General features: G+C 41.0%; 51 protein-coding genes (1 of these 51 running past the window's edge). 27 read left to right on the top strand and 24 right to left on the bottom strand.

Annotation, left to right across the window (positions count from 1 at the left end; genetic code table 11):
- Window positions 1-110: 110 nt before the first annotated feature.
- On the top strand, window positions 111-737 hold the full coding sequence (locus tag ATH1_RS0104970) for an energy transducer TonB (protein WP_010418423.1): 627 nt from the start codon (window positions 111-113) through the stop codon (window positions 735-737).
- Between the two features lie 21 nt (window positions 738-758).
- Here the strand turns inward: ATH1_RS0104970 and ndk are convergent, their stop codons facing one another.
- Window positions 759-1184 (bottom strand): nucleoside-diphosphate kinase, encoded by a 426-nt coding sequence (ndk, locus tag ATH1_RS0104975; RefSeq protein WP_010418426.1) that lies wholly within the window; start codon window positions 1182-1184, stop codon window positions 759-761.
- Between the two features lie 367 nt (window positions 1185-1551).
- Between ndk and ATH1_RS0104980 the strand changes: the two genes are divergently transcribed.
- From ATH1_RS0104980 to trpB, 7 genes are all read left to right on the top strand, one after another.
- Window positions 1552-2574 carry a DHH family phosphoesterase gene (locus ATH1_RS0104980; RefSeq protein ID WP_010418429.1) on the top strand — a complete coding sequence of 341 codons (1023 nt, stop codon included), beginning with the start codon at window positions 1552-1554 and terminating at the stop codon, window positions 2572-2574.
- Between the two features lie 196 nt (window positions 2575-2770).
- Window positions 2771-3313, top strand: coding sequence for an FKBP-type peptidyl-prolyl cis-trans isomerase (locus tag ATH1_RS0104985; protein ID WP_010418430.1), 543 nt, complete (start codon window positions 2771-2773; stop codon window positions 3311-3313).
- A 495-nt stretch (window positions 3314-3808) separates the two neighbouring features.
- Complete coding sequence (locus ATH1_RS0104995) at window positions 3809-4348, top strand: hypothetical protein (RefSeq protein ID WP_010418435.1); 540 nt, start codon at window positions 3809-3811, stop codon at window positions 4346-4348.
- Between the two features lie 133 nt (window positions 4349-4481).
- Window positions 4482-5153 carry a NigD1/NigD2 family lipoprotein gene (locus ATH1_RS0105000; protein ID WP_010418437.1) on the top strand — a complete coding sequence of 224 codons (672 nt, stop codon included), beginning with the start codon at window positions 4482-4484 and terminating at the stop codon, window positions 5151-5153.
- 187 nt (window positions 5154-5340) lie between these two features.
- Entirely contained in the window at window positions 5341-6837 is a 1497-nt protein-coding gene (locus ATH1_RS18945) for an MFS transporter (RefSeq protein WP_010418439.1), read from the top strand.
- Between the two features lie 69 nt (window positions 6838-6906).
- Window positions 6907-7884: an ROK family protein gene (locus tag ATH1_RS0105010; protein WP_010418442.1), complete on the top strand. Its 978-nt coding sequence runs from the start codon at window positions 6907-6909 to the stop codon at window positions 7882-7884.
- Between the two features lie 814 nt (window positions 7885-8698).
- On the top strand, window positions 8699-9910 hold the full coding sequence (gene trpB, locus ATH1_RS0105015; protein WP_010418444.1) for a tryptophan synthase subunit beta: 1212 nt from the start codon (window positions 8699-8701) through the stop codon (window positions 9908-9910).
- Window positions 9911-10065: 155 nt separating this feature from the next.
- Here trpB and corA read toward each other — a convergent pair whose 3' ends face one another.
- The 3 genes from corA to ATH1_RS0105030 form a co-directional block, all read right to left on the bottom strand.
- Window positions 10066-11160, bottom strand: coding sequence for a magnesium/cobalt transporter CorA (gene corA, locus ATH1_RS0105020; protein WP_029163965.1), 1095 nt, complete (start codon window positions 11158-11160; stop codon window positions 10066-10068).
- 92 nt (window positions 11161-11252) lie between these two features.
- Window positions 11253-11750, bottom strand: coding sequence for a 6,7-dimethyl-8-ribityllumazine synthase (ribH, locus tag ATH1_RS0105025; RefSeq protein WP_010418450.1), 498 nt, complete (start codon window positions 11748-11750; stop codon window positions 11253-11255).
- Window positions 11751-11819: 69 nt separating this feature from the next.
- On the bottom strand, window positions 11820-12497 hold the full coding sequence (locus tag ATH1_RS0105030; protein ID WP_010418456.1) for a tetratricopeptide repeat protein: 678 nt from the start codon (window positions 12495-12497) through the stop codon (window positions 11820-11822).
- 137 nt (window positions 12498-12634) lie between these two features.
- Here ATH1_RS0105030 and recF point away from each other — a divergent pair, with 137 nt between their 5' ends.
- From recF to ATH1_RS0105045, 3 genes are all read left to right on the top strand, one after another.
- Complete coding sequence (gene recF / locus ATH1_RS0105035) at window positions 12635-13750, top strand: DNA replication/repair protein RecF (RefSeq protein WP_010418459.1); 1116 nt, start codon at window positions 12635-12637, stop codon at window positions 13748-13750.
- Window positions 13740-14051, top strand: coding sequence for a DciA family protein (locus ATH1_RS0105040; protein ID WP_010418461.1), 312 nt, complete (start codon window positions 13740-13742; stop codon window positions 14049-14051). Before recF ends, ATH1_RS0105040 begins: the two co-directional genes overlap by 11 nt.
- 228 nt (window positions 14052-14279) lie before the next feature.
- Window positions 14280-14786, top strand: a complete 507-nt coding sequence (locus ATH1_RS0105045; RefSeq protein ID WP_010418464.1) for a ferritin — start codon at window positions 14280-14282, stop codon at window positions 14784-14786.
- A 678-nt stretch (window positions 14787-15464) separates the two neighbouring features.
- Here the strand turns inward: ATH1_RS0105045 and ATH1_RS0105050 are convergent.
- The 6 genes from ATH1_RS0105050 to ATH1_RS0105075 form a co-directional block, all read right to left on the bottom strand.
- Entirely contained in the window at window positions 15465-15785 is a 321-nt protein-coding gene (locus ATH1_RS0105050) for a translation initiation factor (protein ID WP_010418467.1), read from the bottom strand.
- A 292-nt stretch (window positions 15786-16077) separates the two neighbouring features.
- Window positions 16078-16824 carry a shikimate dehydrogenase family protein gene (locus ATH1_RS0105055; RefSeq protein ID WP_010418469.1) on the bottom strand — a complete coding sequence of 249 codons (747 nt, stop codon included), beginning with the start codon at window positions 16822-16824 and terminating at the stop codon, window positions 16078-16080.
- A gap of 4 nt (window positions 16825-16828) precedes the next feature.
- A complete protein-coding gene (locus ATH1_RS0105060; protein ID WP_010418472.1) occupies window positions 16829-17734 on the bottom strand; it encodes a DUF368 domain-containing protein in 906 nt (301 codons plus the stop codon).
- Entirely contained in the window at window positions 17724-18491 is a 768-nt protein-coding gene (locus ATH1_RS0105065; RefSeq protein ID WP_010418474.1) for a phosphosulfolactate synthase, read from the bottom strand. Before ATH1_RS0105065 ends, ATH1_RS0105060 begins: the two co-directional genes overlap by 11 nt.
- Window positions 18481-19926 (bottom strand): tetratricopeptide repeat protein, encoded by a 1446-nt coding sequence (locus ATH1_RS0105070; RefSeq protein WP_010418476.1) that lies wholly within the window; start codon window positions 19924-19926, stop codon window positions 18481-18483. Before ATH1_RS0105070 ends, ATH1_RS0105065 begins: the two co-directional genes overlap by 11 nt.
- A gap of 94 nt (window positions 19927-20020) precedes the next feature.
- A complete protein-coding gene (locus ATH1_RS0105075; protein WP_010418480.1) occupies window positions 20021-21559 on the bottom strand; it encodes a DUF4301 family protein in 1539 nt (512 codons plus the stop codon).
- Window positions 21560-22194: 635 nt separating this feature from the next.
- Between ATH1_RS0105075 and ATH1_RS0105080 the strand changes: the two genes are divergently transcribed.
- The 4 genes from ATH1_RS0105080 to ATH1_RS0105100 all read left to right on the top strand — a co-directional run bounded on the left by ATH1_RS0105080 (window position 22195) and on the right by ATH1_RS0105100 (window position 26611).
- The gene (locus ATH1_RS0105080) at window positions 22195-23424 is read left to right on the top strand and encodes an OmpP1/FadL family transporter (RefSeq protein ID WP_010418482.1); all 1230 of its coding nucleotides are present in this window, start codon (window positions 22195-22197) and stop codon (window positions 23422-23424) included.
- Between the two features lie 241 nt (window positions 23425-23665).
- Window positions 23666-25024, top strand: coding sequence for a hypothetical protein (locus ATH1_RS0105090; protein ID WP_010418488.1), 1359 nt, complete (start codon window positions 23666-23668; stop codon window positions 25022-25024).
- 233 nt (window positions 25025-25257) lie between these two features.
- Window positions 25258-25512 (top strand): hypothetical protein, encoded by a 255-nt coding sequence (locus tag ATH1_RS0105095; protein WP_010418491.1) that lies wholly within the window; start codon window positions 25258-25260, stop codon window positions 25510-25512.
- Between the two features lie 19 nt (window positions 25513-25531).
- Window positions 25532-26611, top strand: a complete 1080-nt coding sequence (locus ATH1_RS0105100; protein WP_010418493.1) for a hypothetical protein — start codon at window positions 25532-25534, stop codon at window positions 26609-26611.
- Between the two features lie 218 nt (window positions 26612-26829).
- On the opposite strand, the gene ATH1_RS0105105 is transcribed toward ATH1_RS0105100, so the two are convergent.
- The 3 genes from ATH1_RS0105105 to ATH1_RS0105120 form a co-directional block, all read right to left on the bottom strand.
- Window positions 26830-30075, bottom strand: coding sequence for a S41 family peptidase (locus tag ATH1_RS0105105; protein ID WP_010418496.1), 3246 nt, complete (start codon window positions 30073-30075; stop codon window positions 26830-26832).
- Between the two features lie 217 nt (window positions 30076-30292).
- Window positions 30293-30811, bottom strand: a complete 519-nt coding sequence (locus tag ATH1_RS0105115) for a nitroreductase family protein (protein WP_010418502.1) — start codon at window positions 30809-30811, stop codon at window positions 30293-30295.
- A gap of 141 nt (window positions 30812-30952) precedes the next feature.
- Window positions 30953-31357 carry a response regulator gene (locus ATH1_RS0105120; protein WP_010418505.1) on the bottom strand — a complete coding sequence of 135 codons (405 nt, stop codon included), beginning with the start codon at window positions 31355-31357 and terminating at the stop codon, window positions 30953-30955.
- Window positions 31358-31506: 149 nt separating this feature from the next.
- Between ATH1_RS0105120 and ATH1_RS22745 the strand changes: the two genes are divergently transcribed.
- The 3 genes from ATH1_RS22745 to ATH1_RS21065 all read left to right on the top strand — a co-directional run bounded on the left by ATH1_RS22745 (window position 31507) and on the right by ATH1_RS21065 (window position 34725).
- Window positions 31507-31695, top strand: coding sequence for a hypothetical protein (locus tag ATH1_RS22745; RefSeq protein WP_425358284.1), 189 nt, complete (start codon window positions 31507-31509; stop codon window positions 31693-31695).
- Window positions 31696-31924: 229 nt separating this feature from the next.
- Window positions 31925-34576 carry a serine hydrolase domain-containing protein gene (locus ATH1_RS0105130; protein ID WP_010418509.1) on the top strand — a complete coding sequence of 884 codons (2652 nt, stop codon included), beginning with the start codon at window positions 31925-31927 and terminating at the stop codon, window positions 34574-34576.
- On the top strand, window positions 34573-34725 hold the full coding sequence (locus ATH1_RS21065) for a lysozyme family protein (RefSeq protein ID WP_010418512.1): 153 nt from the start codon (window positions 34573-34575) through the stop codon (window positions 34723-34725). Before ATH1_RS0105130 ends, ATH1_RS21065 begins: the two co-directional genes overlap by 4 nt.
- A 114-nt stretch (window positions 34726-34839) precedes the next feature.
- Here the strand turns inward: ATH1_RS21065 and ATH1_RS0105140 are convergent, their stop codons facing one another.
- The gene (locus tag ATH1_RS0105140) at window positions 34840-36147 is read right to left on the bottom strand and encodes a M18 family aminopeptidase (RefSeq protein ID WP_010418514.1); all 1308 of its coding nucleotides are present in this window, start codon (window positions 36145-36147) and stop codon (window positions 34840-34842) included.
- Window positions 36148-36910: 763 nt separating this feature from the next.
- On the opposite strand from ATH1_RS0105140, the gene ATH1_RS0105145 reads away from it, so the two are divergent.
- The 3 genes from ATH1_RS0105145 (at window position 36911) to ATH1_RS0105165 (ending at window position 39627) form a co-directional block, all read left to right on the top strand.
- Window positions 36911-37207: a hypothetical protein gene (locus tag ATH1_RS0105145; RefSeq protein ID WP_010418515.1), complete on the top strand. Its 297-nt coding sequence runs from the start codon at window positions 36911-36913 to the stop codon at window positions 37205-37207.
- A gap of 618 nt (window positions 37208-37825) precedes the next feature.
- Window positions 37826-38098: an HU family DNA-binding protein gene (locus ATH1_RS0105150; RefSeq protein ID WP_010418516.1), complete on the top strand. Its 273-nt coding sequence runs from the start codon at window positions 37826-37828 to the stop codon at window positions 38096-38098.
- An 815-nt stretch (window positions 38099-38913) separates the two neighbouring features.
- Complete coding sequence (locus ATH1_RS0105165; RefSeq protein ID WP_010418520.1) at window positions 38914-39627, top strand: LytR/AlgR family response regulator transcription factor; 714 nt, start codon at window positions 38914-38916, stop codon at window positions 39625-39627.
- A gap of 79 nt (window positions 39628-39706) precedes the next feature.
- Here ATH1_RS0105165 and ATH1_RS0105170 read toward each other — a convergent pair whose 3' ends face one another.
- The 4 genes from ATH1_RS0105170 to ATH1_RS0105180 all read right to left on the bottom strand — a co-directional run bounded on the left by ATH1_RS0105170 (window position 39707) and on the right by ATH1_RS0105180 (window position 44423).
- On the bottom strand, window positions 39707-41068 hold the full coding sequence (locus ATH1_RS0105170) for a hypothetical protein (RefSeq protein ID WP_010418522.1): 1362 nt from the start codon (window positions 41066-41068) through the stop codon (window positions 39707-39709).
- Window positions 41069-41079: 11 nt separating this feature from the next.
- The gene (locus ATH1_RS22140) at window positions 41080-41478 is read right to left on the bottom strand and encodes a hypothetical protein (RefSeq protein WP_245531715.1); all 399 of its coding nucleotides are present in this window, start codon (window positions 41476-41478) and stop codon (window positions 41080-41082) included.
- Entirely contained in the window at window positions 41411-42097 is a 687-nt protein-coding gene (locus ATH1_RS22145) for a hypothetical protein (protein WP_010418524.1), read from the bottom strand. The genes ATH1_RS22140 and ATH1_RS22145 overlap by 68 nt, the downstream gene beginning before the upstream one ends.
- A gap of 70 nt (window positions 42098-42167) precedes the next feature.
- Entirely contained in the window at window positions 42168-44423 is a 2256-nt protein-coding gene (locus ATH1_RS0105180; RefSeq protein WP_010418527.1) for an inorganic phosphate transporter, read from the bottom strand.
- Window positions 44424-44990: 567 nt separating this feature from the next.
- On the opposite strand from ATH1_RS0105180, the gene ATH1_RS0105185 reads away from it, so the two are divergent.
- On the top strand, window positions 44991-45626 hold the full coding sequence (locus ATH1_RS0105185) for a LysE family translocator (RefSeq protein WP_010418528.1): 636 nt from the start codon (window positions 44991-44993) through the stop codon (window positions 45624-45626).
- A gap of 23 nt (window positions 45627-45649) precedes the next feature.
- On the opposite strand, the gene thiL is transcribed toward ATH1_RS0105185, so the two are convergent.
- Both thiL and ATH1_RS0105195 read right to left on the bottom strand, forming a co-directional pair.
- Window positions 45650-46663 carry a thiamine-phosphate kinase gene (gene thiL, locus ATH1_RS0105190; RefSeq protein WP_010418530.1) on the bottom strand — a complete coding sequence of 338 codons (1014 nt, stop codon included), beginning with the start codon at window positions 46661-46663 and terminating at the stop codon, window positions 45650-45652.
- Between the two features lie 9 nt (window positions 46664-46672).
- Window positions 46673-48349, bottom strand: a complete 1677-nt coding sequence (locus ATH1_RS0105195; protein ID WP_010418533.1) for a dipeptidase — start codon at window positions 48347-48349, stop codon at window positions 46673-46675.
- Window positions 48350-49283: 934 nt separating this feature from the next.
- Between ATH1_RS0105195 and ATH1_RS0105205 the strand changes: the two genes are divergently transcribed.
- From ATH1_RS0105205 to ATH1_RS0105215, 3 genes are read left to right on the top strand one after another with little or no spacing between them, the layout of a single operon-like run.
- Window positions 49284-49925, top strand: coding sequence for a phospholipase D-like domain-containing protein (locus tag ATH1_RS0105205; RefSeq protein ID WP_010418536.1), 642 nt, complete (start codon window positions 49284-49286; stop codon window positions 49923-49925).
- A gap of 49 nt (window positions 49926-49974) precedes the next feature.
- Window positions 49975-50418, top strand: coding sequence for a helix-turn-helix domain-containing protein (locus tag ATH1_RS0105210; RefSeq protein ID WP_010418538.1), 444 nt, complete (start codon window positions 49975-49977; stop codon window positions 50416-50418).
- Window positions 50418-50870: a hypothetical protein gene (locus tag ATH1_RS0105215; RefSeq protein ID WP_010418541.1), complete on the top strand. Its 453-nt coding sequence runs from the start codon at window positions 50418-50420 to the stop codon at window positions 50868-50870. Before ATH1_RS0105210 ends, ATH1_RS0105215 begins: the two co-directional genes overlap by 1 nt.
- Window positions 50871-51084: 214 nt before the next feature.
- Here the strand turns inward: ATH1_RS0105215 and ATH1_RS0105220 are convergent, their stop codons facing one another.
- From ATH1_RS0105220 to ATH1_RS0105230, 3 genes are read right to left on the bottom strand one after another with little or no spacing between them, the layout of a single operon-like run.
- Window positions 51085-52428: a TolC family protein gene (locus tag ATH1_RS0105220; protein WP_010418545.1), complete on the bottom strand. Its 1344-nt coding sequence runs from the start codon at window positions 52426-52428 to the stop codon at window positions 51085-51087.
- A 22-nt stretch (window positions 52429-52450) separates the two neighbouring features.
- Window positions 52451-55570, bottom strand: a complete 3120-nt coding sequence (locus ATH1_RS0105225) for an efflux RND transporter permease subunit (protein ID WP_010418546.1) — start codon at window positions 55568-55570, stop codon at window positions 52451-52453.
- Entirely contained in the window at window positions 55567-56598 is a 1032-nt protein-coding gene (locus ATH1_RS0105230) for an efflux RND transporter periplasmic adaptor subunit (RefSeq protein WP_010418549.1), read from the bottom strand. Before ATH1_RS0105230 ends, ATH1_RS0105225 begins: the two co-directional genes overlap by 4 nt.
- 281 nt (window positions 56599-56879) lie before the next feature.
- Between ATH1_RS0105230 and ATH1_RS22555 the strand changes: the two genes are divergently transcribed.
- Together ATH1_RS22555 and ATH1_RS0105240 are read left to right on the top strand one after the other, a co-directional pair.
- Window positions 56880-57107: a Fic family protein gene (locus ATH1_RS22555; protein ID WP_342626179.1), complete on the top strand. Its 228-nt coding sequence runs from the start codon at window positions 56880-56882 to the stop codon at window positions 57105-57107.
- A gap of 63 nt (window positions 57108-57170) precedes the next feature.
- Window positions 57171-57617 (top strand): hypothetical protein, encoded by a 447-nt coding sequence (locus ATH1_RS0105240; RefSeq protein WP_010418554.1) that lies wholly within the window; start codon window positions 57171-57173, stop codon window positions 57615-57617.
- Window positions 57618-57641: 24 nt separating this feature from the next.
- Here ATH1_RS0105240 and mnmE read toward each other — a convergent pair whose 3' ends face one another.
- A protein-coding gene (mnmE, locus tag ATH1_RS0105245) for a tRNA uridine-5-carboxymethylaminomethyl(34) synthesis GTPase MnmE (RefSeq protein ID WP_010418557.1) crosses the window boundary here: on the bottom strand, window positions 57642-57671 show its end. Its footprint extends 1383 nt past the window's final position; the window shows 30 of its 1413 coding nt (coding positions 1384-1413); the start codon falls outside the window, past its right edge; it ends in the stop codon at window positions 57642-57644.

Consider the following 57671-nt stretch of genomic DNA (forward strand, 5'->3'; position numbering starts at 1 on the left):
AAATTTTATACGGATGAAACGAGCATGGCAAAGTTTTCCACAAAAGAACATGTATAAAACTCTTACATGCGAGTTCCATCAGACCAATAACTTAGACTAATTTTATACTGATGAAAACAAAACATTTCATTTCAACATTTTTTGCATTGCTGGTTTTGGCAATGGCAAATATCACTTTTGCACAGTCTGTACAGGTTGTTCAGAATGATATTGATAAAGCTCCGAAATTCAGAGGAAATCCGAAACAGGTTGGACGTTTTCTTGAAAAGTATATGAGTTATCCCGATGAAGCCCGGATTGGTATGATTGAAGGTGTTGTTGAAGTATCTGCAATTATAACCGACCAGGGCAAACTGATGGAGCCACAAATTTCGAAAAGCGTTGATGCTTTACTCGATTCAGAAGCTTTGCGTCTGGTTAGTCTGATGCAGGAATGGAAACCGGCAAAAAAAGACGGTCAAAATGTGGACTGTAAAGTTGTGATTAAGGTTCCGTTTTATTTATCGGAGGAAGAAAAGGAATTGATGCAAACACTCAATGAACACGGTCTGACCGAAAAAATGCCACTGTTTGTTATCGACAATAAAATCGTCAAAGAATACCTTGAGGTTCCTCATTACAACGTTAAGTCGATAAGGGTAATGAAGGGGCAAAAGGCCATAGAACGTTACGGTGATGATGCCAAAAACGGCGTGGTAATCATCACGACCAAACGGGGAACACCTCCGGTAAGATGATGGGCTTTTGTCCGGGAGTGTTTACCTGAATTGTTCCATTTCACTAAAGAAGAACCGTGATTCTCTCAGTGCATTTTCGTCACTGTCAGAGCCATGAATGGCATTATGTGTTTTGTCTTTTGCATATTTTTTGCGGATTGTTCCTTCGTCTGCTTCTTTCGGGTCGGTAGAGCCTATCAGTTTGCGAAAGTCTTCTACCGCATTTTCTTTTTCCAGCAGTGCTGCAACAACCGGCCCCGATGACATAAAGTTGATCAATTCGCCGAAAAAGGGCTTATCTTTATGTACGTCATAAAAAATTTCGGCTTTTTCTTTAGGCAGTTGTGTCATTTTCAGCGCGATAATGTGAAATCCTGCATGTTCGATTTGGGAAAGAATATCGCCTGCATGGTGCTCTTTTACAGCGACGGGTTTAATCATTGTCAGCGTGATGTTTCCTTTTGTCATAAAGCAAAGTTTTTGTGTATATTTTACTACAGTCAGATATTTAGATATAAGATACAAGATGAATCTAACAGAGCTGATAATGTGTAGTGAGATTACAAAAATTATAAACGCTTGATTTTGGCGAAAATACTGCACTCATCAATCGTTCGTTGAATTTTTGAAATAACCTACAGGTCAGTTGTTTGCAATCAAAAATATTTGTCCCTTAAATGCAGTTCCTCAATGCCATTCCGAGCCTTGCGAAGAATCTGACGTCTGAGATATAAAAATCTGATACTCTGTCGACACGATAATTTAGAGATAAAAATAGGAATTTTTCCACAAGGCCGGTAATTTATTACCTTTGCATTTTCAGAAAAATCTTGAAATGGAAATCAACAAAGGTCAGTTAGACACTTTTAGGAAAATGATTGAAAATGCTTCATCAATCGCGCTGATCCCTCATAAAAATACCGACGGGGATGCGATAGGAAGTGTGTTGGGCTGGTGGAATCTTTTGAAAAATAAGGGTTATGATGCATCGGTGATCGTTCCTGATGAGGTGCCGGCCAATTTGTTGTGGATGAAAGGTGCCGGGGAGATTATCGTCTACGAAAACAACCAGTTGACGGGTGAACGGAAGCTTCGTGAGGCAGATTTGTTTATATTGCTTGATTTCAATGACATGGAGCGGTGTGGCGATATGGCTGGGGTCATTAAGACCCTGAAAACACCAAGGATTCTGATAGATCATCATCCGGACCCTGATACCAGGATTGCCGGCCTGCTGTTTTCAGAAACGGAGGTTTCTTCAACCTGTGAACTATCTTTCCTGATTGCAGAAGCCCTTCAATGGGAGGATAAGCTGGACATTTATGCAGCCGAATGCTTCTATTCAGGAGTTATTACCGATACAGGGTCATTGAGCTATAATTCGTCCGATCCCCGAACCTACCGGATTGTCGGAGAATTGGTAGCCAAAGGAATTGATAAGGACAAAATTCATAAGGAATTGTTCCAAAGCAACTCCCTGGAAAGGATGCGGTTGCTTGGGCACGTTCTGGCTAATAACCTGGAGGTTATGGACAATCTGGCGACTGCTTATATTACCATTTCGAAGGATGAATTGGATAAATATCAATACCGTCCAGGGGATACCGAAGGCTTTGTTAACTATCCTCTTGCCATTAAAGGAGTGGATATTTCTGCCTTATTTACCGAAAAAGAAAAAGATAAGTTTGTTAAAATTTCATTTCGTTCACGGTCCAATATTCCTGTCAACAAATATTCCGAAGCTTTTTTTTCGGGAGGTGGACATCTGAACGCTGCCGGTGGCGAATGGAAGGGAACTCTGGACGAAGCGGTACAAAGGTTCAGGAATACATTTCCCGAATTTTTATCCCGCTTATGATAATTCTCAGCACTCCGTTAAATGTTTGTAATGGGTTGTAGATTTGTTGTTTGTAATTAAATGTTTTTTGCTTGCTATAAAGCAGTGTATCTGCTATTTAAAATCATCTTAAATCGTGCATCTAAAAATCTGAATATCTATTGAATTCTGGTATTGATTTTGTTGATAATAATGCGAATCGCAAACATAGATGTCTATGAGATTTTTACCGATCGTTAATCAAGTGCTCATTATCGCACTTTTATTGTCAGTTTGCAGTTGTTCGGGCTCGCAAAACCCCGATCGCCCGAAAGAATCGGTCGAAATCCCGCTGGAAACATACATCAAAGTTAATCGCAAACTTGTTGAGAAAGAACAGCAAAGAATCAGAGAGTTTGTAAAAGAAAACAAACTCAAAATGAAACCGACAGGCACAGGCTTATGGTACCGAATCGATAAACCTGGTGAAGGTGATTCTATCAGAAAGGGGCAGGTAGTGACGCTGGAATATCAGGTAAAACTGCTGGACGGAACTATCTGTTATGACTCGGAAGAACTTGGTCCCAAAGAGTTTCTGGTGGGTCGTGGTGGTGTGGAGTCTGGCCTTGAAGAGGGTATTTTACTGTTGAAAAACGGAGCCAGTGCCTCTTTTATTATGCCCCCGCATCTGGCACATGGTCTTGTTGGTGACGACGGAAAGATACCTTCAAGAGCCATTATTGTTTACGATGTAGAAGTGGTGGGTGTAAAAAATCAATAATGTCCGGGCAAAGCTATATTTGCTCACATCAACAAATTTCTGTTATTTTGTAACGATTAAAAATAACTGAAACAATGAAAGAGTGCCGTATAAAAAGCCTTTTGACCCCTAAATCCCCTAAAGGGGACTTTTTCAAACTGCTGATTTTTAGCAGTTCCTTTTTATGGGTCAGGGGTGAAAATGGTAAAAATCAGCAGTTTGAAGGCTTTTTATACTGCACTCAGGATGCGAAAATTTAAAACAACAACGAGTTTGGCAACAAAGATGCTTTTTAGGCCGGGCTCATGAAACGAGCATGACAAGGTTAATCACAAAAGAACATGTATAATTAACCTCTAATCATCAAAGAAACCAAAAACAGGGAACAGATTTTTCGTCGTTACCTCCTCAGAATGACATTAGACAGTCTGTCATTCTGAGCGGACCGAAGAATCTAAAATCAATTAAAGCATAATAAGTTGCATCAGACCAATAACTTAGACTAATTTTATACGGATGAAACGAATCTCACTTAAACATACCCTGATTGTTTTAATAATTATCGTTACAGCTTCCTTTAACGCCTGCGACGATGGTTATCGTATTAACACCAAAGAAATGATTCGTGAAGAGGAGCAATTAATGGCGGATTATCTCGATATCGTACATGACACCCTGAAAAATGTTAGCTACAATGTTATCGATACGGCTGAGGATAACAGCTTTCTTTATTTCGAATTAAAGCAGGGTGCCGGCGATTCGGTGCAGGTTGGCAAAGCGGTGGGATTCAGGTATATGTATTTTGAAATTGTACGGGATACCGCTGGAATTCCCTTTATCTATTCTTACGCCAGCAACTATGAATCCGATAGTCCTTTTACTTATGTTGTGGGTAATACCAACACGTATCAGGGAGGAATCTATCCCGGCATTGATATCGCCATACGAAATATGGCTTATGGAACCAAAGCCCGGGTATTTCTTCGCTCGAGTCTCTGGAACAATGATTATACGCCGCGGGTGGCCGACCTGGAAGTAACTTACGTGGAAAAATAGTAGCTTTTTTATTCTCCATACGCAACCATTTCTTTTATTCTTCATCTTTTAAAAAAGGAATTAGCGATTATACAAGAAATAAAACTAATGCGTAAAATGATTGTCTAACTTATTAAAGATGGAGAAGAGAACAATGAGAACTACTTTGTTAGCTGTGGTTTCATTTATGTTTTTTGCAGGCCTTACATCATGTCTGGATGACGACGATGACGCTGTACCTCAATACATGGAACTTGGTGTAACGGAATATGGGCCCGACAATGAAAAGCTGGTTTTTACCGATTCCGAAACCACCCTGCAGTTAAGAGACTATCCAGCAGGTTTTGAATTTACCGATAGTGTTCGTATCCTGATGAAGTATTCAGTGTTCAAAACCGGAGATGAAAACGTTATTTACGACTATATGGTCGATGCTCTTAGTATTCAGAATATTGTCCTTAAGGATATTATTGAATTGAATGAAGAGAACCGGGACACCATTGGTACCGATCAATTCTTTATTAATGACATCTGGATTTCCGGGGGGTTCCTGAATGTCGATTTTGCTTTCTATGGCAATGATGAAGTTCACTACTTCAATGTTGTTAAAGATCCGGACGATCAAACCGGGGATGAAACGGAAATTTATCTTCAGGTTCGGCATAATGCCAGGGGAGATGAAATGATAAACCGTTACCGTGGGTTAATGAGTTTCTATCTCGAGCCACTTCAGGTTGAAGGCTATAATAAGGTCACCCTGATATTTGAGAACCAGGAATTTTATACTGCCCCGTACGAAGAATTCGAAGTTGAATATGAATATTAAATGCCTTTCAGAAAATTTATTGTTCAAATTAGATGGGTTTCCCGGCAATATGAAAAGGGTGTCTTAACACAAGACACCCTTTTTGCGTTACGGCTGTCCGGAAGTAAACCCTGTATTTTCTGACTTGCGCATCTGTTCTTTTACCAGCCGCTGCAAATCAGAATATTACAAAAAATTATCATCTTTAATGACGAATTTATCGCTGTTAAGTTTTGTAAAAAATACAAATTTAAGGTATTATTGCAGTGCATTAATAAACACACAACTAAAAAAGATAATTGTATGGAACAGAGAAGCAGTAACTATGGTCTCGGCATGGGTGTTTTCGGTGCCGTTTTTTTTTATTTTTGGTTTTGCCACAACCTTCATCATTACAATGACGGCTCCGGTAAAAGCCATTTTTGGATTACCTGAATGGGCTGCACAACTTTTGTCATCAGCCTTTTTTGTTACCTATCCGATTCTTTCAATTCCTTCCGGGAAATTGGTTGCGAAAATAGGGTATAAATGGACGGTTATACTTGGATTGTTATTGATGGGAATAGGAAGTTTGATATTTTGGCCGGCTGCTAAAATTCCTTCTTTCCCGATGTTTTTAGTTGCTACCTTTATTCTTGCTGCAGGCGTGGTCTTTCTTCAGGTTGCAGCCAACCCTTACGTAACGGCACTGGGGCCCGAAAGCTCAGCTTCCAGCCGTTTGAATCTTACACAGGCATTGAACTCTGTAGCTACCATGATTGCACCATGGATTATCTCAGTAGCCATTTTCAGGGGGCTTGGTATTCCGGCCGATGAATCGCTAATGACACCGGAACACGGTCTTGCAGCTGCAGAAAGAGTTCCCGTACCATTCATCACTATGGCAATTGTCGTGATTGCCGTTGCTGTTATTTTATTCTCAATAAAACTACCGGTACTTGTTAATAACAACAAAAAAGAAGGAACTAAAAAAAGCGTTTGGAACTATCCTCACGTTATTCTGGGCGCTATTGCCATTTTTGCTTATGTTGGAGCGGAAGTTGGTAATGCCGGATTGATTGTTAATTATCTGCGTAATTCTGCCGGCATTGACCCTGAAAAGGCTTCCACGTATGCCGCAATTTACTGGGGCGGTGCAATGGTTGGTCGTTTCTTCGGAGCCATAATGTTCAGCGAGATTAAGAATAAAGCAAAAAAATACGCTTTAGTTGTATCGGTTTTAATTCTGGCACTTGTTTCAGGGGCATTTGTTACTGCCGACGGCTACACTTTTGAAACGTGGAATTTCAGTGCCGGTCAAATATTTATGATAATCGCCCTGGTTAATTTCCTGATCATGCAAATAGGAAGAGGCAAAGCTGCCCGCACTTTAGCTGTCTTTGCGATTATGGCAGCTGCCCTGGCACTTATTACCACTTTTACAACAGGTGAAATAGCGCTTTGGACGGTTATTTCAATCGGATTGTTTAATTCAATCATGTTCCCCAATATTTTCTCTTTGGGTGTTAAGGATCTGGATGGTGAAGAGATGGCCTCTGCATCAGGTATTATCAATTCATTCGTGGTTGGTGGGGCTGTTATACCTCCGCTCATGGGTGCAATAGCTGATGCAACCAGTTATACCTGGGCATTTGTAGTGCCGGCTGTTTGTTACCTTTACATTTTCTTTTATGCTGTGAAGGGGCATGCTATTCGGACAGAATAATTTAATTATATGATATCAGAGCCGGGAGTGCTATTGCTTCCGGCTTTTTAAAATAAAAGCTTATTTATCATGAAGAAAATTGCTATTGGAATTGATATCGGTGGCACCAATACCGTTATTGGAGCAGTGAATCAGAATGGAAACGTAATGGTTAGCCGCTCGATTAATACCCCTAAACATGGTGACTTTGACAAATATATCGCCGACCTTTCGGATGAGATTCAGGAGCTTGTAAAGTCGTTGAAACTGATGAATGAAGAAACCGATATTCTTGGTATCGGTGTGGGTGCTCCCAACGGTAATTATTACAGCGGTACCATTGAATATGCGCCCAATCTTTCGTTCAAAGGGGTTGTTCATGTGGTGGATGCACTGAAAAAGAATTTCCCCGAATCATACGCCATTGCGCTAACCAATGATGCCAATGCTGCTGCTATTGGTGAAATGGTCTATGGTGGTGCCCAGGGAATGAAGAATTTCGTAATGTATACGCTCGGTACCGGCGTGGGTAGTGGAATTATTGTGAATGGCGATCTGGTTTACGGACACGACGGTTTTGCAGGGGAGTGCGGGCATACTACACTGGTTCCGGGAGGTCGTGTCTGCGGTTGTGGCTCGCTCGGTCACCTTGAAGCATATTGCTCTGCGCCCGGTATGAAACGTACTGCTTTTGAGCTGTTGGCCTATTACAATGCTGAAGATAGTTTGCTGGCCAACAAATCGTACAACGAGCTCACTTCAAAAATGATTTACGAAGCTGCTGTGCAGGGAGATAAAATTGCTCTTGAGGTTTTTCAAAAAACCGGAGAATATCTGGGACAGGGCCTTGCCGATACTGTTCATCACCTTGCACCTGAGGCCATATTTTTGTTTGGCGGTCCTACCGCTGCCGGTGATTATATTTTTAAACCCACTTATGAAAGCATGAACCGGCATTTGCTCCCTATCTTCAAAGACAAGATCAAAATCCTTCCCTCTAAACTGAAGTTGGGTGATGCAGCTATTGTAGGTGCAAGTGCACTGGTTTGGAAAGAGCTTGAAAAATAATGAAACAGTATAAAACTTTTTATTCAGGGTCGCTCTTGACAGAGCGGCCTTTTTTAGTATTGATGTTGATCCTGAATTTGAACTGGTAGATGGTCCCGATTTCGGAGAATAATTTGATAGTAAATTTTGATAGTTTTAAACAAATTGATATCTTGCACACCGTTTTAATGACAATAATCAATATGATCGAAAAATATTCACATATTTGGTGGCGCGATCTTGATTCATAACAGGTGGAACAAGCTGTCACTTCGTGTGCAAGGATAAAAACAAAAGAACCGCAGGCTTTTCCACCTGCGGTTTTTTTTGTGTGTGAACGAACCGTTTTCCGTCTGAGTAGTGCCTTTGTCTATAAAGCAGGAAAAGTTTCCTACTAATCATGTGTCAGTTCAGAAAGTGCTGGTTGCAAGGCTTGCGAAGCCATCAAAAACACAGTTTACTTTTCGTAAATGAGTATTTTGGTGGCAAACGTAACACAGCAAATGGCATTTTATAGACGGACACTAAGGACAACAGTCAGTTACACTTTTACAATACGTTGCAAACCAGTTGCTTGTGATTAATAGGTTGTATTTGTTAAAATGCAGTATATCAAGATTATATGAATTATCTTATATCATTTATCTGACAAAATACACAAACCTCTAAAAACATGTTATTTATGCTAATTTGTTAGTTTTTGGAATATGTCAGTACTTGAAAAAAATTACTATTGACTATTGACTAAAAACTACTGACTAAATTAATTATATCTAAATATCTAACGATCTATTTTAGTAGTGAACTCAATTATAGAATTTAATAACACAAAGTCATGTCAGAAAATTATTTCAAGAAGTATCCGTCAAAAGATGGATTTTACAAAGAGTATGGAGGGGCATTTTTGCCACCGGCACTCGAGGAAGAGATGAAAAAAATTACCGATGCCTATTATGCCATCAGCAAGTCGCACAATTTTATTTCAGAGTTGCGGAGCATACGTAAGCATTATCAGGGACGCCCGACTCCGGTTTATTATTGTAACCGGTTGTCGGATAAATATGGCGGCCGTATTTATCTGAAGCGTGAGGATCTCAATCACAGCGGTGCACACAAACTCAACCATTGTATGGGAGAGGCGCTTCTTGCTAAATACATGGGCAAGAAAAAACTGATTGCCGAAACAGGAGCCGGTCAGCATGGTGTTGCTTTGGCAACGGCTGCTGCATATTTCGGGCTCGAGTGCGAAATTCACATGGGTGAGGTAGATATTGCCAAAGAACATCCTAATGTAGTGCGAATGGAAATTCTCGGGGCGAAAGTTGTACCTGTTTCAACAGGACTGAAAACTTTAAAAGAGGCTGTTGATTCAGCTTTCGAAGCTTATGCCAAAGACCCTGTCACTTCGATTTATTGCATCGGTTCTGTTGTCGGGCCTCATCCGTTTCCCATGATGGTGCGTGATTTTCAACATATAGTGGGGATTGAAGCACGTGAGCAATTTTTTGATATGACAGGCGAAATGCCCGATAATGTTGTGGCCTGTGTTGGCGGTGGAAGTAATTCCATGGGCATATTTTCGGGTTTCATGGAAGATGAAGATGTGGATTTGTATGGTGTTGAACCCGGTGGGAGATCAATGAATAACGGTGATCACGCAGCTACCATGATGCAGGGGAAACCCGGCCTGATTCACGGGTTTAAGTGTTATTTGCTTCAGGATGATGAAGGTAATCCCAGTCCTGTTTATTCAGTGGCCAGTGGATTGGACTATCCGGGAGTAGGGCCCGAGCACAGCATGCTCAAAGACATTGGACGGGTTCACTACGATATGGTGACTGACAAGGAAGCCATTGATGCCTTTTTTGAGTTAAGTCGTCTCGAAGGCATCATTCCTGCTTTGGAGAGTGCACATGCCGTAGCTTATGCTTTCAAACTGGCTCAAAAGGACCCGCGCAGGTCTGTTCTTGTAAACCTTAGCGGGCGCGGCGACAAAGACATTGATTTCGTAGTGGAACAGTATGGTAAGGATTATGGAATAGGATAATGATTAAATGAGAAGCACAAAGGCGCAAAGTTTATATTAAACAATTGGTTTGACGCACATTGCAAAAGTTTACCGAACTATTACATTCCCAATGAGCTTTAATTTACAACAGCTGTTTTTGCGTCTTTGTGTTTTTATATTTTGTAGCATTCATCCTACAGCCATTTATTTCGTTTGAAAACCAGGATCATTCCTATGGCGATAATTGCCATTAACCCCAAAACAGCCGGGTATCCGTATTTCCAACTCAGTTCGGGCATGTTCTCGAAATTCATACCGTAGAGGCCGGCCAAAAATGTGAGCGGAATAAAAATGGTGGCTACCATGGTTAGCACTTTCATTACCTCGTTCATGCGGTGGCCCTGGTATGAGAAAAACAGGTTGGTGCTCCCTTCGGCACGGGTCATATTCAGATCGGTCTCGTCGATGAGTTGTAACAACTGGTCTTTGAGGTCGGAAAAATAGGGAATTGTATTTATATGGATGTGCGGGGTTTGCCCTTTTTCCGTAAAAACTATGGCTTCCTTTAGGGGAGTAACTGCTTTTCTTATTGTAAAAAGACCACGCTTAATTTCTTCGAGCGTGGCAATGTATCCCGGGTCAGGGTTTTCCATGATTATTTCGGGCAGGGTGTTAAGTTTGTTTTCCATCCCGTAGAGCGTTGTAAAACAATTGCCGGTAATGGCGTCGAGCAGTAAATACAACAGATAATCGGCACCCGATTCCCTTACCAGTCCTTTATCCTCTCTCAGCCGGCTGCGGATGTGTTCAAAATGATCACCCTTCTTTTCCTGAAACGACAGTAGAACATTGTTTTTTAAGATGAAACTGATCTGTTCCGATTCAATATTGTTGCTATTGTTGTTGTTGTTGTTATTGTTGTTATTGTTGTTGGAAGGAGGCATTAATGACTTAACGGTAAAGAGTAATAAATCGGGTCTTATTTCAATTTTCGGCCGTTGAGTGGTATCTACTATGTCCTGAACAATGAGTTTGTCCAGAGAAAAATGGTCGGCTATGGTCTTAATAATTTCGATGTCATGAATGCCATGAATATTAATCCAGGTAATAAAGCGGTCATCGTCTTTTATTTTACCGGCTATTTTGGCAAAGTCACCTTCCGAAGTTACTTCCTCAATCTGATCTTCATTATATAAAAACATCTGGATGGAAGGAATATCCAGGAACTGCCGGCCCACAAATTGAATTTTGGGCTCTACCATTTTTCGCTGAAGCCGTAATTTTGCCATTATTTCGTGTTTTTTCCCTTTCCAATGCGTATTTCCTTCTTTGTTTAACATCTTAACTTCTAAGTAAGTTTTTACAAGCAAGAATTTGGGTTCTATTCATCTATGAACCCTCTTGTCAAAGCCACCATTTTTATTGCTGTAATGGCTCCCTCATCGCCTTTGTTTCCCAGTTTTCCACCGGCGCGGTCTTCGGCCTGTTGTTGATTGTCAGTGGTGAGGACACCAAAAATGACAGGTCTCTTGTATCTGACGTTCAATTCTGTGATTCCCTGCGTCACGCCCTGGCATACATAATTGAAATGAGGCGTGTCTCCTCTGATAACACATCCAAGGCAAATAACGGCATCTACATTGGTACGTTTGATGAAATGTCTTGCCCCGTGAGTGAGCTCAAAGCTTCCGGGAACGTGTGCAACAAGAATGTTTTCCTCTTTGGCTCCATGCCTTTTTAACGTATCGTATGCCCCTTTCAGCAGTGCTTCGGTAATTGCGGGGTTCCATTCAGAGACCACTATTCCGAACTTCATACTTTTGGCCGATGGAATCGCGGAAGCATCATAATCGGACAAGTTTTTAAGATTTGTAGCCATAGTTTTTTTATTAAAAAAAGGTTGCCTATTTCCTGACAACCCTTTAAATATCGTAAAAATTCAAATTAATTACCCCGAAATTTTCACTCTTGTGATGTATTTATCAATCTGGCGACCTTCGGTACTTTCTTTATACTTCTTTTTAATGGCCGAATAAGCTTTGAGGGCTTTCTCTTTTTCTCCTGTTTCTTCGTAAAGAAGTCCCAGTTTGAACAGATACAAGGGGGTAATCATTTCATTGTCGAGCGAAGTGGCTTTTCGGTACCATTCAATGGCACCGGCCGTATCACCGGTCTCAAGATATGCGTCGCCAATGGCACCCTGAGCGGTTGCCTTAAGCAGAGGCTCGTCGGTAGAAAAACCTTTTAAATATTTAATGGCATCTTCAAAATTTCCCATTTGAAGATGGCAAATCCCTGCGTAATACTCCGAAAGTTCACCAACGTCGGTAGCACCGTATTCATCAATTATTTCCAGAAAACCGGGATTCATTCCATCGCCGTTGAGGGCAAGATTAAAACTGTCCTTTTCGAAATATTGCTGTGCCTGAAAAATATTTTTCTGGGCTTCTGCCTGTTGCGGTTGCACGTACAGTTTCTTAAATGCCCAGTACCCGGCTACAATAACGATCAGGGCAATGGCGATAAAACTGATTAGCCTCTGGTTATCCTCAATAAATTGTTCGGTTTTGGTCAATGCCGACTCAACATTTTCAAAGCTGTCTTCGTGTTGTTGCTTTTTTGCCATATCTTTAAATAGTTTTTTTCCGAAGGCAAATGTAATTCTTTTCAGCCTTATTCAAAACAGGGTTTGTCATATTTTTTGGTTGGCAGGTTACGCTCTGATGTTGTTTCATTATTTTTGTACCATACCAAGCAAAAAATATGTATCTGAAACATCTTAATATACTGAACTATAAAAACATTTTACAGGCTGAGACAGCGTTCTGTGACGGCATTAATTGTTTTGTAGGCGCTAATGGTGCCGGTAAAACCAATCTTCTGGATGCCATATATTATTTGTCCTTTTGTAAAAGTTATTTTAATTCTATTGACAGTCAGAATATTAATCATAGCGAAGACTTTTTCGTCATTCAGGGAGCCTTTGAGCGAAACGAGCATGAGGAACAAATATATGTAGCCCTGAAACGAAATCAGAAAAAGCAGTTTAAACGAAACAAAAAGGAATACGGAAAACTGTCGGAACATATCGGGCTATTACCACTGGTGATGATTTCTCCTTCGGATGAACGATTGATACTCGAAGGGAGCGATCAGCGAAGAAAATATGTGGACAGTGTTGTTTCGCAATACAATAAACCATATCTTGACCGGTTGATTCGTTACAATCGTGCCCTGATGCAACGAAATGCATTGTTGAAAAAAAACGACCATTTCAGTCAGGGGTTGACAGCCCAGCTGGATGTTTGGGATGAACAGTTGGTGAGACTCGGGGAGGATATTTTTTTTCAACGTACCCGATTCATTGAGCAATTGGTTCCTGTTTTCCGCGAATTTTACCAGCACATCAGCGGGGGACACGAAGCCGTGGATATCTTGTATACATCGAATTTCCAGAAGGGAGAGGTATTGAATATGCTGAGAGAAAACCGCGAGCGCGATTTGATATTAGGCTATACCTCCCGTGGCATTCATAAAGATGATCTTCAGTTACTGTTGAACGGTCAACCGGTTAAAAAAGAAGGTTCGCAGGGGCAGAAAAAATCATTTCTTATTGCATTAAAACTGGCCCAATATGAATTCTTATCCAGGCACAACGGGTTTGGGCCGATATTGTTGCTGGATGACGTTTTTGATAAGCTGGATTCCGATCGTGGCAACCGCCTGATCCAGTTGGTTGCAGAGAGCAGGTTTCGTCAGATATTTATCACCGATACGCAAAAGGAAAGGCTTACTGAAATCGTGCGTGAGACGGGAAAAGAGAGTCGCTTTTTTAAAGTTGTGGAAGGAACTGTTAAGAGGAATAAAGATGGGATATAAAGAACGTGATTTCAGAAAAAATTCAGTACAGCCCCTTCAGGAAATATTAAAAGAAATAATGGGGCAGCCTGCTATTTCCAGAGGTATTTATCCTTCACGAATACCCGGTGCATGGAAGGCGGTGGTGGGCCCTTCGGTGGCAAGAGTAACTAAGAGTGTTTACTTCCGGCAAGGTGTTGTATATGTTACTTTGCACAGCAGCATTATTCGAAGTGAGCTAATGATGCACCGTGATAAAATTATCAGTCAGATGAACAATCATATCGGGCGGCCTCTTATCAAAGACCTTATTCTTCGCTGATTATTCAGGCGCTTTGACCTCGACCAGCACTGAATATAAATCTGTTAATCTTGTTAACAAAAAGGATGGGTTTGGGTTCAATTCGGAGGTTTGTTGGGATGCTTATAAACTTATTTAGCTGGCGATTCTGAGATTATTAAGAATCGGTATAAATTAATTGTATAGAGATACTTCATTTAAACCAAAATGTTATCTTATTGTTTAAATAAACATTAAAACTTGAAAACTATGCTAAACAAGAAGGTTGAAAAGAAACTGGTAGAGCAAATAGAGAAGGAAGGATATTCATCCAGTCTCTACCTTGCTATGGCAAGCTGGGCAGAATGGAATGGTTTGGAAGGAATTGCCAACTGGATGTATGCCCAATCCGATGAAGAACGGATGCACATGCTGAAGTTCATTAAGTATGTGAATGAGAGGGGAGGACAGGCCATAATAAGCTCCTTTGACAAGCCCCCTTCAGATTTTAAAAATGTTAAGGCAATGTTTGAGCAGGTTTATGAACATGAGCAAAAGGTGACCGAGTCCATAAACAATATTGTTGAAGTTTGTCTTAATGAAAAAGATTTTACAACGCACAACTGGTTGCAGTGGTTTGTAAACGAACAAAGTGAGGAAGAAGCTTCAGTGTCTGCAATACTTGATAAACTGAATTTGCTGGGCGATCAGAATCTGTATTTGTTTGATCGTGATATTATGGGAATGCGCGGACAACAACCGGCAAGTCAGGAATAAAACATACGAAACGAGCATGACAAGGTTTGTTTTAATAGATTATTAGATGTAAGTTGGTAAGATGTAAGATAAACCGGGCCTGACAAAAATTGTTAGGAATGTTAGATTGTTAGGAATGTTAGCTAATGTATAAAACTTATAACATTCTAACAATTAACACATTAACAATATTAACAATATTAACAACTTTAACAATTCTAACAGTCGTAACAGTCGTAACAACTTATCAAATGTAAGATAAAACGAGCATGACACGGTTTGTCACAAAAGACCATGTATAAAAACTCAATCATGCGAGTTCCATCCGACTTTAATAATAAAATTTTATACGGATGAATGGTATAAATCAAAAGTAACAGCGGACAAGGCCCGCTTTACATCCTCAAATTTTAAAACAAAAAAAGGTCTCCAAAACAAAGAAATCCGCGTTAGCGGATTTCTTTGCAAGCAAAGCGGCAGAGCGCGGCGGTAATTCTGCTCTGCTGCCTGGCTTGTCAAAGAATCCTGCTAACGTTAATTCGGTTATCAATTGCAAAAACAGAACAGGTCAGCGGAAGTCTTTCAGAAAGTACTTTATTGATTAGTGTCTTACAAATCTACTGCTAAGGTGGTGCAGATTAATAAATCCGCACCAGCAGGGGTTGCCGATGGTGGATTCTCGTCTTCATCGGCGGTGTTTTATCCGCCCGATTTTTTTGTTTTTGTATATCCGTTCTTATGGAGGTACTCAATTATTCGCTCGCGGAAGTCACCCTGGATAAGTATTTCGCCGTCTTTAGATGAACCACCGGCCCCGCAGATACCTTTCAGTGTTCTCTCCAAAACTTGCAGGTCTGATTCTTTACCTTCGAAACCGGTAATCAGTGTTACGGTTTTTCCTTTACGGTTTTTCCGGTCCAGCATTACCCTCAGATTTTGTTTTTCAGGGGGAAGTATTTCCGTTTCTTCATTTTCTATAAAATCGTCGGGATTAAAATCCGGGTCTGTACTGTATACCATTCCCCCGAAATTTTTCTTCTTTTTTTTACTCACAATTCTTCGCAAAATTATATAACAAGTTGTCAATTAGAAGTAAGACACTAACAATTCAACATTCCACACCTATTGAGGTTGAGGAAAAGGTAAAGGTTGAGGCAAAGGTAAAGGTTGAGTAACAAGCAAACCGAAACCAGCAACCTAACAATCCTAACAATCCTAACCCCCTAATATCCTAACCCCCTAATATCCTAACCCCCTAATATCCTAACCCCCTAATATCCTAACCCCCTAATATCCTAATATCCTAACACCCCTATGCCTGTTTAAAAATTTCCCAGGCGGCTTCGGCCTGAAGATGCAACATTTCAAGTCCGTTTTTCGTGACGGCTCCGTTTTCTGCACATTTTTTCAAGAACAGCGTTGTTTGCGGATTGTATATCAGATCGAAGGCAAGATGTTCTTCTGTGATGCCCTGGTAGGGGATGGGAGGAAATGCGTCTGTTTTCGGAGACATCCCCAGCGGAGTTGTATTAATAATGACTTTATAGTCGTTGATGATTTCAGGTGTCAGAGATTCGTACGACACTTGCGAAGGATGCTTTGGGTACCTTGATACGAACCTGTAAAGCAGTCCCATCTGCCTGAGAGCATAAGCTACGGCCTTAGATGCGCCGCCGGTTCCAAGTATCAGCGCTTTTTTATGACGGGCCTTCATCAGAGGAGCAACAGACCTGGAAAAACCTACTATATCAGTGTTAAATCCTTTTAAGTAAGGCTTTTCTTTTTTCCAATGGATTTTAATGACATTCACGGCCCCTGTTTCTCCTGCAACCGGATCAATTTCATTAAGATACTTCATAACCTCTTGTTTGTAAGGTATGGTAACATTTAATCCGGCAAGGTAGGGATGTTTCCTTAACAGTTCCGGAAACTGATCAATGCTTGAAATAGGGAAATTCAAGTACCTGGCATCAATGTTTTCCCGGTTGAATTTTTCGGTAAAGTATTTTTGAGAAAACGAATGTTCCAGCGGATAGCCAATTAATCCGTAGGTTTCCATAAGATTACTCTTTTTGTTTCTTTTCAGCCCATATTTCGGTGATTGCTATACTCAGAATGCCTAAAGTAATAAAAATAACCGCCAAAATAAACTGGTGGTTGATTTCGGGCAGAAACCAGTCGTAGCCAATAACTTTGGTTTTGTCGCCAAAAGCCTGGGTTATCTCGTTTTTCCATGGCCACAATATCCCCAGGGAGCCTAAAATGAAACCGGAAAGCAAGGCAATTGTGGAATCGGGGAAACGGTTCATCAGCCAGGATAAAAAGCGGCTGAATAACACCAGTCCGGCTACTGCACCAATTCCAACGGGCAACAATATGTCAAAGTCAAAATTATTAACCGCTTCAATCATCACCAGTTGGTAATTCCCCATCAGCACTAATACAAATGAACCGCTCAGTCCTGGTAATATCATGCTGCAAATGGCAACCACTCCGCAAATAATCAGATAGAAAAACGAGCTGTTTTCTGATGCCGGTGTGAGCACCGAAATGGAAATGGCAATTCCGGCTCCCGTAATAAAAGAGATTATAGCGCCTGCATGCCATCTGTTAACTGTTCTTCCGACAAAATAGACCGATGCCAGCACCAGCCCGAAAAAGAAGGACCAAACGTATATGGGGTGATGCTGAAACAAATATTCCAGCAACTTTGCCAAAGAAATAATGGCTGTCAATATCCCGGCTAAAAGACAAAGGAGGAAAGCCAGGTCGGTATGCTGTGCAAACTCCCTGAATTTTCCACGCAAAAGGAGTTTTAAAGCTGCGGCATCAAACGATTTTATGGCATTTATCAGCCGGATAAAGATGCCGGTAATTAATGCAATGGTGCCTCCCGAAACGCCGGGTATGACATTGGCGGCACCCATTGCAACTCCTTTCAGAAAAGGCAGCAATGTTTTATTTAGCATCAGGCAGGAAGTCTAAAAGTGTATCACCACGAAGACCTAAACGCAAGGTTTCGAGAGGGATAACCTCTCCGGGAGCAATGTTCCCCAGGTTCACATTGTGCCCAAAATGCTTGATAAACCATACCTGTTGAGGCTTTTGAGGTGCTTCCCACAAAATATTATCGGCATCCAAATGTGTGCGGATATCCTCAATGAGCTGAAGATTGGCCGAACCGTCTTTGTTATAAATGCCGGTAGTTCCGCTTTCCCGGGCTTCGGCTATTACTTTCCATGAGCCGGCTTCCAGTTCCGTCTTCATCATCGAAATCCATTCGGTGTTGGGAATAATTTTATTGGCAATTTTTGAACCGACTTCGCTGACAACAATATATTCTTTGGCCAGCTCTTCGATATACTTTAATTTGTCTTCATGATTAAGCGAGATAGTGCCGTCGCTCACTTCAACATATTCCATTCCAAAACGGTCGAGATAACGACGAAACTCGTCGAATAAACCGCGGGCAACAAAAGCTTCGAACAGAGTACCGCCGAAGTAAGCATTTAATCCGGCTTCGCGATAAATGTTAAGTTTGGCTTCGAGACTGGGTACCAAAAGGCTGGTTCCGAACCCGAGTTTCACCAGGTCGGTGTATGGGGCGTTTCCTTCAACAAAGTTTTCCGATTCCCTTACGCTCAGGCCTTTGTCCATCATCATGGTAAGACCGTATTGACGAGGTTTTTCGGGTCGTTCTGGTAAATTTGGTAAATTAAAGTTCATAATTTCCATTATTGAGTTCGATTAAACTGGTGAGTTTTTTATTGTTTTTGGCTATTGTGATAATTTCAGGAAAGACATCTGTGAATTCTTCCATGAAACCGGGGGCATATACAGATGCTTCTTCGAGATGATAAATCCCGTTTTCGAAGTTTTCCGTGATCAGAAGATGGTAGGCGGCCAGCATATATTGAAACGAGCCGGTTTCTATAAAATCGGGTGTATACTGATCTACAAAAATTTCAATGTTATATTCGGGATTGAGCGCCAGGTTCAGTTTGTACAAAGCCGCTAAGTGCCTGAAGTCCTTTCGGTTGCTTAAAGCGGCATTTTTGAAGAATTTTTTTGAACGTTCCCACTCTTCATCCAGAACATACGATTGACCCATAAGATGGTAAAATGTTCCCAACTCTTCATCGGTCATTAGCTCCCTTTCGGCCAGTGCCTGATTGATGACCTGTCTGCAAGCCTGAGGTTCCTGTTGTTCAAGATAGAATCGGGCATAACCTTCCCACGCATCAAAATCCATAAAATCGGTATTTACCGCCATTTTAAAGAATTGCAAGGCTCTGGAAGAATTTCCCAGATGGTTCCAGCAATCGGCAATATAGTGAAGACATTTTGACTGCCGTATGTCGTAAGAGATACACTCAAAATAGCTTTCAAGTGCTTCCAGGTATCTGTTTTGCTGGGCAAGGTTGTTCGCCTTGTTAAAATGTGCCTGGGCATGATCGGGACTGATTGCAAGGCAAAAATCAAATGCTTCGTTCGCCTCCTTAGGCCTTTCAAGCTTTACAAGCGAAATGCCTGCATTGTACCAGGCATTTTCCGAGTAGGGATTAATGTTGAGCAGTTTTTCGTAAATATTGAAGGCCTTCTGGTTTTCGTCAACTTTATCCAATGCATAAGCCAGCTCAAAGAGAAGATTTTCGTCGTCACGAATCTCGCTGTAACGTTCCGAGAGAATTTTTATGGTCGATTCGTATTCGTAAAACTGATTAAGATACAAAACGATATCCAAAAGAACCTCTTCTTCGTCGCTGAAAGCAAACTCAAGACCATGCTCAAATATTTGAAGGGCTTTTTCGTTCTGTCCGTCGCGTAAATAAGCGTATCCAAGATTTAGATATACTTCAGGATTGGTTTTTTCGATTTGAAGAAGATTTTCGAGAAGTATGATTGCTTTGGAAAGTTGTCCTTTCTCGATGTAGAGAATGGCTTCTTTTATTTTTAAAGCAGAGGCGCCCGGATGCTGGCGGATGCCTAAATTTATAATTCTTTCGGCTTTATTAAACTGAAGTTTATCTACATAGAAATCAAAAATATTCTCTATGCTGTGCACGTCAAAGAAATATTCCTGCCCGCTGTACTCCATCTTCTCAAACCGTTCGACGGCTTCTTTGATTTCATTAAAATGTGCAGACCACGATTCAAACATAAGCACTAATTTTAATCATGCAAAAGTACACATTCTTTATGGAAAGCCAATATTAAAATGAAGGTTTAGGTTAAGGTTGAGGTTGAGGATGAGGTTAAGATTGATTTCCGGATTGATGCGCAGGTCTCAAAAGGTCATTGACCGTTTTAACCGGATTGAATGTTTCAACCGGTACTTCCACAAAAATGGTCAGCCAGTTGGCCATGGCTCCGTTCCAGAGGCCTGGTCGCTCCAGTGCTTTAATGGTCTTTCCATTGACCGATTTTTCAGAAATAAAACCGGTTTCTTCATCGATGTATGCTGACAAATTAAATTTTTCTCCTCTATGATTTTTGGTAATACACACTAAATCAACCGGGTTGAAGTGTGTGCTGGCTTCAAACATTTCTTTCTGTCCGGGATCATTCAGGTTGATTTGTGAACTCTCAACAATCTGAAGGGTTTCCTGGCCAAATTGATCCCTGACCCAGAATGGTCCGCCCCCGGGTTCACCTTCATTTTTTACCATTCCACATACCCTGATGGGACGATCCAAAAACTTCAAAAGATAGGCTGCCTGTTCCCCCATTGAGGTATCGGCCAGATGGCCGGGAATGTCTGTGTGGAGAAATTCCTTCATGAACTTTCTGATTTCAATGATGAGTTCGATCGAAAGCTCCTCTTCAATTCTGTCGATATAGCCGAATACTTTGTTGCGAATATCGAGTGCCAGACCGGCCAGTGCCTGCTTGTAATCCACAATTTCCTGAAGCAGATGTTCGGGTACTACATTATCAATATTCTTGATGAAGATGATTCCGGCATCACAGTCGTTCAGATTTTCTATGAGTGAACCGTGACCTCCGGGTCGAAAAAACAACCGGCCGTTTTCATCGCGAAAGGGTGTATTGTCAGGGTTGACTGCGATAGTGTCGGTATGAGGTTTCTGAAAACTGAAGGAAACATCAAAAGAAGCTCCCGTGCTTTTTTCTGCCTTTGATTTATCTTCGTTGAGCTGTTTCGTGAAATACCCGAGATGTTCGGGGCTGACGGTGAAATGGATTTTGGTTTCATCATTTTTATTTTTCGCATATTGTGCCGCCTCAAACAGATGCTCGGTCATGGCCGTACGCGGACCGTCCTGGTAACGATGAAAGAGGATAAGTCCCTTGGGCAGAAAACCGTAATTCAGTCCATCTTCGTCGAGTACCTTTTGGATTATCTCCCTGGCTAGCGAATACCTTACTTCTGTTTTATCGATATCATGACTTTTGAAATAACGCTTTAGCTGCTGATAAAAAGCAAACTTGTGCAGTTGGGTTAAAAACCGGCGAACCGGATGATCGTCGGGCAGGGTTTCCGGACTTTCCGGTTTTTCAAGGAACTGGTACAGGGACTTGAACATTCGTGTAGCGGCGCCCGAGGCAGGAACAAATTTCAGTGGATCAAGATTATTGTTGATTTCCCTGCTGTAGATGTTTTTATAATGTTCGATCATTGGCTCCGAAAAAGGAACAATGCCATCAGTTAGTGTTGCCGGTCGTTCTATCTTCAGTGAAGGAAATCCTTTTTTGAATCTCTCGATCTGCTGTTCCACTGACTCTATGGAAAGACCCTTTTCTTTAAGTTGTTCGATATCGGATTGTTGAAGCATATCTGTTGTGTTTTGTTTCGGTAATGTAATAAAATTTTCCTGTGAGAGCAAACAGAAGAGAAGTGAGTTGGATTGTGTCTTCTTGTGCCAATTAGAGAAAAAATACTTTAATTGTTTCGACTTTTTTGCTTGAATTTATTCGACCCATAGTTAAGTATCTTTAGATTATCCACTTGTTAATATACTGAAAACCAACAAAATAATATTTCGACTTTTTGAATAAACGAATATAGAACATAAATATTCGTATCGTCTAATAACTAAGAAAATGCCGGTCGGAAGATATTAATTACTTTCGACCGTCTTTTGATTGAAGCAAGGTAGCGTATTTGTTTAAATTCAATTAGTGTTTTACGAATTATCTCACATCTAATATATGAGCCCGGTATAAAAAGCATCTTTATGGCCAAACTCGTTGTTGTTTTAAATTTTTGCATCCTCATTAACAATAAGTTAACTCCGGTACAAAAATTTAAAACGCCTTGATTTTGACAAAAATATACTTTTTATACTGCACTCATATTTGAAAAACTAAAGATATATTGACTTTACTACAGTGTATTTTCACAGACAAAAATTTTAACTACAAGTAATTGTTTGCCAATTTATTAAAAAAATAACAGCGTATCGATATTATGAAGTATTTATTTTTAACTTTTGCAGCTTTTATGCTGTTAACGTTTCCTGTAAAAGGAGAGGGGTATCAGGTGAATTTGCAGGGACAAAAACAAACAGGGATGGGACATACCGGAACCGCTCTTTTGTTGGGACCGTCGTCGATCCATTTTAACCCCGGTGCTTTGTCTTTTCTGGAAGGCAATTATTTTCTGTCTGGCGGGATAAGCGGGGTAATTTCGCGTAATACTTTTGTTAAAGCTCAACCTTCGGTTTATTCTGCTGAAAGTGATAACCCTATGGGAACGCCGTTTACTTTTTACGGCGCAGTCCGGCTGAATGAAAGACTGGTTGTAGGAATCGGAGCCAACTCGCCCTATGGTAATTCACTGAAATGGGGCGATGACTGGGATGGCCGGTATTTGATTCAGGATATTTCTTTACAGGCCATTTATGTACAACCTACCGTTTCGTATGCCATCACTCCGAATATCAGTATAGGTGGCGGTCCTGTTGTTGTTTTCGGAAGCGTTGACCTGAATAAGGCTCTTCCGTTGGAATCGGCTGATGGCGAAGGTGGAGTGAATTTAAAAGGGAGTACAACCGCTTACGGGTATAACTTAGGTTTGTTTTTCAGAGTAAGTCCGAAATTGACGGCCGGAGTTAATTACCGGTCTGAAGTTTTGATGAAAATAGATGGGGGAGATGCTGTTTTTACTGTACCCCCCGGCATGGCCGGAAATTTCCCCGACAATAATACTTTCTCGGCAGAATTGCCAATGCCATCCAACCTGACTTTTGGCATTGGCTGGAAAGCAACAGACAAGCTCTTACTTGCTTTAGACCTGCAAAGCGTCGGGTGGTCATCGTATGACGAACTGACCTTTGATTTTGAAAAAAATACTGCTGCTCTGCAGGACTCAGAGAATCCAAGAAATTTCGAAAATTCGATGATTTATCGTATCGGGGCCGAATATACAGCTTTGCCGTCCTTAAAAGTCAGAGCCGGTATTTATTATGACGAAACGCCAATACCTTCTGATTATCTGACTCCGGAAACCCCCGGAACCAATAAAACAGGGTTATCTACAGGCTTTTCATGGGATTTGAACACCAATCTTACCGTTGATGCTTCCCTGTTGTACATTGCCGGCGAAGAGCGTAAAGATGGATATGCCCCGTTGAATTTTTATGGCACCTATAATTCATCGGCGTGGATACCGGGAGTTGGACTGAGCTGGTCGTTTTAATGTCAATCAAAAATAGATTTCATCAGTATAAAATTAGTCTAAGTTATTCGGCTGATGGAACTCGCATGATTGAGGTTTATACATGTTCTTTTGTGACAAACCTTGTCATGCTTGTTTCATCAGACCAACAGGCATATCCGACCGCCTTCGGGGTCATTGATTTTAAATGCGACGTTGAAGGTGTCGTACAATTTATCGAAAACAGATAATCGTTATTTAAAAACGGAAAAATAACAGTAATATGATTAAGAGAGTTCTATATTTTTTACTTTTTGCAGGATTGGTTCTATCGTGCAAAAATGAAGTTGATGTACCGACACCCCAAAGTGGAGATGCCGATTTCTCGGTATTTGTTTCGTTGGGAGATTCTTATACCGCAGGATATACCAACGGGGCGCTTTCTGCCGATGGCCAAAGGTCGTCCTTTGCTACTCTGATAGCCCGGCAAATTTCGGAAGTTGGCGGCGGCAACTATACCATTCCGTTGCTTCCGGAAGAAACAAGTGTGAGTTCATCACTCGGGGGAGAAATGGTTTTGCAAGTTACCCCGGCAGGCTTATCGCCTGTGGCTACAGAGGGAAATCCGGAACTGTTGACGAATCCATCCACATGGATAAATAAAGATGCACCTTACCACAATCTGGGCATTCCGGGGGCCAAAAGTTTTCATCTGGTTGTACCGGAATATGGTGACCCCGGGCAAGGGCCGGGAAATTTTAATCCGTTCTATGCACGTTTTGCCTCTGAACCCGGAGTATCGACGGCTCTGACAGATGCTTTGGCTCACAATCCTACATTTTTTAGTTTGTGGATTGGCGGAAACGATGTATTGGGTTATGCCCTGGCGGGAGGTGAAGGAGAAATTGCCGGTACAGCAGATGCCGATATTACACCGGAGGCTTTATTTAATCAAAGCTTTAACGGCATTTTGGGAGAATTGACAGAAATTGACGCCGAAGGTGTTATAGCCACCATTCCGGACATCAATATGCTGCCCTTTTTCAACGTTATACCGCCCAATGCGCTGGAGCTGGACTCAGAGCAGGCCGTGGCGCTGAATAATGCATATTCACAATACAATGCAGTTGCAGGACAATACGAACTGGATGAAATCTCTTTTTCAGAAGGGTACAACTTTTTCGTGATAGAAGATACTTCGCATCCGCTCGGAATGCGGCAAATTAAATCCGGCGAAAAACTTATTCTGAGTCTTCCACAGGAAAATATTTCAGATGCCGGCTGGGGCACATCAAACCCCATTCCGAAAGAGTATGTTCTTGATGAGGAGGAACTGACCAATATTTCGGAAGCCACCGCTGCATTTAATGACATTATTCGAAATAGTGCCTCTCAATTCGGTCTGGCGCTGGTTGAAATGGATGAACTTTTGCAGAAAACTGCAGAAGGAATGATCGTTGATGGATTTACTTATTCCAATGAATATGTTACCGGAGGTGTTTTTTCTCTGGATGGCATCCATGTTACCGGCCGGGGCTCGGCAATCGTTGCCAATACTTTTATTGATGCGATAAATGCACATTACGGCAGTTCTGTCCCGCATGTGGTTGTGAACGATCAGGAGGGAATCGTGTTTCCGTGATAATATCGGAACCTGCGAAAAAGAAGTAATACATTCAATCTTAATATTGAGTCTGGCAACAAAGATGCTTTTTAGACCGGACTCATTATTACAATGGTATATTTTTTGGAATTGAATGAATTAAATAGTACCCGTCTGTTAAGTCGGGATAAGTTGCACCAAATCATGTGTCTGTGCAAAAAGTACCGGTTGCAATGTTTGATTTTTAAATCATTAATAAAAAGAATTGTACCATGTTCAGGAATATAGAATTTTATGACAGATTGACAGGTTTTTTTGTCCGTCCGTGGTGGATTTATATGCTTATGGGCATTGATTTTATACTGTTGGCTGTTTTAATAGTAATATTTCCTGCACTGGCAGCATACCTGGTTGCGGGATTTTTGTTGATAAACGGCGTATTATTGGTTTCACTGGGATTTAAGTACAGGAATTTGAGAAACAAGTATAAAAAGTGGAAAGATTCGTACTGGATTGATATTGAGTGAACTGAAAAAGTGTCCGGTTATGAATATAAGTTTTTCATATCAAAATGGTGTTCCGGAAGGAATAGAGAAGGCTGAATTTGAAAAATATGTGTCGGACCGCTTCGATGATTTGCACAAGTTCTTCAGACATTATCTGAAGAGGGAGCCCGAAATTATTGTGCATGTATCGAAAGTGAAAGATACTTTCAGCCTTTCGTATGTACTGAAAGGACGGACTTCGGTATATGCCCACTTACGGGGTGAGAATTTGAATGAAATATCGATCCTCCTTCTGGAGAAATTTAAGTCGAAAATTAGCCGGGAGCTTGGTAAAACCCGAAAAGGAGCAATTACAAGGAAAAGAATCCATCAGAGGCTGCGTTTTGAAGACATCGTGCCCGAGCTGACCCGTCACAGAGAAGAAGAAGACTGGGATGCTTTCAGCCATTTGTTCAGCACTATGCTTCCGGAAATCAGGAAATTTCTGGAAAGACGATATAATGAAGTCAAGGGTACCGGAGTGGATGAAAGCACAATTGGAAATCTTCAGGACCTGGCAGATGAATTATACCTCGATATCTGGCGAAACTTTGACAAGCGACCTGCCGACCTTCAGGAGATGAAGGAATGGATTTATTCAATGGCTGATAAATTTGTCACCCGAAAACTCAGCTATTCTCATCCGGAAGGAGAAGCGGTTAATGTCGATAATCTGGAACGTCAGGAGATAGGGGAGTTGCAGGAAAACTTTTCATGGGATGCTGAAGGTGAGATTTATCTGGAAGAAGAGTTTGCCGACCCCGTGGAAGTCCTGAACAAATATTATTATCACGATTTCTTTTCCGACAAACTGATTTTCGATCAGTATGATATTGAGGATTACAACAGGTTCATCGAAGATTTCAATAACCTGGTATTGCAAGAGTTGTCCAAATTTCCGGTTGAAAAGAGAACGACTTTCGATTTTTACTTTAATGAGGGGTTATCACTTAAAGAAATAAGCCGTATTCGCAACATGCCTGAAAGGGAGGTGCAGAGAACTGTAAATGAGATTAATTCGCATCTTACTACCGCGCTTAAAGGTTGGGTTGAAGCCAATTACAGAAAACCGGCCGAATAGTGAACCGTTGAAATTTTGCTTTTCTCCAAAAAAAAAAAAAATTGAGGAGGCTGTCTAAAAAGTCCATTTTTCTCTGTGAATCACTGTGATGTGCTCCGTGCACTTCTGCGTATCTATTTGAAAAACAATACTTGCGACAGAAAGTACTGAATTCATTTTTCCCCAAAGAATTACTTTTTAGACACTCTCCTCAAACAAATTCAGTAAGATGGCCAGGTTTATTTAACCGGAGCTTCCGGAATTTCCGGCAGCGGTTCACGTTTGTCCAGTTGTTTCATTATTACTTCAATGGCTTTGTTCAACTGCTGGTCTTCGCCGTTAAATTCTTTCCACGGATCGTTCTCAATGACAATATCGGGTGTTACACCAACACCTTCAATTATCCAATCGCCTTCCATTGAAAGAGAAGTGAATTGTGGAATACGCAGATCGGTGCCATCGATAAACGGCAGCGGGCCGGTGATTCCTACTATGCCACCCCATGTGCGGGTACCGATGGTTGTTCCTATTCCTAAGGCTTTAAATCCGTGAGCGAACAGATCGCCATCCGAAGCAGAATACTTGTCAATAAGTGCTACTTTCGGACCTACAAGAGTTTCGCTGGGGACAGGCGTTACTTCAGGAGAATTTCTCCGCATATTGACCCGGTAGGCTTCACGGGCCAGGCGTTCGAGTATCATGGGAGATACATTACCACCGCCATTTCCACGGTCGTCGATGATCAGCCCTTTCTTGTCGAGTTGCGGATAAAAGAAGCGGGCAAACTTATTCAGTCCGTTAGGGCCCATGTCGGGAATGTGAATGTAACCGACCTGACCGTTTGTTGCCTCATTTACCTTGCGAATGTTTTCGTTGACCCACTTGAAGTAATAAAGCTCACTTTCGTCGTCAATAGGCGTAACAAGCACTTTTTGGGCACCTTCAGTGACCGGTTTATTGTTTACCAGCAATTCAACGGTTTGTCCGGCTTTTCCTACCAATAATTCAAAAATGTTATTGACAGATTTCGTTGATTGCCGGTCTACCGCCAGAATGTAATCTCCTTCGCTAACATCGACTCCGGGGGCCTGTAAAGGCGATTGCAAATTGTCGCTCCAGGGAGCACCATCCAGTATGCCGGTAATTTTAAAATAGCCTGACGCATGAGGTTGGATGGTGGCTCCAAGCAGGCCGGTTTTGATTCGTTCGGGCTTTGGTGCTTCGCCGGTGTTAACGTATGCGTGGCCTGCATTGAGTTCGCCAATCATTTCGCCAATGACATAGTTCAGATCGTTCCGATGATTAACGTGTGGCACCAATACTTTATATTTATCGTGAATGGCCTGCCAGTCGCGGCCATGCATGTTTTCCACGTAGAAAAAGTCACGCATCTGGCGCCACGCTTCATCAAAAATCTGTTGCCATTCGGCACGGTAGTCAACTGTTGTTTTCATACCTGAAAGGTCGATGGGGTCTTCAATTTTTATGGCTGATGAAGGGAGGTCAATCACCTTCCAGGTTTTATTTTTGCCTGCCAGCATTTTCTTATTATCGGGTGAAAGCGTGTATCTGTAATCACCCAGCGCCTCTTCTTTCTCTTTCTCAAGGTCGAAAACGAACAAACCTGTGCCTTCTTTTTTAACCTGGAACCGGCGGTTGTAATAAACCTTACCGTTAACACAGTTAATGCTGTAATAATGTCCCGGTTCAACAGGTAATGCAACGATGCGACGGCCGATACCGTCAAAGTCAATTTTTACAGTAGTATCCTTTTTCTGCTCATTGTCGTTTTTCTTTTCTTTTTCTTCTTCCTTTTTTTGCTCAACGGGTTTTACATCTTTATTTTCAGGTGCAAATGGCGAAGGTGTTGCCTTGTCCAAAATGGCAAAATAGATTCTGTATGAATTGATATAGGCGTGGTTCCACTCGGTTTCGCTGTATGTGGGGCTGAAATCACGCTGAGATGTAAAGAACAGATATTTTCCGTCGTCGGAAAAAGACGGATAGCCGGAGTCGTACCATTTTTCCGTAATCATTTGGATATCCCCGGTTTCAATGTTGGCTACCTTGATCACATCCATCTGATTGGGCCTACCATCGGTAAACGCAAGCCACCGGCTGTCGGGACTCCAGGTAAAATCGCCAAGTTGGGAATAATCACTTTTGGAAATCAGACGTGTATTGCCGGTAGGCACTTCAGTTATCATCAGGCGATAATGCTGGTCGTTCCAGGCAATGTAACGACTGTCGGGACTCCAGCTGATATTAAATTTGTAGGTATCTGCTCCCGATGTAAGCTGCCTGGCATCTCCTTCACCGTCGGCAGGTTTTATCCAGATTTCGTATTCACCGCTTTGGTCAGACAGCCAGGCCATCCATTTTCCATCGGGCGAATATTCGGCATCGCGGTCGTGAACCCCCGGCGTACGCGTGTGATTATAGGTGATGCCGTCTTCGGCCGGGACAGAGAATAGTTCTCCCCGGGCTGAAAAAAGAATGCGTTCGCCGCCAGGAGAGAGGCTTGCACCGGTGATATTATCTGAAACATCTTTAATTTCTTCACGTGCGAAGATCATGTCGTTGTTGATGGTTACCGGCACCTGCCGGAGTTCCCTGGTTCTGGCATCAAAGGTATAAAGATAACCGCCTTTTTCGAATACTATGGTTTGCCCGTGGTGAGAGGGAAACTTGATGTCGTAATCGGTGAAATTGGTAATTTTTTCTGTTTCGCCGCTATTGGTGTTATATACGAACAGATTCATAGTGCGGTCACGATCCGAGAGGAAGAATATCTCGTCTTCGATCCACATGGGAAAAATATCCTGTGCATCGTTGTCGGTGACGGCCTTGGTTTCATGGGTGTTGAAATCATGAATCCAGATTTCATCGGCCATTCCGCCCCGATAATACTTCCAGGTACGAAATTCCCGAAATACACGGTTATAGGCAAGCTTGCTGCCGTCGGCATTGAAAGAGGAAAAACCTCCTTCGGGGAAAGGCAGTTGCCCGGGCATTCCGCCGTCAACCGGTACTTTGTACAGATGTCCTTTAAACGAATTAAATGATTTTTTTCGGGTTCGGAACACGATGTTTTCACCATCCGGTGTCCAGGTCATAACAATGTTGTTGGGGCCCATGCGGTCGGCTACATCATCGCGTTGCAATGTCGCGGTGTAGGTTAAGCGTTTGGGAATACCGCCTTCGGCCGGAACTACAAAAACTTCGGTGTTGCCGTCGTATTGCCCGGTGAAAGCAATGCGGGAACCATCGGGTGAAAAGCGCGCGAACATTTCCATCCCCTTGTGGGAGGTGATTTTTCGGGCCGTTCCGCCATCAATAGGAACGGTGTAAAGATCGCCTGCAAAAGTAAACACAATTTTGTTGTCACTAATGCCCGGAAAGCGCATCAGACGGGCCTCTTCGGCTACGAGTAAAGCCGGTAACCCAATGAGTAATGATACAAGGAACAGTTTTTTCAGGTTCATAATTCTTATTTATTTAGGTGTGCAAATAAGGCAAAATCAGGTGATGTTTTGGTAATTCGTGCGCCGGTTAATTTGTTAACCGGTTTAATAGGACTAAAACATAAAAATATTCAAAATTGTTTGGCAGGGATAAGAAAGCAGTATCGTTTTTTGATAGTACCACATTTGTTTTGAAGATGCTTGTGGTTCATTTTCAGGTATCTGATGAAGCTTTAGTTTAGAATTTTTCATAATGTACTTTTTCCCATAAAAGCACATCTTCGGAATAAGGGGCTCGTTCTTTGGCTTTGTATCCAAATGCTATTATGTTCAGCACTTCCAGACTCCCGGGAGCATTTATTATTTTTTTGACGTTTTCGGATGCCAGGTTTCCTTCATCATCAGTACGCAGCCTGATCTGAATCCAGGTAGACCCCAAGCCAATCGATTCGGCAGTTATTTGCATCAAAATGGAGGCGATGGAGCAATCTTCGATCCATACATCACTTTTTGCAGGGTCGCCTAAAACAACAATAGCCAGGGGAGCGCCGGACAAGAATGCTGCACTATGCGATTTACATTTAGATAACCGTTCCAACGTTTCGGGATTTTCGACCACGACAAATTCCCATGGTCGATTGTTTTTTGAGGTAGGTGACCATAAAGCAGCTCTGAGCAATTGGTCAATTTTATCTCGCTCTACTTTCTTAGGTTCAAATGTTCTGCAACTTCTCCTTTTTTGAATGATATCGAGCATAATACTGAACTATATTTTCGGCAAAAGATTAAAAATAATTGTCGGGGGTAGAAAAACCGAAAATCTTATCGTTATCCTATATGCCTACGGGCAAAACAGTGAGCATTAAAAAACTCTGTTTGGTAAAAATTTCTAATATATTTAACGGTTTAAAAATTTAGAAAGTGTTTCAATTAATACCTGTAACCGGATTGGTTTGGCAAGATAGTCATCACAACCGGCCTCCATGCATTTTTCTCTTTCGCCCGACATAACGTGAGCCGTTTGTGCAATCACGGGCACGTCGGGTTTGATCTTCTTAATTTCGCGGGTTGCAGCATAACCATCCATAACCGGTAATTGCAAATCCATCAATACAAGGTCTACGTCATTATCTTTAAAAAGATCAATGGCCTGCTGACCGTCTTTTGCCCACAAAATTCTGGCACTGGTGCGACGAAGCGCTGCATCAAAAAATATTTTATTGGTATCAACGTCTTCGACAACTAAAATAATTTTATCGCCCCAGTCCTGGTTAAGTGCGTTACTTAAATTTGAATCCGACATAACTGATAAGGTTAATATTTGTTTGGTTGACCTTTCCTTTTTTTAGTTTGACCAAAATAACACTTTATTTTTTAAATTTCCTGATATTTAAGGTAAAAATTTATTGATAAAATGATTCCTTGGAATTATATGGCGGTTTCGCTGTTTTTTTGTTGTTTTGGCATGTTGTTGCGGACGATGATTCATTAAATGAGTGCAGTCTAAAAAGCCTTATTACCCCTAAATCCCCTAAAGGGGACTTTTTCAAACTGCTGATTTATAGCAGTTCCCCTTTAGGGGTCAGGGGTAAAAATGGTAAAAATCAGCAGTTTGAAGGCTTTTTATACTGCACTCATTAAATAGTATCTGTCCATAAAGTAAGTACCATTTGCCGTGTTACGCTTGCTTCCAAAATACTCATTTAAGAAAAGTAAATCCCGTTTTTGGCGGCTTCGAAAGCCTTGTAACCGGCACTTTCTGAACAGACAAGCATATTGTGAAATCTTTTGCGGGTTTATAGACGAGCACTAAATTAAATAATAAGGTGAACATAAAGATTTTTGCGGTAGAAGATAATCGATATTAAGAATGGCGATCAAAATATTGTTCTGTATATATAGTATTTTTTTAGTTGCCGAAATGGTTGGAAATGCTCAGGGATTTGAATCTGATGCTCTTGCCGGATACTCATATCAAAAGGTGAATTCTGTAGAAAATATGAGTCTGGAGCAAAAAATCAGCCTGATACTTGTTCCCACCGGTCATCGTGCCGACGGATCGATGGTATATTCCGGTCTCAGTAAAAATAATGCAGGCTTCTGGAAGGAATATAAGGTGCTTAATATTACTGAAGGCTTTAGAACCTCAGATTCTGACGTTCCGTTTCCCGATTGCCGGGCCATTCAGAATATTAATGATTATCGGATGAAAAGTATTTTGAGGGATGATCTGATTAAATATTTGTCTGATAATAATGCCCGGGGTGTACTGGCTTCCTCGTCTTTCTTGTTTGAGAGTTTTTCTTATCCTTCATCGTGGCTGAATGGGTCCAATAGTTATGCACTGTGGCTGTTTTCAGATGTTAGAGATGTGTTTCTTAGCATTCCTGTTACCTGGCTTCCGGATAAATTATTTTCCGGAAATGAGCCCCTGTCAATAATTCCTTCGCAGAAGAATGACAGTAATGTTTTTTCTCCATGGGTTGATCATTCCGGGGGAAGTGATATTCATTTTGAAAAACGGATAAGGCAAGGCACGCTTTTTCTGACTTCAGATTATGAATCGGATTTCACCCGCCTGGTCAGAGCTTATCGAAACAAAATGTTGATAGAAGATGATCTGGATGAAGGTTGCAGGAAGATTCTGGATACTTTGGGCAAATCGGGCAAACAAAAGAATTTTACCACTGAAAAGCAAATAACATGCTGGCTAAAAGAATACGCACGAAGAAGAACTTTTGAAGAAGGTATTCATCTTTTTAAACGAAGGGAGTCCCCGTTTCTTCCTTCTGATTTGCGTAACATCAGCATAAAACTGGTTTCAGATATTGCCGACAGTCTTGCATCTTCATTTATTTCCATGGCAGAAAATCATTATACAATTACTGTTGCAGATTCTGCCCGTGCCGATTATGTGTTTTGGTTGTATGGAAATAAGCCGTTGACCGGGCCGAATCTGAAAACCAGAGCCCAAAAAATAAGAAACGAGAATCCGGATGCAGAGATAGCTTTATTTTTGGGTGACCCGTGCAATTATTTTGAAAAGAATACCATCCCTGAGAGCGTTGATGCTGTTTTTACAGGCACATCGAATTGGTCTGTGGTGTGGGAATATCTGTCACAGGCTGTCTTTTCCGGAATAAATACAGAAAAAGCATCACCTCGCGAATATTGGTTAAAAGGCATTCGTCCGCTTTCAGTAAGAACTCAGAAATCAAGATTAAAGTTTGGAGTACCTGAGGAGGTGGCTATGCGAACCGACAGTTTACTGAAAATTGATACTTTAATGTGGGAGGCCATCAAAGAGAAGGCTATACCAGGCGGCCAGGTATTAGTGGCCCGTGACGGAGTTGTTGTCTGGAATAAAGCTTATGGAAATCATACCTACAAGGGAAACAGGAAAGTGGCACAAAGTGATATTTATGATTTGGCCTCAATAACCAAAATTGCAGCAACACTTCCCTCGCTCATGAAATTGTATGACCAAAAAAGATGGTCATTGTCTGACACCCTTGGTGCCTTTTTCCCCGAAGTTGATACGACCGATAAGGCATCTATTACCATACGGGATATTTTACTTCACGAAAGCGGATTGGTTTCTTATATCCCCTTCTATTTGGATGCCATTGATAAAGAAAAACTGAAAGGCAGCTTGTTTTCCAGAAGGTTTTCGTGGCTTTACAATATTAAGCTTGATGATTATGTGTATTTAAACCGGACTGTATCTTACCGTGAGGATGTATTTCAGAAATTCCGGGACCAGGTTTTTTCAGTGCCGGTTGCCGATAAATTGTACATGAACAAGCATTATCTGGATACAATGTTTGTCAGTATCATTACTTCTCCATTACGCAGAACACACGACTATTTATATAGCGATGTCGGATTTTATTTTTTGGGAGAAATGGTACACCGGCTTTCCGGTAAACCATTAAATTATTTTGCTGCCGAAAATTTCTTTGAGCCGCTGGGAATGATAAATACATCTTTTCTGCCACTGAATCATTTTGACAAGGAACGGATAGTTCCTACTGAAAACGACAAAGCCTTTAGAAAACAGTTGCTTCATGGTTGGGTACACGACCCGGGAGCTGCAATGATGGGTGGAGTAGCCGGTCATGCCGGGCTCTTTTCGAATGCCGGCGACGTTGCCAAAATGATGCAAATGTTCTTAAACGATGGTCGTTACGGAGGAAAAGAATATTTGAACGCCAGTACCGTTGAACTGTTTACCAAACGTTACAACGGCACAAACCGTCGGGGGCTCGGATTTGATAAACCTGAACCTGATACCTCAAAAGTTAGTCCGGCTTCACGACTTGTTTCTTCTTCCTCTTTTGGGCACAGCGGATTTACAGGTACCCTGGCTTGGGCCGACCCGGAAAATGGTATTATCTATGTCTTTTTGTCCAACAGGGTACATCCTGATCAGTACAACAAAAAATTAATTGAAAACAACTACCGGACAAGAATCCAGGACATCGTATACCACTCCATAATCAGAAAAAAGAATGATGATTGATTTTCTTAAATCTGATGTATCCCGAATACTACAACGACAAAGTGGTTCGCTATGGCTTCGTTATGGGAGAGGAACCCGTCAGTTATGTGGAGCAGATTCTGAAACGTTACCAACATTATGCACGTCTGACAAGCGGGGTGAATTCCTGAAGGTCAGGATAAGTGTCGTGTTTCCGGGTAGGTTTATCTCAACCTCAACCTCAACCTCAACCTTAACCTCAATCTCAATCTCAACCTCAATCTCAACCTTACCCTCAACCTCTTTTATTTCCGGTCTTCAAAAAATTTATCAAAAACCCGTATCATATATTCATGGTCTTTAACACCGGCCAGTTCTCTTACCGAATGCATGGCAAGCATGGGATTTCCAACATCTACCGACCGGATATCCAGTTGTGAGGTGGACACATTCCCCAAAGTGGAGCCACCTGCCATATCACTTCTGTTGACAAATCTCTGGCACGGAACACCGGCCAGTTGGCATAACGATTCAAAGACGGCACCACTGTCGCCATCGGTGGTATATTTTTGGTTAGCATGAATTTTAATGACCGGACCTTGATTAATCAGTGGATGTAGAACCGGATCGTGTTTCTCGGGATGATTGGGGTGCACTGAATGAGCCATATCTGCCGATATCATAAACGACCGGTAAATGGCACGCTGGATTGATTCTTCATCGTTTCCGGATTGTTTAAGAATACGGTAGAAAATGTTTTTAAATACAGGAGACCCGGCCCCCTGTTTGGTCTGGCTGCCAACCTCTTCATTGTCGAAAATGCAGAGCATCTGAGTGGTTGATGAGGGAGAAGCCTTGGCTATTGCTTTTACGCCTGCATGAACCATGGCTAAATCATCCAGCCTGGTGCTGGAGATAAATTCATTGTTGGGCCCCATGATGCATCCTCTTGAATGCTCAGAGAGTGTAATATCAAAATCCAGTATTCGGCTTGCGTCCACACCTGCTTCTCTGGCAAGCAATTCTTTCAGAAATCCTTTCTTCTGGTCTCCTTCATTCAGGATGCCGAGCAACGGTAGCATGTCTTTTTGTTTATTAAGTTCAACACCTTCGTTAACGGACCGGTTTAAATGAATGGCCAGATTTGGAATAATAACCATTGGCCGGTTAAAATTGACCAATCTCATGTCGGGAGAAAGTGGGTCATTCCCCTGAACAGCAATCCTGCCTGCCATGGAAAGCGGTCTGTCGAGCCAGCTCATGAGAATAGGACCTCCGTAAACTTCGGTATTCAATTTGAGATAATGGTCATCTTCTGTCATTTCCGGTGAGGGTTTAACCTTAAAGGATGGAGAATCACTATGTGCGCAAATAAGTCTGATGCCCGTTTGGGAAGGCTCTTCTTTGCCTGTAATGAATGCAAACAAGGAGGAACCATTACGGGTTGTGTAATATTTTTTCCCGCTTTCAAGTGTCCAGGCATCATGTAATTCCAGCTTTTCAAATCCGGCTTTTTCTAGAAGTTTAGATGTGTTTTCAACAACATGATATGGACTGGGACTTTCATGGATAAAATCAATCAGTTCGGTGGCAAGTTTCAGTGGCTGTTCCATTTTATATCTTTTTTAAATACGTGAGCCCGCTCTAAAAAGCATCTTTGTTGCCAGATTCATTGTTGTTTCAAATTTTTGAAACGAACATGAATTTTGGATGGCCAAATTTTCAAAAAGGCATGAACAAAATTGGCTGACGCCGATCTTACGATTCATCATGAGTTCCATCAGACCAATAACTTAGACTAATTATATACTGATGAAACGAGCATGACAAATTTTGTCACAATCAGAATATGTATAAGTTCTTGCATGCGAGTTCCATCAGACCAATAACTTAGACTAATTATATACTGATGAATCCTCAATTAACAACAGGTAACTCCGGTACAAAAATTTAAAACGCCTGGATTTTGACAAAAATATGCTTTTTATACTGCACTCATATCTCATTGAATATAGCGATTCTCTACTAACAAAACAAAAGTATCAAGCTTCTGTTTTTTAAAAAAGGAGTTTTGTTAGCATTCTCTTGATGTGAGACAATTAGCTTTTTGGATTTTCCCTATTTTCCTGAAAAGCTGCGGCGTTATACCAGGATATTTAACATAATTTCGATATGATCAAAATTATAAATGATATGTCTTGAAAATTTATATTTTTTGTTATAAATTTACTTAAAGGGATAATAAAAATGTTTACTGATTCTGAAGTGGTACAATATTTGAAAATATTACTTTTATTCAGTTATTTAATCCTTTTTTATAAAAGGAGAAGGAGGGCAGAATATAATACTGTTTGCTAATTTTTAAATATTGATGATATGAAACATTATCGTATAAAAGTAAGAGATGATAAAGCAAAGTTTTTGCAGGAATTGTTGCGTTATCTGGATTTTCTGGATTATGAAGAGGTAGAGAATTTTTCTGAACCAAGGGTATATACGAATTTTGAACTGAAATCAGGTCAGGAAAAAAAGAAAAGGAAGCAAAGCAAAATAAAAGAACAGGCCTCTTCTGCAAAGAGTAAGGATAACAAGCAGGAATCATCTGCTGAGAGTTTGCGTGAAGTTCTGGCACGAATTGATCAGATGCGTGACCAGGTCAGGAAAAATAAGTAGTTATTGAATTCTTTGATGAAGTTGATTCGTGCGTCTGCTTCCGAAAGAGTTTTTCTGAAGCAGACGCACATTTATTTATACCCAGGTAATGTTTGTCCACAAAGAGCCATTTAATTTGTTAGGCTTGTCCGATAATTACTCATTCCCAAGTAGGTTTTGTAAGGTTTTTTCAAAAAAAGCAAAAAATGCACATTCGGGACTCCGTGTTTTCGGCCTTTTCAAGCCTTGTAAATGATACTTTATGAAGGAACGCATGATAGTAAGAAATTATCCCGACTTTATAGACGCTCACTAAGTAAAGCAATGCTTCGTGTTACTCGTATGGCGCGGCTCTCTTTGCAGAGCAAAGCGGCATAGCCGATCATCGTACCATCCCTATTAATGAACAATATATTACCGGAAGTTACCTCAAAAATCGCTAAATTCTTTGAGGGTAAAGAGCTCCATGAATTGAAAAAAAAAAGCTGTTAAACTACAATTTTGCGTCATTGTTCAAAAAAAATGATGTTTTAGAGCATTTTTTATGCTCTGAAATTTGGTATACACCAAAAACCGTCTATATTTGTGGAAAGAAGATTGGGAAACCTATTTTTTAACCCTAAAAATTAATTTTTTATTATGAACAAAGCTCAATTAATTGAAGCAATTGCTGGTGAATCAGGATTGACTAAAGCCGACGCTAAAAAAGCATTAGATGGTTTTATTAAAGTAACCGGCAATGCATTGAAAAAGGGAGACCGGATTGCACTGGTCGGATTTGGTTCTTTCTCTGTTTCCAAGAGAAGTGCCCGGACTGGTAGAAACCCTCAAACCGGTAAGGAAATCCAAATTCCTGCCAAAAAAGTAGTTAAATTTAAAGCTGGTAGTGATCTTACCGATGCAGTAAATTAATTCTTTTTTGGTCAAAAGAATAAGAAGGGGGCGTTTCAGTTTTGGAGTGCCCCCTTTTTTTTGCGCCACATAGAGTAGGATATCTTTATCACAGGGGAACGACTGTAGTTGTTTTAAAATGTTTTATCGCAGCGAACCAACTGTCTGACGGTAGTTGTTGAGAATATTTTTATCCGGAAATGCTTCGGCAGTGCTCAGAAGTTGTGATTGCTTTGACATGCAGGATGTTTATATAATTGAAGACCGTAACAGGTATGAAGTTAATCCCGATTTAATCCCGATATTGCTCTCAGTGCCTTTAAATGGTTGTCTCTTCACAAAATAATATACTTCCGATTCAAAATCGGTTTTTTCGGAGTTGAAGAAAGGCATCTTCAGAATATTTGCAGCTGTACCCGATCAGAGTGCAGTTATATTTACACAGGCGGATATCAAGTAAGTGCCCTTTTGCAATGGTTTTCGGAAGTTTAAGAACGGTGTTTCGGAAGATGTTAATGGCTGACGGGTATTTGACCATTCCGCTGGCAGGTTTTACCGAAAACTTGAATATTTGGTGGCAGCGGCCATTATGCTGCAACATTTCACATCCTTTATTCGTACAAGAACAGGCAAGTCTGTCTGGTCATTCCGGCAAAAATATTGCGAACAGTTATTGCTGTGCCGGATGCGAAAAACAATAAAAAGAGTTGATTAATTGAAGAATTTTTTTTGAAAAACCAGCGTTGACGTTGAAATAGAGCCGGGTGGTTAAATTTCAGTCTTAAATTGATGGTAAAAATTAAGTTATTTTGTATTTTTGAGCAAAATCTCAATCTATGAATTGTATTATTATTGATGACGACAAGCTGTCAATAAAAATAATTGAAGAGTTTGTGGGCAGAACAGAGGGTCTGCACCTCGCCGGGTCTTTTTCCAGCGCGGTGGCGGCCATGAATTCACTTAATCAGCCTGATGCTGAAAAAGTGGATTTGATCTTCCTTGATATTGAGATGCCCGAGATGTCTGGTATTGAATTTTTGGAATCTATTGATATTATCCCTCAGGTAATTATTTATTCTTCTCAGGAAAAATATGCTCTTGAATCTTATGAATATGATGTTACGGATTATCTCTTGAAGCCTGTTCAGTTTGGCCGGTTTATTAAGGCTGTCAACAGAGCAAGAGAGCGCTACGAGAAAAAAGAAAGCCCGGTTAAAGAAAGCACCGAAATTTTTATCAAGAACAACGGTTCGCTTGTCCGCATCAAATACGAAGACATCCTTTGGATAGAGGCGCTCGAAAACTATGTGGTACTTAACACGTTCAGTGAAAAATATACCATTCATTTTACCATGAAGGCGATTGCCGATAAGATGCCATCAGACCGGTTTATGCGTATTCACCGTTCGTTTATCGTTAACTTCAGCAAAATCAAGGTGATTGAAGATAATTCGGTGGTTATTAAAACCGACAGCGGTACCAAAGTTATCCCGATCGGTAAATCATACAGGGATAAACTGATGAACGACATTAATCTCATTTCGAAATAGTAATTGTTCGTTTCAGGAAATCAAAACGGGATCGCGTTTTTATTCGATCCCTTTTTTTTTGCAAAATTTTTTGAAAAAATTAATATTCCCCTGGTAAAAGTAATTCTTCATTATGAAGAATACTCCAGTCTTTCAGCCAGCTGTCGGTTCCAAATGCTCCTTTGAAGCCGGTTTCCTCAAACCAGCTGTTGTTGAGGTTATAGATTTCTCCCAGTTCACTGTTGGAAGGCAGCAGATTCATGGCATCAATATGCTGTGGATTGTAAAGAATTAATGGATTCTCCAGCAAATTGTTTCCATCCTCAAATGCGGCATTGACAATTTCATCCTGTTCCGTTACATCGATTACGGTGTTGGAGTAGACACCCAGAATTTGGCGAGCCGAATTGTTCCCGACCATGTAGAAGACATTATTCATAATATTAATGCGTCCGTCAATAAATTGCTGGTAACTATCCAGGTTATCGCCGGAGTATTCAATGCCGATGCCATGTTTTTGATGCAGAAACAGAGAGTTGGCAATGGTTCCTGCCGAACTGTTGTCGAATCTGGCGGTTTCGCCGTTTTCATCCATGCCTTTTCCGATGAGTGTAGCATTACTAATGGCCGGACGTGTTTTCGGATATCCCTCGTAATCACTGAGTTCAATGAGCAGGTCGCCGGTTGCTCCAGCCTGAAGTCCGACAATAAACTGGCAATTACCGGTGTATCCCAGATCAAAATCGAAAGCATCGTCACCGCAAAAAGCTGAAAGCAGGTAACGTCCGTTAACGGTTCCCCCGAAAAATTCGAATCCATCATCCCGGTTGGATATTACTTCAACGTATTCGAGGGTGGTTCCGCTGCCGACTCCGCCAAGCGTGAGACCATTGATTTCATTTCCGTCTTCAAGTTTGGTTCCTCCATGCCGGATGGAGACATACTTTAAAATTCCCGAATTATCCTTCACATGAGTGCCTCCATACAAAGTTCGTGAGTCTTCCAGGGGAAGTCCTTCAATGGCGCTTTCGCCGTCGGGCGCATTAACGGGAGCGTTTCCCAATATTATCACGCCACCCCATAAGCCATTGTTTTCAATGGGTACAGACCCCTCGAGGTCGTCTCCCTTTACGGTGAAGATAATAGGGTTTTCTGAAGTGCCTTCAGCTATTATTTTCCCTCCACGCGCTACAACCAGTGCACTTGCATTTTCAGCCTGTCCGGTTTCTGCTCTGATCACTGTTCCGGGCTCAATGGTGAGTGTTTGTCCTTCATTGACGAAGACCACTCCGTCCAGCAGGTATTCCTTGTCTGCCGTCCAGATTGTTGTTCCTGTGCCTCCGCCATTGTCGGTAATTGTCACATATTCATCGGGAAGAACATATTCCGTTTCCCGGCATCCGGTGAAGGAGAGGAACAGCAAAATGCTTAATGCGGATAATATAGATTGAATTTTATTCATGGGCGGCCTGTTTAAAATGATGCTTCAATATTAAGAAATAATGCGGAAGCCAACTCGGCATTTTTTGCAGCCGGGTAGTGATCCTGATAATTGGCAGCGATTTTGATGTTCTTTATGGGGATGTATTCTATCCCTGCAATCAGACCTGTTTCATCATTAGCCAGATTCCATGGAACAGATTCACCACTCAGTATGTTGGAATCGATTTTGTCGTACCGGGCAAAAATTCTGGTGGCAGGGAGAATTAAGAAATCACCGGTAATAGAAAATCCATAAACATCGTGATTGTCCTGAAATTCACGGTTCCAGTGCATGGCATATTCTCCCCCGAAAGAAAATATTTTATTGGAATAACCGGCGAAAAAAAACTGCTGTTGACTGACTGACTGTCTTCCTGGAGATATCACCATAAATTCGCGTTACAAGGCCATCAACAGGGTAAACTGTAATTCCCACGGCACCTTTAAAAGTGTCGTCATTTTGGAGACTTGAATAGCCTTCCCCGTTAAAAAATGCAACATCCACATCGAAGAAGTCCATTTCCAGTTGAGCCTTGGCTCCTATATCGGCACTGGGGCCGAAGTTATACACATCCATGAAGGGTTTGGCGATATAACGTCGTTTCCAGAATTTTTCCTGAACTTTAAATTGCACTGCATCCTGAAGTCCGAATGTCAGTTTAATGTTTTCAAGGAGTTGATAATAAACAGCAGCAGTTTTAAAATATCCGAATCGACGAAGGAGTGAATATTCGGCATCGTTTGGAGAACCAATATCGAGTTTTATTTCAGCCGAAAATTCGGGGGAAATAAAATATTCATATCCCAGATAAGCGCGGCGTACTTCAAAGGCCGTTTGTTTTTCGCTTCCCTGAAGGGATGTGTTGAAATTGGTAAATATTTTACCGTAAACACTTCCCGAAGGTTCAAATTTTCCGGTTTGCCCCACTTCCTGGGCACTGATATAGCCAAAAGGCAATAGCAATAGCATTACCCCAGGGAGGGCAATAAAACAGTTTCTTATTCGCATTTCCCAACAATTATTAAAAAAAAGGGACATTGTCCTGTGTGAAACAATGTCCCTTGGAAAATAGTAAAGATTATTTTTTTATCGCTGCCACAAAATCGCGTTGCGCCTTCAATAAATTAACAAGGTGCAAGAGCATATTTTGTGTTTCATGCAAAATCGACAGATAAAGCATGCTTATTTTTGTGCCTGCTTTTTCCTTCTTGATGCGCTTCAATTGTTTTTTGCGCATTCCCTTGATAACATCAATCAGTTTTGATTGTTCGTCAACCAAGTCCTTAAGGTGTGAAAAATCAGACTGGTCAATTATATTGTTGGCCTTCGTGATCAGTGATCTGACTTTGCTTTCCAGAATATTAATTTCTTCAAACTGTGCCTCAGAGAAAACTTTGTGATTGTTGTCCAGATGCTCATAACAAGGATTCACAATGAACGTAAGCGAGTGTACGGTTTCACGAAGGTAGTCCACCACCTGTACATAATAGAGGCCTGAATCAATCGATTCTTCCTGAAGTTTGCGTACGGTATTGTAAATATTGTTTTTCAGTTTCTTGGTACGCTTGTTAAGCGAGGCAACTTCTTTTGTGTTTTCCTTCAGGTGTTTTCTATCCTCAGCTTCGAAGAAGTTAAGAGATTCGCTGTAGAGTTTTGAAATGTCCTTCAGCACGCTGGAAACACTGGAACGGCATTTTTCCAGAACTTTTTCGGAAAGTATTTCACCATTTACTTCCTCTATTTCCATTTCGTTGTAAAGTTTGGTTTCGCTATCCTGCTTTTTGGTGATGACATGTGTGCGGTAAACCATGAAGGCCGCAAGCAGTACCAGTGCGAAAATGGCATAATTTCCACCAAACATCAGGATGGTTGCCATGATAAAAGCCACTGTTGCTGCAGAAAAAGCAGTAAGGAACCATCCGCCGATGACCGAAACAACACCTGTAATCCGGTAAACGGCACTTTCGCGTCCCCAGGCTCTGTCGGCCAGGGATGTTCCCATTGCAACCATAAAGGTAACATAAGTGGTGGACAGCGGAAGTTTCATGGATGTAGCATAGGCGATCAGGATACTTGCTACAACAAGATTTACAGAAGCCCTCAGAGCGTCGAACGACGAGGCTTCTTTCCCCTTTTTTTGCTGTTCTTCTTCGTATGCTGAGATATCGAACTGTTTGTCGATAAAGTTGCGAACCTTTGCCGGGATTACCGCATTGAAGGATTTGGATATAGCTATGCTGCCTCGAACAATGGAGCGTGCAAAAAATGAAGAGCCAAATCTTTCTTCTCCTTCCGATTGTCTTCCCAGGTCGAGCGAGGTTTGAACAACCCGCCTTGCTTTTTTGGATGTCCAAAGTGTAATGACCATAATGAGTCCGGCAATTATCAACAGGTACCCTTCGGTTTTAACTTCACCTGCCAGTGAATTCATCAGTAACTGATCGGCAGGGGTTCCGGATGCCTGGTATATTTTAAAGGATTCCAGACCTGCCAGTGGCACTCCAATGAAATTGACCAGATCGTTGCCTGCAAATGCCATGGCAAGTGCGAATGTTCCTGCCAGAACGATTACTTTCAATATGTTGAATGTAAACAACCAGTTGAGTAATTGAATTACTACGGTCCAGAATATCAGGCTGTAGAGAATGATCTGGTTCTCGTTGGATGTAATCCATGTTTGAACCTCTTCCGACATAAATGTAGCCCCCTTTGCCCCTTTGACAATCAGGAAATAGGTAATGGCTGTAATGGCGATGCCTCCCCAGAGAGCTCCGAAATATTTAAGTCTTCGTTTATAATTGAAAGAAAACAGAATCCGGGTAAAATACTGAACGATCATCCCCACGGTGAATGCGATAACCACGGAAAGCAAAATTCCGGAAATGATGGCCAGCGCTTTTGCAGAATTGATGTATTCGGCCAGCGACATATCAGGATTGTTGGTCGATTTAATGGCTGCAACACCAATGGCAGCACCAAGTAATTCGAACACAATAGATACTGTCGTGGAAGTCGGGAGTCCGAAAGTGTTGAAAAGATCCAGAAGAATTACATCTGTCAGCATCACAGCCAGAAAGATAATCATGATCTCTTCAAAGAGAAAAAACTGCGGATTAAAAATGCCTTTCCGGGCAACTTCCATCATGCCTCCCGAGAAGCTGGCTCCCACAAAGACTCCGAGAGCAGCTATTATCATTATTACTTTAAAGGATGCAACACGGGCTCCGATGGCAGAATTAAGAAAGTTTACAGCGTCGTTGCTGACTCCTACCACAAGGTCAGAAACAGCCAGAAGAAAAAGAACGCCGACGATTACCAGGTAAATTGTTTCCATTTGTTGAAGTAAAGTTTAATTTTCCGGTGGCAAACATAGTTTCTATTCAGATGCAAAATATTTGGTTGTTGTTAATTCTGTGTTAAGGAATTGTTAAGGATTTCAATTAAATTGTTTATATTTAGAGATTTAACACCTAATCGCTACAGGTATGATGAATTTATCTATCCACCATTAATTGCGATGGATACAATTCATCGTTCCTAACAGGCTTTTTTCTTGCTCAAGGCAGGTTATGCACTATTCAAGGCCAGCGTCTGAGCTACTTAGATCAATGAGCCCGGTCTAAAAAGCATCTTTGTTGCCAAACTCGTTGTTGTTTTAAATTTTTGCATCCTCATTAACAACAAGTTAACTCCGGTAAAAAATTTAAAACGCCTTGATTTTGACAAACATACGCTTTTTATACTGCACTCATCAACAGATTTAAAATTAGTATAATTTCAACAAAGTTATTGGCCGAAAGAAACTAAATTCAAAGATATGGAAATGTGGATAAAAAAATAACAAATATTAAAGGGTGTTTTTTTCAATTTTGCAATCTTTGTGGGCGAAAATTTGTAATTGATGTACTGGAAAACACTTTTTGACGGAATAATAGTCGGATTTTCTGCATCCGTACCTTTGGGACCAATTGGTGTTTTAATCATTCAGCGAACATTGCAGAACGGCAGGTTATCGGGTTTTTGTTCGGGTCTTGGCGCTGTAATGAGTGATGTAATTTATGCCATAATTGCGGGTTTTAGTTTGTCTTATATCGTGTCGTTTGTAGAAGCTCAGATGTTGTGGCTTCAGTTGGGAGGCGTGATTGTATTGACAGCGCTGGGAATTAAAATTTACCGCACCAACCCGGCGGTCGGATTACGACGTCAAAAGAAAGGGAAGCATAACTTGATTAAAGATTTTGTTTCAACCTTTTTTCTCACGCTCAGCAATCCGTTGGCGATTTTTCTTTTTATCGCTTTTTTTGCCATTTTTAATGTTTTCAAACCGCAATACGGATTGGCAGACCACATGATTATAATTTCCGGTGTTTTTATGGGAGCTTCCTTATGGTGGCTGATGTTGACCTCTTTGGTAGGATTGTTCCGCTCAAAAATTAACCTGCGACGACTTTACTGGATCAATAAAATTGCAGGCTCGCTTATAATTTCGCTTGTTCTGGCGGCTTTTATTGTCTGGTTAGTTAAGGAGTATGTCTGAGGAGATGATGTCCGTATTTTTTATCAGGCGTTGAAATGATTAAATCCTTGTCCGGAAAAATCTACAGTTTTACCGTTTTCGGTCCATTCGATTTTCCCGGGGGTATTTCCATCAACAATGACACCAATGGGAGAGAGGGGATAGGGAAATTGTTTATTGTATCGGTTGGCCAGTTCGCTAAAACATGATTTTTCAACAGTAAGCAGTAACCGATAGTCTTCACCGGCAGTAACAGCCAGATTTATTGCGTTCCATCCCTCTTTGCCAGAAACTTTTATCAGATCATCGGAGAGTGGAATTTTTTCCAGTTGGATGGTCGCTTCGCATCGCGATGCTTTGAGTATGTGCGTCAGATCGGAAGCAATACCGTCAGAAATATCCATCATTGCCCTGACACCGGGATAAGAGGCGAGCCATAGTCCCTCTTTCACAGCCGGTTCAGGTTGGTTATGCCATCGGGTTAACCGATGGTATGCGTCGTCTGTTTTGTCGATGTTTTCCAGAATTATTTTCAGTCCGCCTCCTGAATCACCCAATGGACCAGTAACACAAATTATATCACCTGGTCTGGCAGACGACCTTCTGCGGGCTTTTCCCCGTTCAATTTTTCCCAGGACACAGACATTGATGGTCAGTTTTCCGGGTGATTTAGTGGTATCTCCTCCCAGCAACGGAACATCATATTTTTCGCTCAGCTCCTTATAGCCCTCCATGAACCGGTCAAGATATTCAACTTCGACATCAGGAGGGATGGCTATAGAGAGAAAAGATGCCGTTGGTTGTGCGCCCATGGCGGCAATATCACTCAAATTGACAGCCAAAGACTTGTATCCCAGGAGGAATGGTGAAACTTTCTCTCTCAGAAAATGTATGTCTTCAATAAGCATATCCGTAGTTACGACCTGCTCAAATTTGTTATCAAGCGGCATGATGGCACAATCGTCACCTATTCCGGTTACTCCTTTTTCTTTTTTTTGTGCAAAGTTTTCAGAGAACCGCTCAATAAACCCGAATTCGCCAATTTCAGAAAGCTTCATCAGTACAAATCAGTTTTTATCCTCGGGAGGAAGTTCCTTCATTTTCAATTTTTCTCCTGCATCTTTGACAACGTTTCGGTAGTACTTCTCATCATAGCCGGGAAATTTTGGCGGATACGGATGGCCATAGTCATTTCGAAGAAATTTTCCGTCCTTTTCGGGATGAATGTTCCCGTCGAGGTACTTAATCATCAGAAACTGTCCGAGTTTCCGCCATTTTTCAACGGTTATGCGTGCCTGGTTGTGGGTGTATTCGGTGAGATATTCTCCGGCCAGAGATGGTTCCTGTTCATATAACAGGCTTGCCGTGTTATCGATGGCGGGTTGCATTTTCTCAAATTTATCTTCCAACTCTGTCTGCACTTTCCGGATATCCTCAATCATGTAGCTGTAGCGGCTGTATGACATATTGGAAACCCAGTTGAAAACCCAAAAAGCAGCATCCGGGCTAAACTCAAGCATATTGCCGTTTCCTTCTGCATATTCGTAAGGTGCACTTTCAATGCCGGCATACATGGGAACATAGACCGAAGCATTGGCATCATCAACACCAAACCAGAGAATGCCACCAACAGGGTTTGGAAGCCAGTTACGCATTTGTGCCACAAACGAGAATCCGGTTTGCTGAGTGGCAATGGCACGTTCGTTGAGGTATTCCACGCTGTCTACTTCCCATGTCAGGGGTCGCCAGCGATAGGGCACTTTAAACGGACCGGCTCCTGCATCTTTTGTCATGTCGAGTGGCGTCCCTTCAAAATGATCGCGCATGATGTTCATAATATCTCTCGTGCTTACTTTTTTCGCGGGTTGGAAAAATAAAGGCATCCGCTCCTCCGATTCGCCCATGATGAAATCCGTATATCTGTCGGCCTCTTTTTCATTGACATGACGAAATGCACTCCATACCCTGGCTTCGCAAAACCGAATGGCACCGTAATCTAAGGGAGCATAAGCATCGGCAAAGCTGAAATCCTTGTTTTTACCATCAAAATACCCCTGTTCACGGGCAAAAGAGATGACATCGTGTGAGTAGAGGCAATTTTCTTCATCGTTCAGAGGAAACGTAGTAATACGGGCCTGGTTGGCGTGTGCAGTCATGTATCCATCAGGCACTTTACGTGCAACCCATACAGCTCCTTTGTTGTTCGGCCCTTTGCCAATCATTTCCATGATCCAGACTTCATTGGGATCGGCAATGGAAAAGCTTTCGCCTGAGCTGTAATAGCCGTACTCTTCAACAAGCGACGTCATGATATTGATGGCATCGCGAGCGGTTTTTGCCCGTTGTAAAGCAACATATATCAGGCTTCCGTAATCCATAATGCCTGTAGTATCGCGCAGTTTACTGCGACCACCAAAGGTTGTTTCGGCTATTGAAACCTGGTTCTCATTCATGTTTCCGATTACTTTATAGGTATGGGAAACCTGCTTTATCTGTCCCAAATATTTTCCGGTATCCCATTCATATATATCGAGCATAGCATCTTCGGGATGGTCCTGAGCCGGCCAGAAATACAATTCGCCGTAAAGAACATGCGAATCGGCGGCATACGTGATCATTGTGGAACCGTCCACGGAGGCATTCTTTGAAACCAAAATGTTAGTACAGGCATAAATTCCGGATGTGTTCATCGAAAATCCGGTAATCAGGGCGATTATCCCAAGTAAATTCAGTGTTTTTTTCATATCAATTCAATGTTATGCTTTATTGTTTTGAGGGGGAAGAGTTGCAAAAATAAGAAAAAACGGGTGACCGGACATGATAATTGACAAGATATTGGAAGAGGGGTTTAAAATGGGGTAGTAAGCAGCCTCGATGCTTATGATGATCTGCCCGAAAACATCCCTGACCTTTTTGCTGAAAGACCCATAATCATATCCGGGAAATACAGGGGACAACCGCAAGGTGTATTAAAAGTAACTCAACCTCAACCTCAACCTCAACCTTAGCTGTTTGGGGACAACCGCAGGGTGTATTAAAAGTAACCGGAAAATCAGGAAAGAATACCATCTCAAAAAGCCTTGAAATTAATGCTGATAATCATGAGAATAAGGCTCCTTATTTTATTAAAAAGGCGGAACTGTTTATTCCGCCTTTTATCAGTATAAAATTAGTCTAAGTTATTGGTCTGATGGAACTCGCATGATTATGTTTTATACATGTTCTTTTGCGACAAACCTTGTCATGCTCGTTTCATTCGTATATAATTATTCTAAGTTATTGGAATGATACAACTTATCATACTTTAATTGATGTTAGATTCTTCGCTCCGCTCAGAATGACAAACTGTCTAATGTCATTCTGAGGAGGTAACGACGAAGAATCTGTTCCCTGTTTTTAGTTTCTTTGATGATTAGAGGTTAATTATACATGTTCTTTTGTGACAAACCTTGCCATGCTCGTTTCATGGTGATGATTTTTTATGGTATTGTTTGTAAATTACCACCTCTTTATGAAAAAAATCAATACCCGGTGTGATTATTATTGCTTGCAACTCTTTGTAGACAAGCTTGAATATTATAAAATCCCATTCTTTTATTAATTTTACCTGTCGACTTTTTCGAAAAAGGATTATTTACGACATCGTGAAATCATTAATAAAAACATATTTCCAGTTTAATGAATAGCAAATTTTTCACCAACGAAGAATCCGATACATTATTAAATAAAATCAAAGGAGTATTTGAATATAAGAACATTTACTTTTTTGATGCTCTCGTGGGATATTTCCGGGCTTCGGGATATTTTCAAATTCGTGATTTTGTTGAGAAAGCTGCCGAAATTCGGGTTCTTGTGGGGATTAACATTGACAAGTTGGTTTTGGAAGCGCATCAGCAGGGTTTGCTTTTTGATCCAAATGCGGAAAAGGCCCAAGAGGAGTTTTTCCAGAGTGTCAGGCAAAACATTCAGGAGGCAAAATATGACCGTAAGGTGGAGGATGGTATGTTGCAGTTGATTGAGGAAGTGGTTAAAAAAGGGAAATCAAAGACATTGTATTCACGAGTTATCCCTGTTATTTTGTTGCGCAAAACCTTGCCAGGGCGGGAAATTAAGGGGCATAATCTGACGTGTAAGTTGTATGAAGCTAAGTCCGGAATAATAAGAATTTATCTTTTTCATGAAGAAAATAAGGGCAGAGTTATTGTTGTTGGAGGTCTTAAGGATAATCAGGATAAAGACTTGAAATCAGTAAAAAGGATAATAAAAGATTATCAGGATGAAACGAGCATGACAAAGATTGCCACAAAAGGACATGTATAAGTTCTTGCATGCGAGTTCCATCCGACCTTGATAAATAAATTTTATGCGGATGAAAAGAAACGAGAATATTAAAGAAAAAATACTTAATGAACCTTCCTATTGGATCGAGGGAATTAATGGTTTTCTATATGATGCCATTGTTTCTTATATGGAAGAAAATGGCTTAAACAGGACGAAACTGGCTGAATATTTAGGAATAAGCAAAGGCCGTATTTCACAAATTCTTAATGATGGAGATATTAATTTCAGCATTGCCAAAATTATTGAAATTGCACTGAAGGTTGGTAAATATCCTGTTTTTGAGTTGCAGGATAAACAAGAATATTTGAATCGTTCTCCAAAAACAAAAAATGTGGTGAATATGGTTATGGATTATGACACGGAATCTTTTGCTGACCAGGAAATTCATGAAGATGGTTCAGATGCTGAGACTCCGGTTGTGTCCATAAATAATAATTATACTATAGAAAATCAATTGGCTTATAGCGAATAATGGCAAAAGACAAAGGACATATAAAAATAGAATATAAGATCATTAAGATCCATACAACGGAATTCTTTTTTGAAGATTTAAGTGAACAGGAAATCGATCAGTTGATACAGAATTCAGGTTCACTTGCCATTAATATTAATAATACGGTGAATATTGATGCGGCGAAATCTGTTATTGCAATAGATGTTTCATCCAGACTTTTAAAAAAAAGTGATGAAACGGTATTGATCCGTCATACTGGCCGAACAGCTTTTCAGATCAAAAATCTTCGTGAAACTTTTGACGAAGAGCAGCAAATGTATAAGATTCCAACCGATTTGTTGGTACAGCTGCATAGTCTGGCTTATTCTCACGCACGAGCATTAGCTGCAACAGAAGTTAGTCCGACAGCTTATAAGGATAAATTTTTCCTTCCGGTGGTTGACCCTTCTAAATTTATTCAGAAGGAATAAAATAGTAAAGGATATTTCAAACTTAAGAAGGGGCCGCTGAATAACACTTAAATAATTAATAATAAATTTGAAACAGACTGCTGACTTTTTCAGCAGCCTCTAAGTAAATGGATTTCGGCTGGTAATAACAATCGGGAAAGATGTCTTCGAAATTCTTTTAAAAGGTTCGCAATCTTTAATTCTGGTTCCGGCCCGCAATATTGTAAACCGAACCTCACCTTCCGGTTATTTGTAAGTAATTCACGCATGCGATTTTATACTGTATTTGGGCTTCAGTATAATCGTTAAGTGACTTTTGAAGTTGTGCCTGAGCATCAAGCACGTCCGATACGTTTACCATGCCGGCTTCGTAACTGTTTTGATTAAGCCGGAGATTTTCGTCTGCTTGTTCTACTGAAATTTTTGCCAATTGCAATTGCTTATAGGCTTCGTTAAGCGTATTTCGTCCTTGTTGCATTTGTAACATCAGTTTTTCATTGGTGTCGTTTACCCTGTTCCGGTTTTGTTCCTCTTTAATTCGGCGTTCTTTCAATTTGTGTTTGGCTTCCCACCATCCCGATATTGGTACGCTGATGGTTCCGAATGCCATTCCGAATCCGTCCCCGCTATCGTCCATAATATCAAGATATAATGCTCCTACACCTATTGCTACCTCCGGCAGATATTCGCCTCGTTGCATTCTTGTCAGGTACTTTTCGGCATCAATGCTTCGTTGCAGCATCATGTATTCTTCCCTGTTTTTCAGAGCTTCGAAGTGATCCACGTAGTACATTTCAGGTGTTTCGGATATCTCTATATCATCAACGAAGTTGATGTTCTCTGAGTATTCTACACCAATAAACTGGCAAAATGCCATTTTGGCCAGTTCTATTCCGTTTGTCAATTGGCTGAGGTTCATTTGCAGTTCATTCTGTTTCAATTTAACTTTTAGCAAATCATTTTGTGTAACCATTCCGGCCTCCCACGCGTCGAAAACCTCTTTGTGTAAAGTATCGACAAGATTAATGTACTTTTCAAGGGTTTCCTTTTTTTTGTTGAGTAAAATAATTTGCCAAAAATTTTTTTCGGTCTCCAGTATCATCTCCTTTTCAGTGATTCTTAACTGAAGTTCGCTTACCTCAACTCCTATATTGGCGAGTTTATTCCCTGTGGATATTCTTTGTCCGGCATAAACGGGCTGAGTGGCCGTTGCGATGCCAATAACTCCTTCTTCCAGCATAGGGATTGCAGCCCCGGGGAAATAGGCAAATTGTGATGCTGTTTGTAAATTCGCGGGATTACCATCATAAACCGGTAAATCTCCGCCCGGCATCTCCATGTTTATCAAAGGGTCGGTAAACCGGTAAGTAAAAGCAGTAGCGCTGACCTGTGGAAAATATTTTGTATAGGCGGCCTTTTTCGCCTCCTTAGACGCCTCCACTTCAAGCATTTTGTTGTTCACACGGGCATTGTTGCTTAACACCATTTCTATACACTGATCCAGGGAATAGGTCTGTGCTTTTACTGAAAAGGGTAACAACAATACAAAAACTGATATGATGGAATATTTTAGGTTCATTGTACTAAAATTTATAATTGTCTTATTTTCGTGTCCGGGATTTCACTTGATTATTATCTTTATCTCTGATGTCAAGAATTTTAACACGGACAAATAGTTTCCAATAGACAACAGGTAAGGTCAAAACGAGTAATACCATTCCAAAAATAGTTCCCCAAAAAATTGTAATACCCGTAGGCGACCATAGCGATGAATTGCTGATAATCATGGGAATAATTCCTATTGCAGTTGTCATTGAAGTGAGAAAAATAGGAACGATGCGTCTTTTACCGGCTTCGTAAGCAGCTGTTTTTGCATTTTGCCGCTCTTTCGTTCGTGAATTTTCGGCATGTTCAAACAGGATGATTGCATTTCTTATGGTGATACCGAAAAGCGTGATAAGTCCCATAAGTCCGGTTAAGCTTAACGGGGTACCTGTAATCCATAACCCGAATGCCATTCCGGGAATAATCAATGAGAGTGACAGTAAAGCGGTAAGCGCAACACTAATTTTCATAAAATTGAACAATAATAATAAGAAAAACAGACAAATTGCGACAATAATTGCCTTCGTAATCAATGGTATAACCTCTCTGTCGGCTTCATAAACACCTCCATATTCAAATTTTATGTCATGAGGTAATATAGGAGATATTTTGTTTTCCATAATATTGCTCATTGCTGAAAACGCATCTGATTCGTTTGCCCCTCTTTTCACATCAGCTAAAATGCTGATTGTACGTACACCGTTGCGGCGTACAATTTGTCCTTCGTTCCATACCGGTTTAACTGTGGCTACCTGACGTAATGGGACCGATATCCCGGGAATGGCGGTTGAGATGTATTTATCTTCAACTTGCTCCGGATTATCAAAATCTTTTTCTTTCGCCGTTTTCATCACAATTGACAAGGGATAATCCTCCTCCCAAACCGTTTCAACAGGAATGCCTGAATAGTATCCCGCGAGTTCCAATTCTGTTAACCCTCTTACAACACCCAACCTTGAAGCTTCAGTTGTATTAAGATTTATTTTCATGCCCGGCAGCGGTTCTTCATAATTGGTGTGTAACCAAACCAATTCCTTAATGTCACTAAATGATTGAATGATCGTGTCAGCATATTGTTTTAGTTCAGAAATATCATCACCAGATAAGCGCACTTCCATCGTGTTTTCTGCCAGGGTGTACTCTAACTGCTTAAATTTGACGAAAGCATTGGGATAATGATTCTGATATTTTGAAGCATAGTCATCGAGTACATCGACCGTTGCCTGGTTCGATGTGGTATTGACTATAAACTGTGCAAAGTTTTCCCCACCAATATTTGGAGCATAAGTGGATTGGAAACGGGGGGATGACATCCCTATAAATGAAGCTATCGAAGTCACCCGTTCGTCTTGTGCCAACACTTTATATACACTGTCAGCAACACTTCGTGTCTCTTCAACGGGTGTTCCGTAAGGCAGGTATATCTCAACGGCAAACTGATCCCGGTCGGCATAAGGAAACATTCGCGTATCAAGATTGAAAAAAACAACCAAAGAAAAGATTACAATAACAGCTGTTGTACATATAGTAATATAGGGATACCTGAAAGTCCAGTCCAATGCCCTATTGTAAACATTCTGTACAATTCTGTTCAGATTAAATTTTTTATTGTTCGAAATAACCTTTCTCTTTATGAACAAATACTCCATAAAAGGGATATAGATCATTGCCAGGATGAAAGAAACAAACAACGCTATGCTGAATGTCCATGGGAAATGAATGATAAAGTCTTTCCATATTCCTGTAAGGATAGTTAAAAGAGGGAAAAAGACAATACAAATCGAAAAAGTTGCGAGCAAAATAGCTCCGCTGTAATTTTGGGCACTGAGTACAGCCGACCTCCAGCGCGAAAACCCTTTTTCAAGATACTCAAAATAACCGTCTATAACCACTACGGAATTATCCACAATCATGCCCAATACAATAATCAGAACCGCGAGGGTAACCATATTGAGCGGGATGCTGAATATGTACATTATACCCAGTGTTATAAATATTGTGATGGGAATGGTTGTAGAAGCTATAACGGCCGTTCTGAAAGGGAAAAGAATCATCATAACAAGAATGACCACTATAATGGCTATTATGAGGTCGCGAAGGAATGAATTTATAGAGTTTTTCACTACTTTGGGTTGGTCGGCAATGCGTTCAATGGATACATCGTCGGGGATAACAGTGGAAAATTCACTCAGAATCTCATCTACATCTTTGCCATATTTTACGATGTTAAACCCCTCGCGCATTTCCATAGAGAGGATAATTGATTTTTTCCCGTTATTCAGGGTATAGCTCGTCGGACTTTCGTACTCTCTTTTTATGGTTGCAACATCTTTTAGCCTTAAAATATTTCCCTGCGGGTCGGAATAAATGATTTGTTCCGCTACTTCCTTCTCTGTATCGTATAAGGGCGAAACGTATAAAGGCATATTTCCCTGAGTGGTTTCTATCATTCCCGAGTAGGTCGTTACCCCCTGAGAAAACAGGGTGGTTGCCAATAGTTTGTAATTGAGGCCGTACGCAGCCAGTTTGTCCCGGTCTAAATAAACGGATATCTGTTCTTTCTGAAGCCCGTATTTACGCAGATTGGAAGCTGATTTAAGCCGACGTAATCTGTCTTCCAATATCTCTGCATAATCTTCCAGTTCGCGGTAGGTACGGGTATCCGATTCCAATGCAATAAGTAGCGCTGAGGTATCTCCAAAATCGTCGTTTGCAATAACGGCCAATACACCGCTGGGAAGCTGTGATTTAAAACCGGATAATCCATGTTTAATTTTTGACCATACTTTGTCCTTGTCTTTTACATTCTCCTCTAATTCTACCATCACATAAACAATTCCGTCGCGGGACATGGAATAGGTTTTTTCTCTCCTGACTTCATCATAAGTGAACAGGAATCTTTCCAACGGTTTTGTAAGTTGTTCTTCAACTTGTGCCGAGGTGGCCCCGGGATATACGCCGACTACTAATCCCTGCCGAATGGTGAATTCAGGGAACTCCTGCTTGGGCATTTCAATTAAACCATAGACGCCCAGAATCATTAGGGCCACTATAAAAAAGAACATTATCTTATGGTGGCGCATGGCCTTTTCTATTAATTCATAAACTTTACTCATAATGTTCTTAATTTTTGCCCGTCAGACACTTTTTGATACCCTTTTGAAATAATTTCATCTCCAATTGAAAGGCCACTGATTATCCCGACGCCCTCACTTTTTTGATGGCCTGTTTCGATGATCTGTTTTTTGGCTTGTCCGTTGACTACTTTCCATACAAATGTGTTCCCGTTACCATCCTGAAGAATACAATGATTGGGCACTACAATTGTATATTCACTCATGTTGTTCCTGATTGAGACATTACAAACCATTCCGGGTAATAGTTTATTATCGTGATTATCAACTAAAATCCAGGTATTGTAGGTGTGGGATACGGAGTTGGCGCTAACTCCTTTTCTGCTTACAGTTCCTTCAAAATGATCATCACCTGCTGCTGATACCCGAATAGTAGCCGGCTGTCCGATGTTAATAGTATTTATCTCTTTTTCGGGAACAGCTATTTTAATATTCACTTTCTCTATTTGAAGAACGGTTAAAACCGCTTGATTGGGAAGTATGTTTTCGCCTGCATCGGCCATCTTTCGGCCAATTATGCCACTAAATGGTGCATAGATGCGGCTATCTTCCAGTTTTTTTCTGGCGATTGCTTCTGCTGAGCGTGCTTGTTCAAGTTTTGTTTGCATCTCGATATACTGAATTTCCGGAAGGCTATTTTTGTCGTAGAGCGACTGTAGTCTTCTCATGGCATCTTCAGCCTGTCTGAGAGAAGACAAAGCGGCAGCATGCAAATTTGTTAAACTATATGAATTTAACTCTGCCAGCAGGTCTCCCTTTTTAACTGGTTGTCCCTCGTTAACATATATTTTTTCAATATTTCCCGTTACCGGAAAACTGACTGACACAGACAAGTCCTCCTCTATAATTCCGATATATTCACTGCGAGATGGTGTTTCGTCTTTTACAACCGTGTAAGTCTCCACAGAAATGTAATTTTCCTGGTCTGTATGGTCACTATTTTCTTTGCACGAGTATGCACTAAAAAACATCGCAAACCCCAAAAAATGAATCCAAAGCGGTTTTTTCATGTTCTAATCACTTAATTAAGTTGTTTTTTTTTAGGAAGTCAAATATATACCTGAATTATTAAAAAAAAGAGGATTGACCCTGAAAATTTTCTGAAATTGAGTTATCCTGGCAGGAACCGGGAATTGCATTTAGGGTTATTACAAATACAAACTTCCAAAAGCAGCACGAGTTACAACACGAGTTGCAGCACGAGTTACAACACGAGTTACAACACGAGTTGCAGCACGAGTTGCAGCACGAGTTACTACAAGAATCAAAACAAGAGTCTGTCTATAGTAAAGTGTTAAAGCTGTTAAATGACAAAACTCTATCCACCAGGGATATTTCCAGGCATTTAGGGCAAAAATCCATTTCCGGCCACTTGAAAAGAATATTGTCCAGATTAATTAAAGATGGATTAGTGGAATGGACAGAACCTGATGCCGTGAAAAGCTCAAAACAACAATATAAAATTACTGAAAAGGGTAATTTGTTCCTGAAGCTTATTGATAAAGACGAATTCAAATAATTTTCCAATACCCGGGAGAAACAAACTTTCTCTATTATTTAAAGTCATTATTTCTTCACAAAAATGGATTATCTGGGCAACAAAGAACTCTTAAACCTGCATAAAACCGGATTCCTATCATCCCGGAAGTGCCCGGCCAGTGTTGTGTTAAAAAGTTACGAATGGGCCAAAGCACAACGGCAACAGGGCAACTGTATCGTGTGCGGAAACCATTCAACAATCGAGAAAGATGTCTTCGAAATTCTTTTAAAAGGTTCGCAACCTTTAATTCTGGTTCTGGCCCGCAATATGAAAAGCCGTTGGGATGAAAACATTACAACTGCACTTAACCAGAACAGACTCTTAATTATTAGTCCTTTCCCTGAAAATGTAAAACGCATTACAAGGGAAACTGCTTATTGCCGAAATCTTGAAATTATAAAAATGTGTGATTGTCTTACAGTCGGGTACGTATCACCGGGCGGACAATTAGCGAAATTACTTGAGAAGAAAAATTTTAGTTATCTATAACCCAAACTGGTCTGGGTACACGTCTTACTTTCCGATACAAAAATTCTTAAAAAT

Origin of the sequence: Anaerophaga thermohalophila DSM 12881, assembly GCF_000191885.1 — a bacterium.
Taxonomy (GTDB): Bacteria; Bacteroidota; Bacteroidia; order Bacteroidales; family Marinilabiliaceae; genus Anaerophaga; species Anaerophaga thermohalophila.

Excerpts from the sequence above, each read along its gene's own strand:
- ATH1_RS0105225 (WP_010418546.1), bottom strand. The coding sequence starts at position 55,570 with ATGAGTAAAGTTTATGAATTAATAGAAAAGGCCATGCGCCACCATAAG.
- ATH1_RS0105045 (WP_010418464.1), top strand. The coding sequence starts at position 14,280 with ATGCTAAACAAGAAGGTTGAAAAGAAACTGGTAGAGCAAATAGAGAAG.
- ndk (WP_010418426.1), bottom strand. The coding sequence starts at position 1,184 with ATGACAAAAGGAAACATCACGCTGACAATGATTAAACCCGTCGCTGTA.
- ATH1_RS22145 (WP_010418524.1), bottom strand. The coding sequence starts at position 42,097 with ATGCGAATAAGAAACTGTTTTATTGCCCTCCCTGGGGTAATGCTATTG.
- ATH1_RS0105130 (WP_010418509.1), top strand. The coding sequence starts at position 31,925 with ATGGCGATCAAAATATTGTTCTGTATATATAGTATTTTTTTAGTTGCC.
- ATH1_RS0105185 (WP_010418528.1), top strand. The coding sequence starts at position 44,991 with ATGTACTGGAAAACACTTTTTGACGGAATAATAGTCGGATTTTCTGCA.
- ATH1_RS0105080 (WP_010418482.1), top strand. The coding sequence starts at position 22,195 with ATGAAGTATTTATTTTTAACTTTTGCAGCTTTTATGCTGTTAACGTTT.
- ATH1_RS0105075 (WP_010418480.1), bottom strand. The coding sequence starts at position 21,559 with ATGCTTCAACAATCCGATATCGAACAACTTAAAGAAAAGGGTCTTTCC.
- ribH (WP_010418450.1), bottom strand. The coding sequence starts at position 11,750 with ATGGCTACAAATCTTAAAAACTTGTCCGATTATGATGCTTCCGCGATT.
- ATH1_RS0105150 (WP_010418516.1), top strand. The coding sequence starts at position 37,826 with ATGAACAAAGCTCAATTAATTGAAGCAATTGCTGGTGAATCAGGATTG.
- ATH1_RS0105090 (WP_010418488.1), top strand. The coding sequence starts at position 23,666 with ATGATTAAGAGAGTTCTATATTTTTTACTTTTTGCAGGATTGGTTCTA.
- ATH1_RS0105180 (WP_010418527.1), bottom strand. The coding sequence starts at position 44,423 with ATGGAAACAATTTACCTGGTAATCGTCGGCGTTCTTTTTCTTCTGGCT.
- ATH1_RS0105050 (WP_010418467.1), bottom strand. The coding sequence starts at position 15,785 with ATGGTATACAGTACAGACCCGGATTTTAATCCCGACGATTTTATAGAA.
- ATH1_RS18945 (WP_010418439.1), top strand. The coding sequence starts at position 5,341 with ATGACGAATTTATCGCTGTTAAGTTTTGTAAAAAATACAAATTTAAGG.
- ATH1_RS0105070 (WP_010418476.1), bottom strand. The coding sequence starts at position 19,926 with ATGTTTGAATCGTGGTCTGCACATTTTAATGAAATCAAAGAAGCCGTC.
- ATH1_RS0104980 (WP_010418429.1), top strand. The coding sequence starts at position 1,552 with ATGGAAATCAACAAAGGTCAGTTAGACACTTTTAGGAAAATGATTGAA.
- ATH1_RS0105215 (WP_010418541.1), top strand. The coding sequence starts at position 50,418 with ATGGCAAAAGACAAAGGACATATAAAAATAGAATATAAGATCATTAAG.
- thiL (WP_010418530.1), bottom strand. The coding sequence starts at position 46,663 with ATGAAGCTTTCTGAAATTGGCGAATTCGGGTTTATTGAGCGGTTCTCT.
- ATH1_RS22140 (WP_245531715.1), bottom strand. The coding sequence starts at position 41,478 with ATGGTGATATCTCCAGGAAGACAGTCAGTCAGTCAACAGCAGTTTTTT.
- ATH1_RS0105210 (WP_010418538.1), top strand. The coding sequence starts at position 49,975 with ATGAAAAGAAACGAGAATATTAAAGAAAAAATACTTAATGAACCTTCC.
- ATH1_RS0105230 (WP_010418549.1), bottom strand. The coding sequence starts at position 56,598 with ATGAAAAAACCGCTTTGGATTCATTTTTTGGGGTTTGCGATGTTTTTT.
- recF (WP_010418459.1), top strand. The coding sequence starts at position 12,635 with ATGTATCTGAAACATCTTAATATACTGAACTATAAAAACATTTTACAG.
- ATH1_RS0104970 (WP_010418423.1), top strand. The coding sequence starts at position 111 with ATGAAAACAAAACATTTCATTTCAACATTTTTTGCATTGCTGGTTTTG.
- ATH1_RS0105120 (WP_010418505.1), bottom strand. The coding sequence starts at position 31,357 with ATGTCGGATTCAAATTTAAGTAACGCACTTAACCAGGACTGGGGCGAT.
- ATH1_RS0105040 (WP_010418461.1), top strand. The coding sequence starts at position 13,740 with ATGGGATATAAAGAACGTGATTTCAGAAAAAATTCAGTACAGCCCCTT.
- corA (WP_029163965.1), bottom strand. The coding sequence starts at position 11,160 with ATGGCAAAATTACGGCTTCAGCGAAAAATGGTAGAGCCCAAAATTCAA.
- ATH1_RS0105205 (WP_010418536.1), top strand. The coding sequence starts at position 49,284 with ATGAATAGCAAATTTTTCACCAACGAAGAATCCGATACATTATTAAAT.
- ATH1_RS0105055 (WP_010418469.1), bottom strand. The coding sequence starts at position 16,824 with ATGGAAACCTACGGATTAATTGGCTATCCGCTGGAACATTCGTTTTCT.
- ATH1_RS0105010 (WP_010418442.1), top strand. The coding sequence starts at position 6,907 with ATGAAGAAAATTGCTATTGGAATTGATATCGGTGGCACCAATACCGTT.
- trpB (WP_010418444.1), top strand. The coding sequence starts at position 8,699 with ATGTCAGAAAATTATTTCAAGAAGTATCCGTCAAAAGATGGATTTTAC.
- ATH1_RS0105195 (WP_010418533.1), bottom strand. The coding sequence starts at position 48,349 with ATGAAAAAAACACTGAATTTACTTGGGATAATCGCCCTGATTACCGGA.
- ATH1_RS0105000 (WP_010418437.1), top strand. The coding sequence starts at position 4,482 with ATGAGAACTACTTTGTTAGCTGTGGTTTCATTTATGTTTTTTGCAGGC.
- ATH1_RS0104985 (WP_010418430.1), top strand. The coding sequence starts at position 2,771 with ATGAGATTTTTACCGATCGTTAATCAAGTGCTCATTATCGCACTTTTA.
- ATH1_RS0105030 (WP_010418456.1), bottom strand. The coding sequence starts at position 12,497 with ATGGCAAAAAAGCAACAACACGAAGACAGCTTTGAAAATGTTGAGTCG.
- ATH1_RS0105170 (WP_010418522.1), bottom strand. The coding sequence starts at position 41,068 with ATGAATAAAATTCAATCTATATTATCCGCATTAAGCATTTTGCTGTTC.
- ATH1_RS0105140 (WP_010418514.1), bottom strand. The coding sequence starts at position 36,147 with ATGGAACAGCCACTGAAACTTGCCACCGAACTGATTGATTTTATCCAT.
- ATH1_RS0105095 (WP_010418491.1), top strand. The coding sequence starts at position 25,258 with ATGTTCAGGAATATAGAATTTTATGACAGATTGACAGGTTTTTTTGTC.
- ATH1_RS0105105 (WP_010418496.1), bottom strand. The coding sequence starts at position 30,075 with ATGAACCTGAAAAAACTGTTCCTTGTATCATTACTCATTGGGTTACCG.
- ATH1_RS0105115 (WP_010418502.1), bottom strand. The coding sequence starts at position 30,811 with ATGCTCGATATCATTCAAAAAAGGAGAAGTTGCAGAACATTTGAACCT.
- ATH1_RS0105065 (WP_010418474.1), bottom strand. The coding sequence starts at position 18,491 with ATGAACTTTAATTTACCAAATTTACCAGAACGACCCGAAAAACCTCGT.
- ATH1_RS0105145 (WP_010418515.1), top strand. The coding sequence starts at position 36,911 with ATGAAACATTATCGTATAAAAGTAAGAGATGATAAAGCAAAGTTTTTG.
- ATH1_RS0104995 (WP_010418435.1), top strand. The coding sequence starts at position 3,809 with ATGAAACGAATCTCACTTAAACATACCCTGATTGTTTTAATAATTATC.
- ATH1_RS0105165 (WP_010418520.1), top strand. The coding sequence starts at position 38,914 with ATGAATTGTATTATTATTGATGACGACAAGCTGTCAATAAAAATAATT.
- ATH1_RS0105220 (WP_010418545.1), bottom strand. The coding sequence starts at position 52,428 with ATGAACCTAAAATATTCCATCATATCAGTTTTTGTATTGTTGTTACCC.
- ATH1_RS0105060 (WP_010418472.1), bottom strand. The coding sequence starts at position 17,734 with ATGCTAAATAAAACATTGCTGCCTTTTCTGAAAGGAGTTGCAATGGGT.
- ATH1_RS0105240 (WP_010418554.1), top strand. The coding sequence starts at position 57,171 with ATGGATTATCTGGGCAACAAAGAACTCTTAAACCTGCATAAAACCGGA.
- ATH1_RS0105100 (WP_010418493.1), top strand. The coding sequence starts at position 25,532 with ATGAATATAAGTTTTTCATATCAAAATGGTGTTCCGGAAGGAATAGAG.